General features: G+C 67.5%; 53 protein-coding genes, 6 tRNA genes, 1 pseudogene and 1 riboswitch (2 of these 61 running past the window's edge). Of the genes and pseudogenes, 30 read left to right on the top strand and 30 right to left on the bottom strand.

The annotated features are described in order from the left end of the window. The 13 genes from AB0N75_RS12245 to AB0N75_RS12185 form a co-directional block, all read right to left on the bottom strand. A protein-coding gene (locus AB0N75_RS12245; protein WP_127514683.1) for a phosphoribosyl-ATP diphosphatase crosses the window boundary here: on the bottom strand, nt 1–164 show its 5' portion. Its footprint begins 100 nt before the window's first position; the window shows 164 of its 264 coding nt (coding positions 1–164); the start codon lies at nt 162–164; its stop codon lies off the left edge, out of view. A gap of 107 nt (nt 165–271) precedes the next feature. After that, on the bottom strand, nt 272–757 hold the full coding sequence (ribH, locus tag AB0N75_RS12240; protein WP_364649965.1) for a 6,7-dimethyl-8-ribityllumazine synthase: 486 nt from the start codon (nt 755–757) through the stop codon (nt 272–274). Between the two features lie 57 nt (nt 758–814). Continuing rightward, nucleotides 815–1,465: a GTP cyclohydrolase II gene (ribA, locus tag AB0N75_RS12235; protein WP_364649962.1), complete on the bottom strand. Its 651-nt coding sequence runs from the start codon at nt 1,463–1,465 to the stop codon at nt 815–817. Next, complete coding sequence (ribB, locus tag AB0N75_RS12230) at nt 1,455–2,129, bottom strand: 3,4-dihydroxy-2-butanone-4-phosphate synthase (protein ID WP_364649959.1); 675 nt, start codon at nt 2,127–2,129, stop codon at nt 1,455–1,457. Before ribB ends, ribA begins: the two co-directional genes overlap by 11 nt. Beyond that, nucleotides 2,126–2,752 carry a riboflavin synthase gene (locus tag AB0N75_RS12225; protein ID WP_364649956.1) on the bottom strand — a complete coding sequence of 209 codons (627 nt, stop codon included), beginning with the start codon at nt 2,750–2,752 and terminating at the stop codon, nt 2,126–2,128. Before AB0N75_RS12225 ends, ribB begins: the two co-directional genes overlap by 4 nt. After that, nucleotides 2,753–3,841 carry a bifunctional diaminohydroxyphosphoribosylaminopyrimidine deaminase/5-amino-6-(5-phosphoribosylamino)uracil reductase RibD gene (gene ribD / locus AB0N75_RS12220; protein WP_364649952.1) on the bottom strand — a complete coding sequence of 363 codons (1,089 nt, stop codon included), beginning with the start codon at nt 3,839–3,841 and terminating at the stop codon, nt 2,753–2,755. After that, nucleotides 3,838–4,566, bottom strand: a complete 729-nt coding sequence (gene pnuC, locus AB0N75_RS12215; RefSeq protein ID WP_364649949.1) for a nicotinamide riboside transporter PnuC — start codon at nt 4,564–4,566, stop codon at nt 3,838–3,840. Before pnuC ends, ribD begins: the two co-directional genes overlap by 4 nt. Nucleotides 4,567–4,675: 109 nt before the next feature. Next, nucleotides 4,676–4,822: riboswitch (FMN riboswitch) on the bottom strand. Between the two features lie 70 nt (nt 4,823–4,892). Then, the gene (rpe, locus tag AB0N75_RS12210) at nt 4,893–5,552 is read right to left on the bottom strand and encodes a ribulose-phosphate 3-epimerase (protein WP_364649946.1); all 660 of its coding nucleotides are present in this window, start codon (nt 5,550–5,552) and stop codon (nt 4,893–4,895) included. A gap of 72 nt (nt 5,553–5,624) precedes the next feature. Further along, nucleotides 5,625–7,199, bottom strand: coding sequence for a transcription antitermination factor NusB (locus tag AB0N75_RS12205; RefSeq protein ID WP_364649943.1), 1,575 nt, complete (start codon nt 7,197–7,199; stop codon nt 5,625–5,627). After that, nucleotides 7,196–8,125, bottom strand: coding sequence for a methionyl-tRNA formyltransferase (fmt, locus tag AB0N75_RS12200; protein WP_364650190.1), 930 nt, complete (start codon nt 8,123–8,125; stop codon nt 7,196–7,198). The genes AB0N75_RS12205 and fmt overlap by 4 nt, the downstream gene beginning before the upstream one ends. Nucleotides 8,126–8,142: 17 nt before the next feature. Then, nucleotides 8,143–8,739 (bottom strand): peptide deformylase, encoded by a 597-nt coding sequence (gene def / locus AB0N75_RS12195; protein WP_364649940.1) that lies wholly within the window; start codon nt 8,737–8,739, stop codon nt 8,143–8,145. Between the two features lie 63 nt (nt 8,740–8,802). Continuing rightward, nucleotides 8,803–9,672 carry a cytochrome gene (locus AB0N75_RS12190; protein WP_364649937.1) on the bottom strand — a complete coding sequence of 290 codons (870 nt, stop codon included), beginning with the start codon at nt 9,670–9,672 and terminating at the stop codon, nt 8,803–8,805. Between the two features lie 149 nt (nt 9,673–9,821). Further along, nucleotides 9,822–9,896: transfer RNA gene (locus tag AB0N75_RS12185), tRNA-Val, on the bottom strand. A gap of 329 nt (nt 9,897–10,225) precedes the next feature. On the opposite strand from AB0N75_RS12185, the gene AB0N75_RS12180 reads away from it, so the two are divergent. The 6 genes from AB0N75_RS12180 to AB0N75_RS12155 all read left to right on the top strand — a co-directional run bounded on the left by AB0N75_RS12180 (nt 10,226) and on the right by AB0N75_RS12155 (nt 11,134). Beyond that, nucleotides 10,226–10,299 (top strand) — tRNA-Gly (locus AB0N75_RS12180). 60 nt (nt 10,300–10,359) lie between these two features. Further along, nucleotides 10,360–10,430 (top strand) — tRNA-Cys (locus tag AB0N75_RS12175). A 43-nt stretch (nt 10,431–10,473) separates the two neighbouring features. Next, nucleotides 10,474–10,545, top strand: a tRNA-Val gene (locus AB0N75_RS12170). Between the two features lie 34 nt (nt 10,546–10,579). Further along, nucleotides 10,580–10,656 (top strand) — tRNA-Gly (locus tag AB0N75_RS12165). Nucleotides 10,657–10,695: 39 nt separating this feature from the next. Next, nucleotides 10,696–10,770 (top strand) — tRNA-Val (locus AB0N75_RS12160). Nucleotides 10,771–10,885: 115 nt separating this feature from the next. Further along, nucleotides 10,886–11,134, top strand: a complete 249-nt coding sequence (locus AB0N75_RS12155) for an antitoxin (protein ID WP_364649934.1) — start codon at nt 10,886–10,888, stop codon at nt 11,132–11,134. A 79-nt stretch (nt 11,135–11,213) separates the two neighbouring features. Here AB0N75_RS12155 and zapE read toward each other — a convergent pair whose 3' ends face one another. Then, entirely contained in the window at nt 11,214–12,251 is a 1,038-nt protein-coding gene (zapE, locus tag AB0N75_RS12150; protein ID WP_241913029.1) for a cell division protein ZapE, read from the bottom strand. Between the two features lie 198 nt (nt 12,252–12,449). Here zapE and AB0N75_RS12145 point away from each other — a divergent pair, with 198 nt between their 5' ends. From AB0N75_RS12145 to ybaK, 3 genes are all read left to right on the top strand, one after another. Next, on the top strand, nt 12,450–13,355 hold the full coding sequence (locus AB0N75_RS12145; protein WP_364649930.1) for a sulfurtransferase: 906 nt from the start codon (nt 12,450–12,452) through the stop codon (nt 13,353–13,355). 71 nt (nt 13,356–13,426) lie between these two features. Then, nucleotides 13,427–13,888: a SufE family protein gene (locus tag AB0N75_RS12140; protein ID WP_364649927.1), complete on the top strand. Its 462-nt coding sequence runs from the start codon at nt 13,427–13,429 to the stop codon at nt 13,886–13,888. 2 nt (nt 13,889–13,890) lie between these two features. Further along, nucleotides 13,891–14,382 carry a Cys-tRNA(Pro) deacylase gene (gene ybaK / locus AB0N75_RS12135; protein ID WP_364649924.1) on the top strand — a complete coding sequence of 164 codons (492 nt, stop codon included), beginning with the start codon at nt 13,891–13,893 and terminating at the stop codon, nt 14,380–14,382. Here the strand turns inward: ybaK and AB0N75_RS12130 are convergent. Next, a complete protein-coding gene (locus tag AB0N75_RS12130; protein ID WP_364649921.1) occupies nt 14,379–15,632 on the bottom strand; it encodes an alpha/beta fold hydrolase in 1,254 nt (417 codons plus the stop codon). The genes ybaK and AB0N75_RS12130 overlap by 4 nt on opposite strands. A 98-nt stretch (nt 15,633–15,730) precedes the next feature. Here AB0N75_RS12130 and AB0N75_RS12125 point away from each other — a divergent pair, with 98 nt between their 5' ends. From AB0N75_RS12125 to AB0N75_RS12090, 8 genes are all read left to right on the top strand, one after another. Next, a complete protein-coding gene (locus tag AB0N75_RS12125; protein ID WP_364649918.1) occupies nt 15,731–16,234 on the top strand; it encodes a hypothetical protein in 504 nt (167 codons plus the stop codon). Between the two features lie 14 nt (nt 16,235–16,248). Beyond that, the gene (gene msrB / locus AB0N75_RS12120; protein ID WP_364649915.1) at nt 16,249–16,689 is read left to right on the top strand and encodes a peptide-methionine (R)-S-oxide reductase MsrB; all 441 of its coding nucleotides are present in this window, start codon (nt 16,249–16,251) and stop codon (nt 16,687–16,689) included. 235 nt (nt 16,690–16,924) lie between these two features. Further along, on the top strand, nt 16,925–18,304 hold the full coding sequence (locus AB0N75_RS12115; protein WP_364649912.1) for a DUF6421 family protein: 1,380 nt from the start codon (nt 16,925–16,927) through the stop codon (nt 18,302–18,304). After that, complete coding sequence (locus tag AB0N75_RS12110) at nt 18,291–19,109, top strand: SDR family NAD(P)-dependent oxidoreductase (RefSeq protein WP_364649909.1); 819 nt, start codon at nt 18,291–18,293, stop codon at nt 19,107–19,109. Before AB0N75_RS12115 ends, AB0N75_RS12110 begins: the two co-directional genes overlap by 14 nt. 37 nt (nt 19,110–19,146) lie before the next feature. Further along, on the top strand, nt 19,147–20,223 hold the full coding sequence (locus tag AB0N75_RS12105; protein WP_364650187.1) for a low specificity L-threonine aldolase: 1,077 nt from the start codon (nt 19,147–19,149) through the stop codon (nt 20,221–20,223). Between the two features lie 85 nt (nt 20,224–20,308). Next, a complete protein-coding gene (locus tag AB0N75_RS12100) occupies nt 20,309–20,938 on the top strand; it encodes a DUF3000 domain-containing protein (protein ID WP_364649906.1) in 630 nt (209 codons plus the stop codon). A gap of 670 nt (nt 20,939–21,608) precedes the next feature. After that, on the top strand, nt 21,609–22,781 hold the full coding sequence (locus AB0N75_RS12095; protein WP_364649903.1) for a M23 family metallopeptidase: 1,173 nt from the start codon (nt 21,609–21,611) through the stop codon (nt 22,779–22,781). A gap of 564 nt (nt 22,782–23,345) precedes the next feature. Next, nucleotides 23,346–24,827 carry an HRDC domain-containing protein gene (locus AB0N75_RS12090; protein ID WP_364649900.1) on the top strand — a complete coding sequence of 494 codons (1,482 nt, stop codon included), beginning with the start codon at nt 23,346–23,348 and terminating at the stop codon, nt 24,825–24,827. Here the strand turns inward: AB0N75_RS12090 and AB0N75_RS12085 are convergent. Continuing rightward, nucleotides 24,738–25,724 (bottom strand): EamA family transporter, encoded by a 987-nt coding sequence (locus tag AB0N75_RS12085; protein WP_364649897.1) that lies wholly within the window; start codon nt 25,722–25,724, stop codon nt 24,738–24,740. The two genes, AB0N75_RS12090 and AB0N75_RS12085, sit on opposite strands and share 90 nt — an antisense overlap. Before the next feature lie 17 nt (nt 25,725–25,741). Here AB0N75_RS12085 and AB0N75_RS12080 point away from each other — a divergent pair, with 17 nt between their 5' ends. Then, nucleotides 25,742–26,305 carry a LysR substrate-binding domain-containing protein gene (locus tag AB0N75_RS12080; RefSeq protein WP_364649894.1) on the top strand — a complete coding sequence of 188 codons (564 nt, stop codon included), beginning with the start codon at nt 25,742–25,744 and terminating at the stop codon, nt 26,303–26,305. 13 nt (nt 26,306–26,318) lie between these two features. On the opposite strand, the gene AB0N75_RS12075 is transcribed toward AB0N75_RS12080, so the two are convergent. The 3 genes and pseudogenes from AB0N75_RS12075 to AB0N75_RS12065 form a co-directional block, all read right to left on the bottom strand. Then, nucleotides 26,319–26,960, bottom strand: a complete 642-nt coding sequence (locus AB0N75_RS12075) for an SRPBCC family protein (RefSeq protein WP_364649891.1) — start codon at nt 26,958–26,960, stop codon at nt 26,319–26,321. Then, on the bottom strand, nt 26,957–27,142 hold the full coding sequence (locus AB0N75_RS12070) for a hypothetical protein (RefSeq protein WP_364650199.1): 186 nt from the start codon (nt 27,140–27,142) through the stop codon (nt 26,957–26,959). The genes AB0N75_RS12075 and AB0N75_RS12070 overlap by 4 nt, the downstream gene beginning before the upstream one ends. Before the next feature lie 70 nt (nt 27,143–27,212). Continuing rightward, nucleotides 27,213–27,314 (bottom strand): annotated as a pseudogene (locus tag AB0N75_RS12065) (transcriptional regulator); the annotation flags it as partial. 115 nt (nt 27,315–27,429) lie between these two features. Here AB0N75_RS12065 and AB0N75_RS12060 point away from each other — a divergent pair. Then, nucleotides 27,430–28,719, top strand: coding sequence for an acetyl-CoA C-acyltransferase (locus AB0N75_RS12060; RefSeq protein WP_364649889.1), 1,290 nt, complete (start codon nt 27,430–27,432; stop codon nt 28,717–28,719). After that, complete coding sequence (locus AB0N75_RS12055; RefSeq protein WP_364649886.1) at nt 28,716–30,842, top strand: 3-hydroxyacyl-CoA dehydrogenase NAD-binding domain-containing protein; 2,127 nt, start codon at nt 28,716–28,718, stop codon at nt 30,840–30,842. The genes AB0N75_RS12060 and AB0N75_RS12055 overlap by 4 nt, the downstream gene beginning before the upstream one ends. A 61-nt stretch (nt 30,843–30,903) precedes the next feature. Here AB0N75_RS12055 and AB0N75_RS12050 read toward each other — a convergent pair whose 3' ends face one another. Beyond that, entirely contained in the window at nt 30,904–32,106 is a 1,203-nt protein-coding gene (locus AB0N75_RS12050; protein ID WP_364649884.1) for an MFS transporter, read from the bottom strand. A gap of 99 nt (nt 32,107–32,205) precedes the next feature. Next, complete coding sequence (locus tag AB0N75_RS12045) at nt 32,206–33,897, bottom strand: amidohydrolase (protein WP_364649881.1); 1,692 nt, start codon at nt 33,895–33,897, stop codon at nt 32,206–32,208. 319 nt (nt 33,898–34,216) lie between these two features. Here AB0N75_RS12045 and AB0N75_RS12040 point away from each other — a divergent pair, with 319 nt between their 5' ends. Next, nucleotides 34,217–34,684, top strand: a complete 468-nt coding sequence (locus tag AB0N75_RS12040) for a Rieske (2Fe-2S) protein (protein WP_364649878.1) — start codon at nt 34,217–34,219, stop codon at nt 34,682–34,684. Between the two features lie 72 nt (nt 34,685–34,756). After that, nucleotides 34,757–35,197 (top strand): Rieske (2Fe-2S) protein, encoded by a 441-nt coding sequence (locus AB0N75_RS12035; protein WP_364649875.1) that lies wholly within the window; start codon nt 34,757–34,759, stop codon nt 35,195–35,197. A gap of 5 nt (nt 35,198–35,202) precedes the next feature. Here the strand turns inward: AB0N75_RS12035 and AB0N75_RS12030 are convergent, their stop codons facing one another. The 3 genes from AB0N75_RS12030 to AB0N75_RS12020 form a co-directional block, all read right to left on the bottom strand. Next, nucleotides 35,203–36,882 carry a thiamine pyrophosphate-binding protein gene (locus AB0N75_RS12030; protein ID WP_364649872.1) on the bottom strand — a complete coding sequence of 560 codons (1,680 nt, stop codon included), beginning with the start codon at nt 36,880–36,882 and terminating at the stop codon, nt 35,203–35,205. Between the two features lie 89 nt (nt 36,883–36,971). Then, nucleotides 36,972–37,745 carry a cyclase family protein gene (locus AB0N75_RS12025; protein ID WP_364649869.1) on the bottom strand — a complete coding sequence of 258 codons (774 nt, stop codon included), beginning with the start codon at nt 37,743–37,745 and terminating at the stop codon, nt 36,972–36,974. A 245-nt stretch (nt 37,746–37,990) separates the two neighbouring features. Beyond that, a complete protein-coding gene (locus tag AB0N75_RS12020; RefSeq protein WP_364649866.1) occupies nt 37,991–38,965 on the bottom strand; it encodes an aldo/keto reductase in 975 nt (324 codons plus the stop codon). 143 nt (nt 38,966–39,108) lie between these two features. Between AB0N75_RS12020 and argG the strand changes: the two genes are divergently transcribed. The 3 genes from argG (at nt 39,109) to AB0N75_RS12005 (ending at nt 41,711) form a co-directional block, all read left to right on the top strand. Then, on the top strand, nt 39,109–40,536 hold the full coding sequence (gene argG, locus AB0N75_RS12015) for an argininosuccinate synthase (protein WP_364649863.1): 1,428 nt from the start codon (nt 39,109–39,111) through the stop codon (nt 40,534–40,536). A 100-nt stretch (nt 40,537–40,636) separates the two neighbouring features. Then, nucleotides 40,637–41,056 carry a GNAT family N-acetyltransferase gene (locus AB0N75_RS12010; RefSeq protein WP_364649860.1) on the top strand — a complete coding sequence of 140 codons (420 nt, stop codon included), beginning with the start codon at nt 40,637–40,639 and terminating at the stop codon, nt 41,054–41,056. A 76-nt stretch (nt 41,057–41,132) separates the two neighbouring features. Then, complete coding sequence (locus AB0N75_RS12005; protein ID WP_364649858.1) at nt 41,133–41,711, top strand: mismatch-specific DNA-glycosylase; 579 nt, start codon at nt 41,133–41,135, stop codon at nt 41,709–41,711. An 85-nt stretch (nt 41,712–41,796) separates the two neighbouring features. Here the strand turns inward: AB0N75_RS12005 and AB0N75_RS12000 are convergent, their stop codons facing one another. From AB0N75_RS12000 to AB0N75_RS11975, 6 genes are all read right to left on the bottom strand, one after another. Then, nucleotides 41,797–42,357 carry a hypothetical protein gene (locus AB0N75_RS12000; protein ID WP_364649856.1) on the bottom strand — a complete coding sequence of 187 codons (561 nt, stop codon included), beginning with the start codon at nt 42,355–42,357 and terminating at the stop codon, nt 41,797–41,799. Next, entirely contained in the window at nt 42,354–42,905 is a 552-nt protein-coding gene (locus AB0N75_RS11995; protein WP_364649853.1) for a DUF402 domain-containing protein, read from the bottom strand. The genes AB0N75_RS12000 and AB0N75_RS11995 overlap by 4 nt, the downstream gene beginning before the upstream one ends. Continuing rightward, nucleotides 42,902–44,887 carry a 1-deoxy-D-xylulose-5-phosphate synthase gene (gene dxs / locus AB0N75_RS11990; RefSeq protein ID WP_364649850.1) on the bottom strand — a complete coding sequence of 662 codons (1,986 nt, stop codon included), beginning with the start codon at nt 44,885–44,887 and terminating at the stop codon, nt 42,902–42,904. The genes AB0N75_RS11995 and dxs overlap by 4 nt, the downstream gene beginning before the upstream one ends. Before the next feature lie 233 nt (nt 44,888–45,120). Next, nucleotides 45,121–47,982, bottom strand: a complete 2,862-nt coding sequence (locus tag AB0N75_RS11985) for an aconitate hydratase (RefSeq protein WP_364649847.1) — start codon at nt 47,980–47,982, stop codon at nt 45,121–45,123. A gap of 276 nt (nt 47,983–48,258) precedes the next feature. Next, nucleotides 48,259–49,575, bottom strand: coding sequence for a TRAM domain-containing protein (locus AB0N75_RS11980; RefSeq protein ID WP_364649844.1), 1,317 nt, complete (start codon nt 49,573–49,575; stop codon nt 48,259–48,261). Next, nucleotides 49,572–51,545: an APC family permease gene (locus tag AB0N75_RS11975; RefSeq protein WP_364649841.1), complete on the bottom strand. Its 1,974-nt coding sequence runs from the start codon at nt 51,543–51,545 to the stop codon at nt 49,572–49,574. Before AB0N75_RS11975 ends, AB0N75_RS11980 begins: the two co-directional genes overlap by 4 nt. Before the next feature lie 376 nt (nt 51,546–51,921). Between AB0N75_RS11975 and AB0N75_RS11970 the strand changes: the two genes are divergently transcribed. The 5 genes from AB0N75_RS11970 to AB0N75_RS11950 form a co-directional block, all read left to right on the top strand. Further along, nucleotides 51,922–52,932, top strand: a complete 1,011-nt coding sequence (locus tag AB0N75_RS11970) for an NAD(P)-dependent alcohol dehydrogenase (protein WP_364649839.1) — start codon at nt 51,922–51,924, stop codon at nt 52,930–52,932. Nucleotides 52,933–52,994: 62 nt separating this feature from the next. Next, complete coding sequence (locus tag AB0N75_RS11965) at nt 52,995–54,092, top strand: sugar ABC transporter substrate-binding protein (RefSeq protein ID WP_364649836.1); 1,098 nt, start codon at nt 52,995–52,997, stop codon at nt 54,090–54,092. 63 nt (nt 54,093–54,155) lie between these two features. Further along, nucleotides 54,156–55,121: an ATP-binding cassette domain-containing protein gene (locus AB0N75_RS11960; RefSeq protein WP_364649833.1), complete on the top strand. Its 966-nt coding sequence runs from the start codon at nt 54,156–54,158 to the stop codon at nt 55,119–55,121. Then, the gene (locus AB0N75_RS11955) at nt 55,118–56,374 is read left to right on the top strand and encodes a sugar ABC transporter permease (RefSeq protein WP_364649830.1); all 1,257 of its coding nucleotides are present in this window, start codon (nt 55,118–55,120) and stop codon (nt 56,372–56,374) included. The genes AB0N75_RS11960 and AB0N75_RS11955 overlap by 4 nt, the downstream gene beginning before the upstream one ends. Before the next feature lie 20 nt (nt 56,375–56,394). Beyond that, nucleotides 56,395–56,657, top strand: the beginning of a protein-coding gene (locus AB0N75_RS11950; RefSeq protein WP_364650184.1) for an FGGY-family carbohydrate kinase. It continues 1,222 nt past the right edge of the window; 263 of the gene's 1,485 nt are visible here — the first part of the coding sequence; the start codon lies at nt 56,395–56,397; its stop codon lies off the right edge, out of view.

Raw genomic sequence — 56,657 nt, 5'->3', positions numbered from 1 at the left:
TCGGATTCGTATTCGGCTGCCATCCAGACTTCGGCGGCCTCTTCGACGACCTTTTTCCCGATCCCGTGGATGCCGGAATCCAGCTCGGCTACCGTACGGGAGCCTTCCGGACGCTGCTGCGCCTTGTCGCTCAGTTCCGCAAACAGGGATTCGAAGGATTTCACGCCCTTTAGCCTACGTCAGGAGCGCGGGACGGCGACAAACCGCCGTCCCCATTGTGACGAACCCCTCCGGCGCGACGGGGACGCCATCCGGGGCGCCGGGGCTTCGCTCAAACGCCCAGGCCCCGGAGCGTAGCCGCTGTCGTTAGGGCCGCGGTGACGGCTTCGTGCCCTTTGTCCTCGCTGGAGTCCGCCAGCCCGGCACGGTCCAAACCCTGCTGCTCCGTATCGCAGGTGAGCACGCCGAAGCCCACCGGCGTGCCGGTCCGGACGCTGACATCGGTCAGGCCCTCCGTGGCGGCCTGGCACACGTACTCAAAGTGCGGCGTGCCGCCGCGGATCACGACGCCGAGAGCCACCACTGCGTCATAGTGCGGGGCCAGCCGGGCGGCCGCCACGGGCAGCTCGAAGGCGCCCGGCACACGGATCAACGCAGGGTCCTCAATTCCCGCCTCGGCGGCCGCGCGCAGCGCGCCGTCGACCAGACCGTCCATGATCTGGGTGTGCCAGCTGGCGGCGACAATGGCGAGCTTCAGCCCGCCGGTCGCCTCCTGCAGGCCGGTGATGTCGATGACTGGGGCTCCGTGTCCGCTCATGTTCTTCCTTCGTGAATGTCTAGTCGGTAGTGGATGGTGTGGCCGGGGGCGCAGGCGTCAGCTCTGCTGCACCGGTGTGGTCTGCAGGACGGCCAGGCGGTGGTCCATCCGGTCCCGCTTGGTCTCCAGGTAGCGGCGGTTCTGCTCGCGGAAGGGAACTTCGGCGGTCACCATCTCCACCACCTCGATGCCCAGGGCCGCCAGCGTCACGCTCTTGGCCGGATTGTTGCTCAGCAGCCGGATGGCGCCGACGCCCATCGAGCGCAGGATGGCGGCCGCGGCCGAATAGTCGCGCGCGTCCACGGGCAGCCCCAACTGCTCATTGGCCTCCACGGTGTCGGCGCCGGCTTCCTGCAGTGCGTAGGCCCGCATTTTGTTGGCCAGTCCGATGCCGCGCCCCTCCTGGCCGCGCAGGTACAGGACGGTTCCGCCTTGCTCGCCGATCAGTGCCAGGGCCTGTTCCAGTTGTTCACCGCAGTCGCAGCGGTAGGACGCGAACACGTCCCCGGTCAGGCATTCGGAGTGCAATCGGACCAGCGGCTCGGCCGCCGGCCGGACCGGGGAGGTGATGCTCAGGTGCTCCACGCCGGTGGCTGCGTCCGTCCAGGCCTGCGCCGTGAAGTTGCCGAAGCCGGTGGGCAGCTGAACGGACGGGCCGGCCTCCACCGTTGCGGCCGGCGCCTTTTCGCGGATCTCGTCAGTGGCCACGGTGCTCCGCCTCCGAGAGTGATGTCGGCGCGGGTGCCCCGGACAGGTAGCTCGCGAGGTCCTCGATCGAGACCAGCGGGCAGTTGTGCTCGTCGGCGAAGGCCCGCAGGGCCGGCAGCCGCATCATGTCCCCCTCGTCGTGCACGAGCTCGGCGATGACCCCGACCGGCGCCCGCCCGCCCAGGCGGCACAGGTCCACGGCCGCCTCGGTGTGGCCGCGCCGCGCCAGCACGCCGCCGTCGACCGCGCGCAGGGGAAAGACATGGCCGGGCCGGGTGAGGTCCGCGGCGGTGCTGTCCGCCGCAGCGAGCACCGACGCGGTGCGCGCACGGTCCGCTGAACTGATCCCGGTGCTCACGCCGGCCGCGGCGTCGCAGGACACCGTATAGGCCGTGCCCTTGGCATCCTGGTTGACCTCAACCATCGGCGGCAGCCCCAGGTCGTCGGCGCGGGCCGCCGTGAGCGGCACGCAGATGACGCCGGATGTGTAGCGGATGGTCCAGCCCATCAGCTCGGAGGTGGCGGCGTCCGCGGCGAAGATAATGTCGCCTTCGTTTTCCCGGTCCTCGTCATCAACCACAACGACGGCGCGGCCCGCGGCGATCGCGGCGACGGCGGCCTCGATGGTGTCGAGCGCGATCCGCGGCTCCACGGCGGCGCTCACGACCGGGCTCCCGGGGTAAAGGCCAGCAGCCGCTCGGCGTACTTGGCCAGGACGTCCACTTCCAGGTTCACCGTGTCTCCGGGCTGTTTGGCCCCCAGTCCGGTGTCGGCCAGCGTGGTGGGAATCAGGCCGACTTCGAAGAACTGCGTCTCCGCTTCCGCATCGCTGACCGAGGTGACCGTCAGCGAGACGCCGTCAACGGCGATGGACCCTTTCTCCGCGATGTAGCGGGCCAGCTCCTGGGGAACGGTGAAGCGCAGCCGTTCCCAGTCGCCCAGGTCTTCGCGTTCTGCCAGCGTGCCGACTCCGTCCACATGACCTTGGACCACGTGCCCGTCCAGCCGCCCTCCGGCCGGCACGCAGCGTTCCAGGTTGACGGTCTGCCCCGGCTGGAGCGATCCGGTGGTGGTGCGGGTGAGCGTCTCGCCCATCACGTCCACGCTGACCCGGCTGCCATCCAGCGCGACGGCGGTAAGGCACACGCCATTGACCGCGATCGACCCGCCGAGCCCGAGGCCGGGTGCCGTCCGGGGAGCGGTGAAGGTCAGCACGGCGCTGTCGGTGGCTGGGCTCAGGTCCAGCGATTCGACCCGCCCTTGTTCGGCGATGATTCCGGTAAACATTCAGTTGCCTTTCTGGGTGCCGCGAAACGGCAAAGGTTCAAGGTGCAGGCGCAGGTCAGCGCCCAGGGTGCGGGCACTGCCGCCGGCGCTATCCCAGCGCCACCGGCCTGCCTCGGCCAGTGTGCCGATGCCGAGGTCGGCCACCGCGCGGGTGCCGGCACCGAGCATCAGCGGTGCCAGGTAGAGGACCAGTTCATCGATCAGGTCGGCGCGCAGGAAGGCCGAGGCGATGGTGGCTCCGCCTTCGATCATGGCGTGGCCGATGCCACGCCCGGCCAGTTCGGCCAATACTTCCGCGGGATCATGCGTGGCCAGTTGCAGGAAAAGGCCATCGGCGCCGCGGACTGCCGCGTCTGCGGGCACCTTCCGGCGCCCCATCACCACGCGCAGCGGCTGGTCGGGAGTCTCCGCCCCGGCCCGGTCCCGGGCGGTCAGCCGCGGGTTGTCGGCGGCGATGGTTCCGTTGCCGGCGATGATCGCATCGGCACGGGAGCGGATGCCGTGGCTGTCGGCCCGGGCTTCTTCCCCGGTGATCCACTGGCTGCTGCCGTCCGCCGCAGCGATCAGCCCGTCCATTGTCTGGGCGATGTGCAGCGTGGTGAACGGCCGGCCTTCCCGCCGTGCCTGGAACCAGCGGTGGTTGAGTTCCTGGGCCTGCTGCGGCATCAGTCCGGTGCGCACGGCGACACCGGCTGCGGCCAGCCGCTGCGCTCCGCCCGCTGCCTGGTCGGTGGGGTCGGCCGCAGCGAAGACCAGCGAACCGATGCCGGCTTCCAGGATGGCGCCCGAGCATGGGCCCGTACGGCCGCGGTGATTGCACGGTTCCAGGGTCACCAGCATGGTGCAGTCCGCCAGCTCCGTTTCGCGTCCTGACGGGACGTTGGCCAGCGCATCCACTTCGGCGTGCGGCGTGCCCGCTCCCCGGTGGTACCCGGTGCTGAGCACTTCGCCGCGCGAGTCGATGATTACCGCGCCGACCAGGGGATTCGCGCCGCGCACGCCCTGCCCGGCGGCCTGCAGCGCCAGCTCCATGCCGCGCTGCTCCGCCGTCGAAAAGTGCTGGCTGATGACAGGGGCAGGCTGGCTCATGGGACACGCACCGGTTCGTCGTCGCCGCCGGCCCGTGCCGGCTGCCCGATCCGCGGATCGGGGTGCAGTGTCTGCACCTCGGGCTTGGCCAGTGCATTGGCCCGCCACCAGACGAAGAATCCAACCAGGGTGAAGCCGCCGTAGAACAGATACATGAAGGCGCTGGCGTAGTAGCCGGCGCTGAAGAGCAGCGGCACACCCACAATGTCCACCGCGACCCAGATCAGCCAGAATTCAACCCAGCCGCGGGCCATGCCGTAGGTGGCCAGCAGCGAACCGACGAAGGTCCAGGCATCGGCCCATACCGGCTCATAGGAACCGAGCGCGGCGAAGATCGGGGTCAGCGCCACGGTGCCCAGGAGCAGTGCCGCCACCAGGCCCACCCGCGCCTTGGCGCCGGCCCACTGCGGGGTGATGGCGCTGCCGGTGCCGTTGCGTGCGGCGCGCCAGCGGTTCCAGCCGTACACGGCCACCGCAATGAACATGACCTGCCGCCCCGCCTGTCCCAGCAGGTTGGCTGTACTGGCGGAGCCGAACAGCGAGCCGAGGAAGACCGTCAGCAGCAGCAGGTTGCCGATGATGCCCACCGGCCAGGCCCATACTTTTCGGCGCATGCCGCCGAGGGCGCTGAGGAGTCCAAAAATGTTTCCCAGAACTTCGCGCAGCAGCAGTGAGCTGCCGGCAACGGGAATCTGAGCTTCAAAGAGCCACCGCAGAAAATCCATGCCGTTCCTTTCGAGCCGCGGCGGCTCCGGGGGAACGACAGTGCAGTAGGTCCGGGCACCCCGGGTTAAACGGCCAGTGGCCGTACCCGGTGGCCCATTGCTGCCACCTGTACGTGCTTCTCCCATCCAGACTTTAACTGTCGGTACCGGAATTCCACCGGTTCAACCGTGGCCTCTGGTTCCGGGTGGAACGTTCGGCAACGGGTCGCGGACTATAACCGCCGGTTCGGACTTACACCGACCCCGGAGCACGTTGTGTTTGCGTAACTATGCTCTCACAACTGCTGCCCGGGGTCCCGCATTCCCGTCACATCGTGTAACAGCCCTCACAGCACCTTGGCAGCGGCCCGCAGCGAGGCGATGGCCTGCTCGGGATCGGGATGGCCGTAGACAGCGGAGCCGGCTACAAAAACGGTGGCACCGGCCTCGGCTGCGCGCACAATCGTCTCCTCGGTGACACCGCCGTCCACCTGGATGGCCACCGGCAGCCCGGAGCCAGCCACCGCGTTCGCCGCCTTGCGGATCTTGGGCAGCGTCACATCCAAAAACGTCTGGCCGCCGAAGCCCGGTTCAACCGTCATGATCAGCAGCAGGTCCATCTCGGGCAGCAGATCCAGATACGGCTCGACGGCGGTGGCCGGCTTGAGCGCCATGCCGGCCTTGGCTCCATGGATCCTCAGTTCCCTGGCCAGCCGCACCGGCGCCTTCGCCGCTTCCACATGGAAAGTCACCGATTCGATGCCGGCCTCGGCATAGGCAGGTGCCCACCGGTCGGGATCGGCAATCATCAGGTGCGCGTCCAACGGCAGGCTGCTGACTTCCTGGATCCGCTGCACCACCGGCAGACCGATGGTCAGGTTCGGCACGAAGTGGTTGTCCATCACATCCACATGCACCGCATCGGCGGTGCTGATGCGCTGCAGTTCGGCTTCGAGGTTGACGAAATCAGCCGAGAGGATGCTGGGGTTGATGCAGCAGTGTGCCATCGGATGCTTCCCTGCCTGTCTAGGTGTTATTGGAGTGGGGGGGGGGACCTGCACGGCTTGATCCGGTGCGGATCAGTTGCTTCGGCGCAGCAGGGCCATGAACATGGCATCGGTGCCGTGGCGGTGCGGCCAGAGCTGCGTGGTGGTGCCGCCGGACCGGCCGACGGTGTCCCCGCCCGGCTGTCCCGCTTCCAGATGGCCCGGGAGGCTGACGCCGTCAAGGACGGCGGACGTGTCCAGCAGTTCCAGCCCGGGATGGCGGCGCAGCAGGTCGGCGACCACCGCCGTCGTCTCCGCCGGGTGCGGGGAGCACGTCACATAGGCGATCAGTCCGCCCGGTTTGGCGGCCGCGACGGCGGCTTCGAGCAGTTCACGCTGCAACGGACCCAGCTGGGCAACGTCGGACGGCTTCCGGCGCCAGCGGGATTCCGGCCGGCGCCGGAGGGCTCCCAGGCCGGTGCAGGGCGCGTCCACCATGATCCGATCGAACTGGCCCGCATACTGGTCACCGACCTCGCGGCCGTCTCCAGTGCGGATCTCCCAGACGTCCGCCGGAACCGGGGCCAGCGCCTTGCGGACCAACTCGGCACGGTGCACGGCTACTTCGTTGGCCAACAACGTGGCACCCTGCTGGGCGGCCAGCGATGCGAGCAAGGCCGCCTTCCCGCCCGGCCCGGCGCAGAGATCAAGCCACCGCTCGCCCGGCGCTGCCGGGGCTGCTGCGGCCAACGCCCGTGCCACCAATTGGGAGCCGGCATCCTGGACGCGGGTGGTTCCGGCACGGACGCTGGCCAGCCGGCCGACGTCGCCGCCGGCGTACAGGGCGGAGCCTTCGACAAGCTCTCCGGGCTCGGCCCCGGCCTCCACCGCCTCGTCCAGCGTGCCCAGTCCGGGCAGTGCCACCAGGTTCACCACGGGCGCGGCGTTGTCCGCGGCCAGCAGGTCTTCCAATTCGTCCACGCTGCGGCCATGGGCGGCCAGCGACTGCCGCAGCGCCCGCACGATCCATTCCGGGTGGCTGTGTTCCAAAGCCGCGGCCCTGACCGGGTCCGCCTCCCCCGCCGTCAGCTCAGCGGTCCAGCCGCCGAGGTCGTGCGCGGTCACCTTGCGCAGCACGGCGTTGATGAGCGAGCCCGGCCCTGCGCCAATCACCGCGCGGGCCAGGCTGACGGTCTGGTCCAGGGCGGCATGTGCCGGCACCCGCATGGCCAGCAGCTGGTGGGCGCCCAGGCGCAGTGCATCGAGGACCGCGGGGTCCAGCTGATCCAGCGGCCGGTCGACGCAGCGGGCGAGAATGGCATCGTAGGTGCCCAGGCCGCGCAAGGCGCCGTAGGCCAACTCCGTGGCGAAACCGGCATCCCGCTTGTCCAGCCGGTGTTTGCGGATGCTCGCCGGCAGCACCAGGTTCGCATAGGCGTCGTCCCGTTCCACGGCGCGGAGCACCTCGAAAGCGGCCAGCCGGGCGGGATCTGCCGTCCTCGACCGCTGCGAGGGAGCCGACTGCGAGTAGTGCCGGGTACCGCCACGGTTGCGCTCCCGCCCGGCCGCATCGCGCCGTCCGCTCCCCTGGCCTCCGCCGCCTTGCCGGCCGCGCCCGTCGTTATTACCGCGGCCGCCGTTCCGGCCGCCCTCGTTCCGGCCGTTCATTCGAAGTGCACATCCTCACGCTGCCCAAGCCCGCGGGCCCAGTCTGCAGCATCCATCATCTTTTTACCTGCCGGCTGGACCTTGTCCAGCTCAACCGCATGGGAGCCGGTACCCACCAGCGCGGACGCCGATGATCCGCCGGTTAACCTGAGCACTCCGGGCGGCACATCCCGGGTCTCCGGCCGCGGCCGCACCGGTCCCAGCTTGAAGCGCTGCCCGTCGAGCATGGTCCAGGCGCCAGGCTCGGGGGTCACACCGTTGATCCGACGGCGGATGGCCAGCGCCGGCTGATGCCAATCGATGTGGCCGTCCTCCAAGGACAGCTTGGGCGCCAGGCTGACATCGCCGGACTGCGCCACGGCCGCGGCTTTGCCTGCTCCGACGGCAGCGAGGGTTTGGGACAGCAGCACGGCGCCGCTGCGGGACAGCCTTTCCAGCACCTCGCCGCTGGTGTCCTCCGGGCGCAGCGCCTCGGTCAGGGTGCCGTAGACCGGGCCGGTATCCAGCCCTTTTTCCAGCTGAAACGTGGAGGCGCCCGTGACATCGTCGCCGTGGATGACTGCGTGCTGCACCGGCGCTGCACCGCGCCAGGCGGGCAACAGTGAGAAGTGCAGGTTGATCCAGCCATGTTTCGGGATGCCCAGGGCTGTTTCCGGGACGAGCCCGCCGTAGGCCACGATGGCCGCCACCTCCGGAGCCGCTGCCCGGATGGCGTCCATGGTGACCTGGTCGATCCGGTTGGCCCGGATCACCGGGACGCCCAGTTCGACGGCGCGGGCCGCCACGGGCGAGGGGGTCATGATGCGTTTCCTGCCCACCGGCGCATCCTCACGGGTGAGCACCGACACGATTTCGAACCCGTCCTGGACCAACCGGTCGAGGGACGGAACCGCCACGCTAGGCGTGCCGGCGAACAGTACGCGCAAACCGCTGCCGCTTCCGGTCATGCCAGCGGCTGCCCGAAGGAACCGGTGCGCGCCGGTGCCGGCCCGCGGCTGAAGCCGGAACCGACGTTGGCGGCCCGCTGGGCCTGGGTTTCACCGGCCACTTCGTTATAGCCCGCATTGCGGATGGAACGCAGCGCGTTCTTCCGGTTCTCGCCGGTGAGGTGGTCGATGTAGAGGATCCCGTCCAGGTGGTCTGTCTCGTGCTGGAAGCAGCGGGCCAGCATGCCGTCGCCCTCGTACTCCACCGGGTTGCCGTGCATGTCCTGGCCCGTCACCCGCGTCCAGCGGCGCCGGCGCACCGGATAGCCCAGCGCGGGGATGGACAGGCAGCCTTCGGCCACGTCCTCTTGAAAGTCGTCGCTGAGCTCAAGCACCGGGTTGACCACGTGGCCCCGCTGGCCACCCACGCGGAAGGTGAAAACCCGCAGGCTGACGCCAATCTGCGGTGCGGCCAGCCCTGCGCCGTCGACGTCCTCCATGGTTTCGTCCATGTCCGCCACCAGCTTGGCCAGTTCCGGTCCGAATCCGGTCACCGGTTCCGCCTTGGTCCGCAGGACGGGGTCGCCGATAATCCGGATGCTCAGGATTGCCATCTAGTTCTTGTCCTCACTGCTGCCGCGTAGGCGGCGCTGAAAGTTGTTGGGTTCCGGTCCAGTTTAGTGGGCCGGCTGAGCCGCCTGCAGGGCCGGCGCGGGCGGCGCGATCGGCAGCAGGGCGCGGCCGGCCTCCGACACCTGAAGATGCGTCTCCCAGGCACGCCGCAGCGAGCAGAACCGGTACCAGTGCCAGCGGAGCACCTCGGGGTTGGCCCGCATGGGCCGGACTTCAGTCTCGCCGATTGCCACGCCCAGCAGCAACGGATCATCGCCGTGTGCCCACGGCTCCCAGCTGCCCGCCACGCCGTCCACCAAGGACTCCTGGGCCTTCATGCCCGCCACCAACTGCATGACCACCTTGTCATTGAGCGCTTTGACCTGGCCGTTTCGGTCCGTTCCCTTGGTCTTGAAGTCGATCAGGCAGGTGCGACCGGCGATCTTGGCCACTAGGTCCAGAGTGCCGGCGTACCCCACTTCCTGATTCCAGACGGTGATCTCCGGCGCTATCGGCTCCACCGCGTAGAGCTGCCACCATTCGTCGAACCTGTCCGCGAACGCCTCTTCGCCGTTTGCCTTCAGGGCCTCCCGGGCGCCGGCGACGTCATGGTCCTTGTCCAGCGCCCGCAGCGCCACCTGTTCGCAGTACCCGTGCACCCGGTCGCCGCGCAGCGCCGCCGCGTCCCGGTAGCGGTCGGCCGCCAGCGTGGCTTCTTTCGCCAGCGTCCGCAGCCGCCCCGGATTTCCGGCCGCTTCGGCCAGTCTGGCGTCGGAGGCCAAGGACGTGGCAGCCATGTGGGCAAACCAGCCGTCCAGGGTGGTCGGTTCCTGCGCGATCACCGTGGTGATGGAAGGGACCGACGGCGGCTCCGAGGTGGAGCGCGCGTACATCCGGCCGTTGGCGGTGGCATGCGCAAGGAGTGGTGCAGTCATAAAGAGATCTTCTCAGGTTCCACTGACGGTTCTGGTCCGCAGTCCATGGCTAAAGCTGATCTGTTGCGGCGCGGACCTTCAGCGTGCCCGGCGATGCCCAAAACAAAACATCCCGGCCGGGCTGCTGCCTGGCCGGGATGTTGCTGATGTGGTGGGCGATACTGGGTTCGAACCAGTGACCTCTTCGGTGTGAACGAAGCGCGCTACCACTGCGCCAATCGCCCCTGCATGCTGCGGATGCGCCGAACGCTTCCTGCAACGTGTAGAAATGCTAGCCCACAGGTGCGGAGAATCAAAAATCGCCGGGCGGGCGGGCGGCCGGTACGGCGGCATCCGCATCGGCCCCTCCGCAGGGAACCTAGGATGCCATGACTACTTCGGTGGGCACCGCCGTCGTGAATTGGACGACCTGGTTGCACTGACGTTTCACTCGCCGGCGAGCCCGATTGGACGAAGCGGGAAACGTCCTATAGAGTTTTTACTCGTTGGAAATCACAACAACGCCGCGAGCGGTTGCACTAACTGGTCGCGGTCTAAGTGATGGATAACTTCTGCGGACGTAGCTCAGCTGGCTAGAGCACCACCTTGCCAAGGTGGATGTCGCGGGTTCGAATCCCGTCGTCCGCTCGCAAGTCACTGTTTGTGCCAGCGTCGCTGGCCGGTCCTAGGGCAATTGCCCATAGGCGCGGTGGGGTGGCCGAGAGGCGAGGCAGCGGCCTGCAAAGCCGTATACGCGGGTTCGAATCCCGTCCCCACCTCGTGCGGTGGCACGGCAAGCAGGCACATCTCGTGAGAGATCACGGGCGATTGGCGCAGCGGTAGCGCGCTTCCCTGACACGGAAGAGGTCACTGGTTCGATCCCAGTATCGCCCACTGAAACAGCCGGAGTGATCCGGAACTGTTTCGCGCGGACGTAGCTCAGCTGGCTAGAGCACCACCTTGCCAAGGTGGATGTCGCGGGTTCGAATCCCGTCGTCCGCTCCATTTTCCTTATTTCCTCCACCGCCCGCCTTGGGCAGACCGGGGCGATTGGCGCAGCGGTAGCGCGCTTCCCTGACACGGAAGAGGTCACTGGTTCGATCCCAGTATCGCCCACCATCGAACGGCTCCCTTCAACGGGAGCCTTTGTTGTTTAAACTATTGAGCACCCGCGGTGAAGTGCCTACGATGGAATGGCAGGGGCGAAGGGCCCCCCGTCGGAAAGGAGGTGCCAGTGTCGTTATTTGACGAGCTCAAGGGCAGGGCAGGAGCACTCAAGGACAAGGCAGCCGGTCTCGTGGGAGAAAACTCTGACTCGATCAAGGGTGCCGTCGGCAACGTCGGTGAATACATCGACACCAAGACCGACGGTAAGTATTCCAAGCAGGTAGACGGCCTGCAGGCCAAGGCATCCGGTTTTGTCGACTCGTTCGGCGGCACGGGTGGCCAGGCGCCGTCCGACGGGAACACCTCGTCCAACTAGTCCTTAGCACGCCATGGAGGGCGCCGGAACGCCGGGAGGCGGGGCCGGCGCCCTTCTCCGTTAAGCGGCGCCAAGAAACCTACGCAGCGGCTTCGCCGGCCTGCCCCTCACGGGCCAGCGCGGTCAGGCGGGACACCGCCCGGAAGTACTTTTTCATGTAGCCGCCGGACATCATTTCCGGCGTGAACAGCTGATCGAACGGCACGCCGCTGGCGATGATCGGCACGTCCTTGTCATACAGGCGGTCGGCCAGCACCACGAACCGCAAGGCCACCGCCTGTTCGGAGATGGTGTGCACGTTGTGCCAGGCCACCGCGTCCACGCCGTCGAGGAACTGGCGGTAGCGGCTGGGGTGCACGCCCTCCAAATGGTTGACGAGGTCGGAAAATTCGTCCGCGGCCACCACCTTGCCGTCGAAGTCATGCAGCCGGCGCTTCAGGTCATGGTTGCTGAGCGGTTCCGGAGCGGCCGGCAACCCGCGGTGCCGGTAGTCCTCGCCGTCCACCCGGATGACGTCGAACTGGTCGGCCAGGACCTGGATCTCGCGCTGGAAATCGACGGCGGCAAAGCGACCGTCCCCCAGCGAACCCGGCAGAGTATTGGACGTGGCGGCAAGCTTGACCCCCGCGTCGGCCAGCTCCCGCATCAGCCGCGACATCAGCACGGTGTCGCCCGGATCATCCAGTTCGAATTCGTCGATGCAGACCAGGCGGTAGCTGCTGAGGGCTTCCACGGTTTTGCGGAAGGACAGTGCGCCCACCAGGTTGGTGTACTCGACGAAGGTGCCGAAGGCCTTCGGCCCATCCACCGCGTGCCACAGCGAGGCGAGCAGGTGCGTCTTGCCGACGCCGAAGCCGCCATCCAGATAGATGCCGGCGCGGCTCTCCGGCTTGGCACCGCCAAACAGCTTCTTCAAGCCCTTCGGCTTGGGCCGGTCGACGGCGGCGGCAAAGTGCTGCAGCGCCTTGACGGCCGCGGCCTGGGAGGGCTGGGCCGGGTCCGGACGGTAGCTGGCAAAGGACACTTCGCCGAAGCGCGGCGACGGGTGCAGGCCGGCCAGCAGTTCGTCCACGGACACCTTGGGGGTCCGGCGTGAAAGCTGTTCAATCTTGGGCACGTGAAGCTTACCGCTGCTTTCCTGACATGGGTTTTGAGACGTGGCGGAGGGAATGCCGCCAGCAAAACGATACGCTACCCGCGCCAATCAGGGGCAGTTGGTGTCGGCCCGGAAGCTTTTGCCGGCTCCGGTGGTTAGGCTAAACAGAAGTCCCGCGCCGTTTTGTACGGCCCCTGCACGCTACGGAAAGGTCCTGCCATGCCCATTGCCACTGAGCAGAACGAGAAGTTCGCCTCCTACGCCAACCCCGACCGTCTGGTCTCGACGCAGTGGTTGGCGGACAATCTGGGCACGGACGGGCTGGTAGTAGTGGAGTCAGACGAAGACATCCTGCTGTATGAAACCGGACACATTCCCTCGGCCGTGAAAATCGACTGGCACACCGACCTGAATGATCCGGACACCCGCGACTACGTGGACGGGGAAGGCTTCGCCGCACTCCTCGGCTCCAAGGGCATCAGCCGCGATACCACCGTGGTGCTGTACGGCGACAAAAGCAACTGGTGGGCAGCCTACGCACTCTGGGTCTTCACCCTCTTCGGCCACGAGGACGTGCGGTTGCTGGACGGCGGCCGGGACAAGTGGATAGCGGAAGGCCGCGACATCACCACCGAGGTACCGCAGCCGGCACCGGTGGAATACCCCGTCATCGAACGTGACGACGCACCGATCCGGGCCTTCCTTCACGACGTGCTGGACCATTTCGGCAAGCCGCTGGTGGACGTCCGCTCCCCCGAGGAATACTCCGGCCAGCGCACCACGATGCCCGCCTACCCGGAGGAAGGCGCGCTGCGCGGAGGCCACATCCCGACGGCGGCGTCCGTCCCGTGGGCGCGGGCCGCAGCCGAGGATGGCACATTCCGCACGCGTGATGAGCTTGAGGCCATCTACCTGGGCGAGGCGGGCCTGAAGCCGGGCGACGATGTGGTGGCGTACTGCCGGATTGGCGAACGCTCCAGCCACACCTGGTTCGTGCTCAAGCACCTGCTGGGCTTCGGCACGGTGAGGAACTACGACGGCTCATGGACCGAATGGGGCAATGCGGTGCGGGTGCCGATCGTCAGGGGCGACCAGCCCGGCGAGCTCCCCGCCGCGGCCCGCTAAGGAATAGCCGTCCGGCGCGCAGCGTTAACGCTGGCAAAACCGATACCTTCAAGAGAGCCCAAAGTATGACCGTGTCGCCCCAGACCATCCCCGAACCGCTGGCCGAGATTATTGACGATTTCCAGGCGGTCACCGAGGCCGAACGGCTGCAGTTGCTGCTGGAATTCTCCCGCGAACTGCCGGAACTGCCGGAGCGGTTCGCCGGGCACCCGGAACTGCTGGAGCAGGTGGTGGAGTGCCAGTCGCCGCTTTTCCTCACGCTGGAACTGGGCGACGACCCGGACCAGGATGTGCAGATCTACTTTTCGGCCCCGCCGGAGGCTCCGACCACCCGCGGCTTCGCCTCGGTGCTGCACGAGGGGCTCAATGGGCTTCCGGCCCAGCAGATCCTGGCCGTACCGGATGACATCGCCGAGCATCTGGGCCTGACCCGGGCGATCACGCCGCTGCGGATCCGAGGCATGTCCGCCATGCTGTTCCGGATCAAGCGCCTGATCGCCGAGGCCCGGCAACTGCGTCCAGCCTCGGCCTGAGCGTGGCCAAGCACAGACCATCCGCCGGAACCCCCGCCACCACGCTGCTGCAGCGGGCGGGGGTTCCGCATGTGCTGCACAGCTATACCCACGACCCCTCGGCGGCAAGTTTCGGATGGGAGGCCGCCGAGGCGCTGGGCATGGATCCGGCGCGGGTATTCAAAACGCTGATGGCCACGCTGGACGGCTCGCTGGCGGTCGCCATCGTGCCGGTCAGCTCCAACCTGGACCTGAAGAAATTCGCTGCTGCCTTGGGCGGCAAGCGGGCCGCTATGGCCGATCCCCAGGTGGCGCAGCGGCGCACCGGGTATGTGCTGGGCGGCATCTCACCGCTCGGGCAGAAACAGGCCAGCCCCACGGTGTTGGATTCCACCGCGCCGGGCTTCGCCACCATCCTGGTGTCCGGCGGACGCCGCGGCCTGGACATTGAAATTGCGCCGGATGACTTGGTGGCGCTGACCCAGGCCGCCGTCGCACCGATCAAGACCGGCTAGCGCGCACCTGCAGGGCGGAGCACGCGGCTCAGGAAGGACGCGACGACGCGCTCCCAGCGTTCCGGGTCCACATTCCATTCGCGGGTATGCCCGGCCCCGCTGAAACGCTCAAGGGTCACCAGCGGGTTCTTCTCCGCCAGGGCCGCGGACGGGCCGTACGGCACAAAGTCGTCGTTCTCGCTGTGCACAATCAGCGTCGGCACGCGCAGTTCGTCGGCGCGGGCCACCCAGTTCATCATCTTCAGGTCCAGCGGAGCAGCCAGCCCGGTCAGCAGCCGGCCGGCCTTGTTCGAGATCAGCCACTGCGAGAACTGCCCCACCGCATCCGGAATCCGGTTCAGCCGTGCCTGGTGCGCCAGTACATCGGTCCAGTCAATCACCGGGGCGTCCAGCACCAGCGCCCGGATCCGGCTTCGGTAGAGCGACTGGTCCGCAGCCTGGAGGCTGATCGCCCCGCCCATCGACCAGCCCACCAGGACCACATCCTGGGCGCCGTTCGCCAGCGCAAAGCGGATCGCCGCCTCCACGTCGCGCCATTCCGTCATGCCCAGCCCATAGCGGCGGTCCGGCGCGGACGGGGCCTCGCCGTCATTCCGGTAGGAAATCAGCAGTGACGTCAGTCCCAGTTCACGAATGGCACGCACTGCGCGCACTCCCTCCGCACGGGAGGCGCCGCGGCCGTGCACCATGATGGCCCACGTGCTGGCATCCGACTCGGCGCGGACCAGCCAAGCCGGTGCCGTGCCGCCGTCCACCTCGATCTGCACTTCCTCGTTGGCCAGCCCGACGGCGGCCGGGTCGGGGTAGGCGGCACCGCCCCACCAGCCGCGCGTGGCTGCGGCGAGGTCGCCGGTGTACACCTGCTCCACCGTGCGCTGGACGGTGCCTTCCCGCGGCGAGTAGGACGTCACCTCCCCCACCCGCGCCACGCCGCGTCCGCCGTCGAAATAGACGCTGTAGACCCCCGGTGCGGTGGTGTCCAAGGTGGCCGGCAGGATGATTTCCTGCTCTGGCCAGGATCCGACCACGGCCAGGATCTCCAGGTCCTGGACATGCTCGCGGACCGGGGTCAGCACCTGGCGGGCAAAGTAGGAGGCCAGGCCGGATGTCGCGCCGGCTAGGACGGATCCCGCGGTGGCTCCGGCCACTGCCCCCAGCAGCAGCCAGCGCGCCCTGGGCAGGGTTCCGGTGCCATCACCGTTGCCGGCGGAAATGTTCCCGGACCGGGGAGAACGTTCGAACACAGCCATGGCTCCATTCTTGCCGGTGCCGCCGTCGACCGCTAACCGGCAGGCCGTCGGCGCGCCGGATTGTTGTGAGCCGGTGGGCTGCTGATTAGGCTGGCCCCATGACGGAAACCATCGTGGTGCTGACCGAGGAACCGCTGAACGAGGCCGACCTACAGAACCTGGGTTGGCTGGCCGGTGAGCAGACCGTCGCCGAGCAATCCACCTTCCGGGTGCTGATTCCCGAGGACACCAAACGGAACCTGATGCTCGATTTCCTGGAGCGGCTGAGCATGCTGGAGGTGGGCACGGCGTTCCGTGAACTGGCCCAGGGCCAGCCGGATCCGGACGAGGCCCGGCTTGAGGCGGCCGAGGCCAAGCGCCTCTCGGTGAAGCTGCTGGAGGAAGCCGGTTTCAAGGCCACGGTGGACATTGTGGGGGACGACGGCGTGTCCGCTTTGGTGGCGTACGTCGCCGAGCATCCGGCGGACCGGGCGGTGGTCATCACCCGGCCGCACGCCATTTCCGATACCTTCCACACCGACTGGGCCAACCGTGCGCAGGAGAAGCTGGGCATTCCCGTGCTCCATCTGTACTCGGGCTCGGGATACATTGGCGACTCGTGAGCGTTGGAGAGAATATGAGCAACACTGAAACCGGCCAGTTCCCCGTGACCAAGAGCGACGACGAGTGGCGGCGCGAACTGAGTCCGGAGGAATACCATGTGCTCCGCGAGGCTGGCACCGAACGTCCCTACACCGGAAAGTACTGGGACAGCCACACCGAAGGCACCTACAGCTGCCGCGCCTGCGGAACGGAACTGTTCACCAGCAAGGAAAAGTTCGACTCGCATTGCGGCTGGCCGTCCTTCTGGGCACCGCTGGCCGAGGGAACCGTCCGCTATCTGCGGGACGGGACGCTGGGCATGGAGCGGATTGAGGTCCGCTGCGCCAACTGCGACTCGCACCTGGGCCATGTGTTCGAGGGCGAAGGCTACGAGACTCCTACGGACCAGCGCTACTGCATCAATTCGGTCTCGCTGACGCTGAAGGACACCGAAGAGCCGAAGGGCGCCGAATAGCACCCTGACCGCCCGCCCCTCCTGAAGGCCGGACCCGACTCGTGGTCCCCGGCCGTGACCAAGCCCGGCCAGCGCGAGCCGGGCTTCGTCATTCCCGGTGCTGCACGGCACCGAGCATTACAGTTGCTTACCTGTCGGCCGTTTTGAAATAAGATCGGCTGTTGCGTTGCTACGCTCGCTACATACTTCAGCAGATTGCCGGGACCTGCCCGGCCGACGGAAAGGCGAGGCAACGATGACCATCACCCCCACGCGCTCCAATTCCCGCAGCACGCTGCACGGCAACCCGGCACAGCACCCCGCCTGGCTCCGGCTCAAGGCAGCCGCCACCGAACTGCGCGGCCTCCAAATCCACGACGGCTCCGTTCCGGAGGACGCCAACAAGCCGGCGGCGGCCCGGCACACCGACACCATCATCGAAGCCATCGGCCAGCTGGCGCCGCTGTTTGAACACGACGCCAACTATCTGGACAAGCTGGCCGCCGACTTCCGCACTTGGCGCGACGGCGGGTTCGGCGTTCCCGACTTCCTGGACTCGCTGTTGGCGTTCCAGCCGCAGCTGCACCGGGTCAACGGGCTGCAGCACCTGGTGGTATTCCCGATGTACACCCAGAACGGCAGCAGCGACCGGCTGGTCGAGGCAGTGCTGATCGAAGTCATCTGGCCCGACTTCATCGGCGAACTGGAGGCCGGCGCATACTCGAACAAGCTGTTTGTGCCCATCCGCTTCCTGGACTTCACGGCCGGCTATGACACGAACTCCGCCGTGCTCTTCCCGGAGACCGTTGCAGTGCGCGAGACTCCGGCCTTCACCTGGGGGGCCATTTTCGCCGACCGCGAGGCGGCCCGTTTCCGCACCGTGGTCCGCGCCGCCGCCGAGATCACCTCGCTGCAGCTGCCGGACGAGGCCGCGGCGCTGCTGGATGACCAGCAGCTGACGCAGGAAACCTTTGTGATGTGGGACCTGATCCACGACCGCACGCATATGCGCGGCGACCTGCCCTTCGACCCGTTCATGATCAAGCAGCGGATGCCGTACTTCCTGTACTCGCTGGAGGAACTGCGCTGCGACCTGACGGCGTTCCGGGAAAGCGTGCGGCTCTCCCACGACGTCAAAGCCTCCGACGAGGTCCGCAAGCACGCCCAGCTGGTGCAGTACGCGGTGATCTTTGACCGGATCTTCCGCTTCGCCATCACCGGCAACCGGGTGCGCAACTACGACGGTCTGGGCGGCCAGCTGCTGTTCGCCTGGCTCCACCAGCACCGGGTGCTGCACTGGACGGACGGCAAGCTCTCCATCGACTGGGACAACGTGGCGGACGCCGTGGTGGCCCTGGGCCACGAGATCGAGGAACTCTACTGGCGCTCCATCGACCGGCCGAAGGTGGCCCACTGGCTGGCTGCATACGAGATGCTGACCAAAACGCTGACCCCGCATCCGGCCTCGGGATGGGCCAAGGGTCCTGACGCGCTGCCGCTGACCGGGCTGCCGCGCGAAATGACCGACCAGGTGATGGACGACGAGTTCCCGCTGTCCATGTTCTACGAAGCGCTGTCCCGGAAGATGAAGCCGGTGATCGAGTCCACCTCAGGAATTACCGGTGAGGCGGCCTGAGATGGCCGGCGGCCCGCGCTCCGGCACCGGAGAGGCGCCGGTCAGCTCCGACCAACTGCTGGGCGCCGCGCCCGGCCCCGGCGGGCTTGCCGGCCTGAAAGTGGTGGTGGCCGGTGCCTCCGGCACCTCCGGCCAGGCCGTCACCGCCGCCCTGACCGGCGCGGGTGCCACGGTGCTGGCGGTGGGCAGTAACAGCGACCGGCTTGCCGCCGCCTACGGCAGGAACGACGCCGTTGCCTCCTACGAATGCGACCTCGCCGACCGCTCAGCGGTCGGAGGGCTGGCCGGCTCGATTGCCGCTCAGCACGGCGGCGCCGACGGCCTGGTCCATCTGGTCGGCGGCTGGCGCGGCGGCAAAGGCCTGACCGGCCAGTCGGACGAGGACTGGGACTACCTGCACCGGCAGCTGATCACCACGCTGCGCAACACCACCCGCGCCTTTTACTCACAGCTGGAAGCGTCCGGGACCGGCCGGGTGGCGATTGTCTCGGCCACCGCAACCGAATCCCCCACCGCCTCCGGCGCCAATTACGCCGCAGCCAAGGCGGCCGCGGAGAGCTGGATGCTCTCGGTGGCCGATGGCTTCCGCCGGAGCCAATCCGGGCGTAAGGAGGATCCGGCGCCGCAGCGCTCCGCCGCCGTCGTGCTGGCTGTCAAAGCGTTAATGGATGATTCGATGCGCCGCGCGGACCCGGCGAAGTCGTTCCCCGGCTTCACCGACGTGGCGGATCTGGGCCAGGCGGCCGCCGCGCTGTTCGTCCTGGACGCGGCCCAACTCAATGGAGCACACATCCGGCTGGCCTGATGCGCCCGCTGTGACGGCAACCACTGATTAAGGAATACTGAAACACGTGACTGATTCCCCCTTGCTTTCCGGCTCCCTGCACGACACCGACCTGCGCGGCTTTGCCTCCGACAACTACTCCGGCGTCCACCCGGAGATCCTGACGGCACTGGCCCATGCCAACACCGGGCACCAGGTCGCCTATGGCGAGGACGCGTACACCGCCCGCCTGCAACAAGTGATTGCCGGCCACTTCGGCGAGGGCGCCCAAGCGTTCCCGGTGTTCAACGGCACCGGAGCCAACGTCTTGTCGCTCCAGTCGCTGCTGCCGCGGTGGGGGGCCGTTATCTGCGCCGCCACCGCCCACATTAACGTGGATGAGAACGGCGCGCCCGAACGCGTCGGCGGGATCAAGCTCTTGTCCGTGCCGGCCGAGGATGGCAAGCTCACCACCGAGCTGATTGACCGCGAGGCCTGGGGTTGGGGCGACGAACACCGCGCACAGCCGCTGGCCGTGTCCATCACGCAGAGCACCGAGCTCGGCACGCTGTACAGCATCGAGGAAATCCGGGCGATCGCGGACCATGTGCACGAACGCGGCATGAAGCTGCACATGGACGGGGCGCGGCTTTCCAACGCGGCCGCCGCGCTGGGCACCGACCTGCGCAGCTTTACCACCGACGCCGGGGTGGACATCCTCTCGCTCGGCGGCACCAAGAACGGCCTGCTTTACGGCGAATGCGTGGTGGTGCTGAATCCTGATGCGGCCCACGGCCTGACCTACCTGCGCAAGATGAACATGCAGTTGGCCTCAAAGATGCGGTTCATCTCTGCCCAGCTCATCGCCCTGTACGACGGCGACCTCTGGCTGCGCTCGGCCTCCCACGCCAACGCCATGGCGGCCCGGCTGCGCGCCGCCGTCGAGGGCACCACCGGGCTCTCGCTGACCCAGCCCACCCAGTCCAACGCGGTGTTTGCCGCGCTGCCGCCGGGCGTGGCCGACCGGTTGCGGCAGAAGTTCCGCTTCTACGACTGGGATGAATCCCGCGGCGAGGTCCGCTGGATGTGCTCGTTCGACACCACCGAGGCGGACATCGATGCCTTCGCGGCGGCCATCCGGAGCGAGCTCTCCTAGCCCGGTTCCGGTTGTGCCCCCGTTCCCCCCGGCTTTTCCGGCGCGCCTGCCTGACGTCACGCGGCGTCAGGCCTAATCTGGCACTGTGAGTGCGATTGATCTCTCAGCAGTGCCGCCTGAGTTCCTGCGGGCACTGTCGGCCCTGCGCCAAGCGCAGTGCCGGAACGAACTGAAGCTGGAGGAAATCCCGGCTCCCTCCCGGTTGGCCCCGTTTGCGGTGGCCCTCGGCGCCGAGGTGATCGCCCGGCCCGGTCCCCGACCGCTGCACGGGCCCGCGGTTACTCCGTTGCAGGCCGCCGACGCACAGGAACTGGCCACCGGGCGGTTCATCCTGCTGTACGACCCGGAGGGATCGCCGGTCTGGGACGGCACGTTCCGGATTGTCACCTATATCCGGGCTGAGCTGGACGCGGACATGGGCAATGACACCATGCTCGGCTCGGTCGCCTGGGACTGGCTGGTGGAGGCCTTGGAGAACCACGGCGCCCCGTATCGCAACGCCGGCGGGACCGCCACCCGGATCCTGTCCGAAAGCTACGGCACGCTCAGCGGCCGGCAGGACTCGATCGACATTGAACTGCGGGCTTCCTGGACGCCGGCCTCCGCCGACATCCGTTCCCATCTGGAGGCTTGGAGCGACATGGTCTGCACCTACGCCGGCCTGCCGCCGCTGCCGGACGGAGTGACCGCCCTGCCGAACCGCCGTCGGAATTAGGGGACCGCTATATTGCCAATGAAGCCCCGGGCCTCGGCGGCTGCGGCGGCATTCTCGCGGGCTGCCTGGTGCTTTCCTCTACCTGGTGGGTGTGGTTGCCGTGTCGAGGTCGGTGGCCAGCTCGTTGATTTCGCGGTCCATGTGCGCTTTCTCCAACCGCCATGCGTCCTCTTCTCTGGGTGCCACGCCCTCTGACCCTGGCATCCTCTCCCGGAATCTTGGGCAAGGTATGGCAGGAACCGCTCACCCGACCTACCGGGGAAGGGTCTTGGCACCCGGGGTGGTGTTACGACCTCTCCGCGCCACATGGCCAACGTGGGAGCGCCGCCTCTGCGCGGGAGCGGCGGCAGGAAGTGGGGATCTGGGCCTATGCCCTCATCCGAGGCCCGCCGTAGACTGAGTCGAAGGGTTGATTCCGGCGGAAAATTGGACGGATGGCAGCGCTGTGGATCAGTTCAGGCGCGTGCGGATAATCCGCAGGCAACCAGTTCGCCAGGAGCAACGGACCATGCAAATCACACACCGAACGATTGCATTTATCGCCGTTACACTTCTACTGGCGGGCTGCACCTCCGGATCTAACACTGCTGACCAGACCGCAACAGCCGAAAAGACCGGGACCGCTGTCGCCACGACGGACGTCAGCGGTGGGCCCGGGACAGGAACTGCCGTGGCGCTGCCGCCGGACTACACCGCTGTGGCCATTGTGCAGCTCGGGGAAGCCATCATGCCCTTCAAGGGAACAGACGGCAAGTTTCACGTCGTATACGACCTGCTGCTGACGAACGCGAGCGTGGCCCCGGCAACCCTGGAGCGGATCGACGTCGTCGATGAGGCCAGCCGGGCCACCGTTATTCAGTCGTTCTCGGGAAGGCAATTGGTTGATCCTGACTGTGGCTACGGGGACTGCAACAGACTGCGGACCCTGCCCTCCAGCCCGGCACCAGATGCCAAGATCGCCGCGCAGGAATCCCGCGCATTGTTGGTCCACCTGTCCTTCGACAGCCTGGCCGACGCCCCGAAAATGGTCCTGCACCACGCGTACCTGCGGGCGGCCGCCAATCCAGGCACCATGGAGCCCTCGGACGTCGATTACCTGGTGACGCCCGTGAACATCTCGGCCGGATCTGCCCGGGTGATTTCCCCGCCGGTCAGGGGCACCAACTGGGTGGCTCAAAATGGTTGCTGCGACGTCGGATTCCCCCATATCCCATCCCTCTCGCCCCTGAGCGGCAAGCTTTCCAACAGCCAACGCCTGGCCATCGACTGGATGCGGACCAACGACGACGGCGAGTTCGTCTCCGGAGACAAAACAAAGAACGAAAGCTACCTTAGCTATGGTCAGGAAATCCATGCCGTGGCAGATGGCACTATTTCATCAACGCTTGACACGCTTGAAGCCAACACACCCGGTGTCCTGCCAGCCAGTGACCCTGAATTGCGGAAGCGGATCACCGTGGAAACCGTTGATGGAAACCACGTTGTGCAGGATCTTGGCGGCGGTGTCTGGGCCATGTATGCCCACCTGCAGAAAGGGTCGCTGCTGGTCAAACCCGGTGACCAGGTCAAGGCAGGGCAGGTCATCGCCAAGCTGGGCAACACAGGCAATTCCAACGCGGCCCATCTGCATTTTCAGCTCATGAACGACCCCAGCCTGATTGGGGCCGACGCCGTTCCCTACGTCCTTGACAGCTTCTCCTATGCAGGTTTTGTCAATCCGGAGTTGATGCTGGCCGCTGATGACTACATCACCGGAAAGTTCTTCGCCGACCATCTGGCTACCGTGCAACCACGCACCGACGAACTGCCCATGAGCGGAAACATCATAAACTTCGCTGGATGAGTGATTCAAGGTGCGCTGCGTGTCGTAGGGACCAGCCACTGCTGCATATAAACGCTAAAAGCTAATCTTTCAGAGCCTATCCGCTTGTCTGGTCATGACACCTTCAAAGTTCAGCTGATAAACCCCATCACGGCAACGAGGCGGCATCCAGCTGGATTCGTTCGGACCGGTTCTGGAACCAATGCGATGCGGCCAAATCATCGAAGGCCGATAACAGGTCGGCAGCCGGCGGAGTCAGCTTCGGAGCCCTACCCCTCGCCCCGGGCTCCTTCCGGTCCCTAGCCGAGCCGACGCCGACGACTCAATAGCCGGCAAGCTCGTCGAGTAGCCCGGACCGGCCATCAAAGCCGCAGACCCCAGACGATCAACAAGCACCCCTCGGCCATCTCTCCGCAGCAATAACGAGACGAACGTCTTTCCTAGAGACCGCACCGGAGGAGCTGGATTTCGAGCACTATCCGGAACCGCCGAACCCGGCGAAACCGCCGCCGGGCGGGCAACACGAATGTTCCCGGCCTCATATATTCGGCCCTGCGCATACTGCTGGCCTAAACTGAACGGATCATGAGCTCCTTGACTTCGGACGCGTCCGGGCACAATGGCCCAGACCAGAGCACTTCCAACGACGCCGCAGAACCACAGGAGCAGGCTCCCGAGCTGATCCACCTCGATGCGCCGCGCGAAGGCGTCCCCTTGGTCATCGCCACCGAATCAGGACTGCAACGTGCTGCCGACGCGCTGGCGGCGGGGACCGGACCGGTCGCCATCGACGCCGAGCGGGCCTCCGGCTTCCGCTACGGACAGCGGGCGTTCCTGGTCCAGCTGCGGCGCGAAGGCGCCGGCACCTGGCTGATCGACCCCGAGCCGTTCGGCGACCTTGGACTGCTCAACGACTCGCTGCGCGGCGTCGAATGGATCCTGCACGCCGCCACCCAAGACCTGCCGTGCCTGTCCGAACTGGGCATGTGGCCGGACAAACTCTTCGACACCGAACTGGCCGCCCGGCTCGCCGGGATGCCCCGAGTGGGACTGGCCGCGGTGATCGAATCGCTGCTCGGCTTCACGCTGGCCAAGGAGCATTCCGCCGCCGACTGGTCCACGCGCCCCTTGCCCGAGCCCTGGCTTCGGTATGCGGCTCTCGACGTCGAGGTGCTGGTCGAGCTCCGCGAGGCCTTGATCGCCAAGCTGCAGGACGCCGGCAAGCTCGACTACGCGCTGGAGGAGTTCGAGGCCGTCCGCACCGCGCCGCCGTCGCCGCCGCGCGTCGATCCGTGGCGGCGCACCTCCGGCCTGCACCAGATCCGCGACCGTCGGCAGCTGGCCGCCGTGCGCGAACTCTGGACCGAACGTGAAGCCCTAGCCGCCAAGCGCGACGTTGCCCCGGGAAGGCTGATTCCGGATTCCGCCGTCGTCGCCGCCGCCAAGGCCATGCCGGCCACCGTCCCGCAACTGCTGGAGACCCATGGCTTCCACGGGCGGGCGGCCCAGCGTGAAGCACCGCGCTGGCTGCGCTGCATTGCGATTGCCCGGAACCAGACGGAACTGCCTCCGCTGCACCTGCCCACCAACGCTCCCCCGCCGCCGCGCTCCTGGGCGGACAAGGACCCGGCCGCCGCGGCCCGGCTGCAAACTGTCCGGCCCCGTTTGGCCACGCTCGCCGAGCAGCTGGACATGCCGGTGGAAAACCTGCTCACCCCCGACTACCTGCGCCGCACCGCGTGGCGTCCACCGGAGCCCATCACGGAACAGGCCGTGGACGCCGCCCTGGAAGAGCTCGGCGCCCGGTCCTGGCAGCGCCGGCTCACCGCCGGCCTGCTGGCCGAAGCCTACGCCAACCCGGAGCCGTTGGCGGTGAAGGAACGCGAGGAGAAACCGAAAGACACCAGCGACGACGGTGCCCGCACCTCGGTGCGGCGGCGGTCTTCCTCCGGCACTGTGGCCGGTGCAGCCGCGCCGTCAGCCCCCGCCGCGGCGACCGCCACGTCCGTCGGCGCCGCTTCCGGCACCATCCGCCGGCGCCGACGCGAACGGCGTTCCCCCGCCTGACCGCTCCGCGGGCGGCACTGTCCGTGTTTTCCGGCCGTGTCCCTCCCGACATGGTCGCTCCTGTGCTGGTCCCGCGCTGTCCTGGGGCCGGTCCGCGAACACCGCCCAACCGCGTGCGGAAGCCACCACGTTGCTGACCACGATCAGGCCGATGCCAACCCACTCGTTCAGACGGAGCGCCTGGTGGAGCACGAGCCATCCGGTTAGGGCCGCCCAGACCGGATTGATGCTGGTGAAGGTGCCGAACAACGGCGTAGGCACCCGGCGCAGGGCGAGCAAGTCCGTGGCATAGGGCACGATCGAGGACATCAGCCCGCAAACAGCCGCGAGGGCCAGGGCTCCAGCCGTGGGGACGTGCACGGCGAACCAGAACGCGGCGATCGGCGTCCAGGCGGCGGCGGACAACAGGCTGGCCGCCGCGGTTCCTTGGAGCCCGGGAAGCCGCTGGCCGAGCGTGCGGTTGAGCAGGATGTAGCAGCCCCAGGCCGCCGCGGCCAGCAGGGCCAGCCCCATGCCGCTGAGGTCGCTGTTGCCGGAGCCGGAGCCGGGATCAGTCAATACCACCACGCCGACACCGGCCAGGACGGCACAGGCAATGTCGAGCATGCGCCGTGAGCTGGCGATCGCCACGGTGAGCGGGCCGAGAAACTCGAGGGTCACGGCCAGGCCAATGCCGATGCGGTCGATAGCCGCATACAGGCTAAGGTTCATCACGCTGAACACCAGCATCAGGCCGAGGAGCGGCCACCACTGTGCCTTGCCCAAGCCGCGGAATTTCGGCCGCACGATCGGCGCCAGGACCAGTGCGGTGACGATCTGGCGGACCGCAACGACGCCGACCGGGCCGATCGCCGGGAACGCCAAGGCACCCAGCGCGGCCCCCGTCTGGTTCGACACCGAACTACTGGGCGGCCTTGGGGCGGCACACCACGCGCCTGCAGCGGGACTGGGCCAGGCAGCACGATTCCATCGATCTGGACCTGGTCCGGCACAACTCGCCCACCGCCGGCCTGGCCGAGGGCCTGTGCGACGTGGCGATCGTGCGGCAGCCGGTCGATGAGAATCGCTTCGACTCCCTGGTGGTGGGACTGGAACGCCGGCTGGTGGCCTTCGCCTCCGACGACCCGCACTGGTCGCGGCGGCGGCAGCTGAGCATGGCCGAGATAGCCGACCGGACCGTGATCATCGATCCGCGGGTCGGCACTACCAGCAGCCGGCTCTGGATTGGCGCCGACCATCCGCCACGGTTCCTCGAATCCTCCGACGTGGACAACTGGCTCGACGCCATTGCCGCCGGGCGCGGCGTGGGAACCACCGCGGAGGCTACCGCGCACCATCACGTTCGCCCCGGTGTCTCGTACCGGCCCATCAAGGACGGTCCCCGCATCGCCGTCAGGCTCGCCTGGCGGCACAATGAGCGGCCCAACGGCCTGGACGACTTGGTGGATGCGGTCACCTGGCTGTACGCGACCGCCTAGCTGCGGAACCCGATCAGCTGCCGGTGTAGAACCGTGTGGTGCGCTCGGCGGCTGCGAGCGCGGCCTCGCGGGGTGTGCCCACGGCCATGCTGGTTTCGCCCCAAGCTGCGCTGGCGGCCGTGATGAACGCCCGGCCCTCCGCAGAGCCCGCCCACGCTTCTTCGTCCTCGATGGACCGCGGTGCCTCCGGCTTCTCCAGGTGCAAGGCCAGCCCGAGCATCCCGAGGTCCCAGCCCACGCCGGTTGCGCCCGGCCCGTAGGTGTCCCAAAACTCCATGCTCCCCTCCGTGGCGTGTGCGGTGTGCTCAAGCGTGAATTTCGCCCCACCGTCCGCCTCATCGACGCGGACCGCGATCCAGGAGATCCCGCCGCCGAACTCCCACGTGGCGGCGAAGGAGCGCGGAGCGTCGCAGGCCGTCACCTCGCCCGAGGCGTTGCCCTCGAGCTGGTAGCGTCCACCCGGGCGCAGGTCTCCGGTCACCGGGGTGAACCAACGGCGGATCCGCTCGGGCGTTGTCACCGCGTCCCACAGGTCCACGGTAGTGGTCGGGTAGGTGCGGGAGATGGTGGCAACGTACGCCCGCGTCCCGTCGCGGTCTTCGATGGCCAGGTGCCGGTCGGTGGCCGCGGCGGTGGTCTCGTCGACGGTGCTCATGGTGTCTCCTCGTGCTCGGTCTCTTGCTCGGTACGTCGAGCCCGCTTGCCGCGGGCAATCTCGGTGGCAAGGGCGTCAAGCCGCGGCTGCCAGGTGTGGCGGAACCTCTCCAGCCAGTCGTCCACTCCGCGCAGGGGCTCGGCGGAGACGGCGTAGATGCGGCGGGTCCCCTCGGCCCGCACGCGTGCGAACCCGCTCCCGCAGCACCCGCAGGTGCTGGGAGACGGCGGGCTGGCTGATGCCGAACTCGTCGGCAACCATCGCCGTCATCGCCCCGGAGGTTTGCTCCCCGTCGGCGAGCAGTTCCAGAATGCGGCGGCGGACCGGATCGCCGAGGACATCAAACGCGTGCACAGGGCGAGAATGCAAGTCCCTACTTATGTAAGTCCAGGCCTATGAAGCAGTAGCTTCCACTTGCTGGCTAAGTTACCCGCGGGTAACATGTGGCTTGTACTGTGTTGCACATCTCATGGAGGTTCCAGTGAGCCCTACGTCCGCGCCCCGCGCCCTGCGTGATGTCGTCTTCGTCGACGGCGTCCGCACTCCGTTCGGCAAAGCGGGTGAGAAGGGCATCCACGCCGGCACCCGGGCCGACGACCTGGTGGTCAAATGCGTCCGTGAACTGCTTCGCCGCAACCCGTCGCTGCCGCCCGAGCGCATCGATGACGTGGCCATCGCCGCCACAACGCAGACCGGCGACCAGGGCCTGACCATCGGCCGTTCCGCGGCGCTGCTTGCCGGGCTGCCCCGTTCGGTGCCCGGCTTCGCGATCGACCGGATGTGCGCCGGAGCGATGACGGCGGTGACGACGACGGCCGGCGGCATCGCCTTCGGCGCCTACGACGTGGTGGTGGCCGGCGGCGTGGAACACATGGGGAACCATCCGATGGGCCAGGGCGTGGATCCGAACCCGCGGTTTGCCAGCGAGCGTTTGGTGGACCCCGCCGCGCTGAATATGGGCAACACTGCGGAAAACCTGCACGACCGCTTTCCCGCCATCACCAAGGACCGCGCCGATGCCTACGCCGCGGCCAGCCAGGCCAAGCTCGCTGCCGCCTACCAGGACGGCAAGATCCAACCCGACCTGGTGCCGGTGGCCGGCCGGAAGCCGGGCGAGGGGTGGTCGCTGCACAGCGCCGACGAGCCGCCGCGTCCGGGCACCACCCGCGAGGACCTGGCCGGGCTGCGCACCCCGTTCCGTCCGCACGGCAGGGTCACCGCCGGCAATGCCGCCGGCCTGAACGACGGCGCCACGGCCTCGCTGCTGGCCTCCGCGGAAGCCGCCGCGGAGCTGGGCCTTCCCGTGAAGATGCGGATGGTCTCCTACGCCTTCGCCGGAGTGGAGCCCGAGGTGATGGGCATCGGGCCCGTCCCTGCCACCGAGAAGGCCCTGAAGATGGCCGGCCTGGACATCGCGGATATCGGCCTGTTCGAGATCAACGAGGCCTTCGCGGTACAGGTCCTCTCGTTCCTGGATCACTACGGCATTGCCGACGACGATCCCCGGGTCAACCGCTTCGGCGGAGCCATCGCCGTCGGGCATCCGCTGGCCGCCTCCGGAGTGCGGCTGATGACCCAGTTGGCCCGCCAGTTCGAAGACGACCCGTCGGTTCGGTACGGGCTGACTACCATGTGCATCGGGCTGGGCATGGGCGGGACCGTAATCTGGGAGAACCCGCACCACGCAGACTACTCGGGCCTCAGCCACCAGAGCGCTGCCGCGACCGCCGCCGTTTCCGCAGGAGAGGACCTCGCATGACCGCCGCCGATTTCACCGCCCTGGCCGCCAAGTTCCCGGACGAGACCGTCACCCACTCCTATGTCCGGGACTTGGAGCTGCCAGGGGCCGGGACTTTGGCACTGCTGACCCTGGACAACGACCTGGACCACCGCAAGCCCACCACGCTGGGACCGAACACCCTGGTGGAACTGGGCACCGCGCTCGAAGGGCTTAAGGCCCGGGCCGCTGCCGGCGGGATCTGCGCCGTCGCCGTCACCGGCAAGCCGTACTACCTCGTGGCCGGTGCAGACCTGGGCAGCGTGGGGAAGCTCGCCGACCCCGAAGACGGGCGGGCCATGGCCCGGCTGGGACATGACGCCTACGCCACGCTTGCGTCTATGGGGGTGCCGACCTTCGCTTTCATCAACGGTGCGGCGATGGGCGGCGGGCTGGAAATCGCGCTGGCCGCCGACTACCGCACGGTCTCCGCCGGCGCCAACGGCATCTCGCTGCCGGAAGCCTTCCTGGGCCTGATCCCCGGCTGGGGCGGCGTCTACCGCCTGCCGCGGCTGATCGGCCCGGCCAACGCGGTCAAGGTGATGATCGAGAACCCGCTGAGCAACAACAAGACGCTCAACGGCACAGCCGCCCACCAACTGGGCATCGCCGACGCCTTGTTCGAGCCGGCGGACTTCCTGGAGCAGTCGCTGGCATGGGCCGCCCGGATCCTGAACGACGACGACGCCCGCCGGCAGGTGGCAATCCGCCGCGCAGACAAATCAGCGGCCACCGAGGCTGACTGGGACCAGGCCATCGCCGCCGGCCGCTCCTTCGTGGAAGCGAAGACCGCCAACGCCGCACCCGCACCGGCCAAGGTCCTGGACGTGATGGACGCCGGCCGCGGCAAGAGCCAGCAGGAATCCGCCGCGCTGGAAGTCGAAGCGCTCGCGGAGCTGATGCAGACCCCGCACTTCCGGGACACCGTCTACGCCTTCCTGGAGTTGGTGCAGAAGCGCTCCAAGCGCCCCGCCGGCGCGCCGGACCCGCAGCTGGCCCGACCTGTCACCAAGGTGGGCGTGGTCGGCGCCGGCCTGATGGCCAGCCAGCTGGCCCTGCTGTTCGCCCGCCAGCTGAAGGTACCGGTGGTCATGACGGACATCGACCAAGCCCGGGTGGACAAGGGCGTGGGCTACGTCCATGCCGAAGTGGACAAGCTGCTGGCCAAAAAACGCATCTCGGCCGATGCGGCCAACCGCACCAAAGCCCTAGTCACCGGCTCGGCAGCCAAGGAAGCCTTCGCGGACGCCGACTTCGTGATCGAGGCCGTCTTCGAGGAACTCTCCGTCAAGAAACAGGTCTTCGCCGAAGTGGAAGCGGTGGTCTCCGAGGACTGCATCCTTGCCACCAACACCTCCTCGCTCTCCGTCACCGAGATGGCGGCGGACCTGCTGCACCCCGAACGCGTGGTCGGTTTCCACTTCTTCAACCCGGTGGCCGTGATGCCGCTGCTGGAAATTGTGCGCGCCCCGAAGACCAGCGACCAGGTCCTCTCCACCGCGTTCGTGCTGGGCAAGGCGCTCAAGAAGACCACCGTGCTGGTCCAGGACGCCGCCGCCTTCGTGGTGAACCGCGTGCTGCTGCGGCTGATGGGCGAGGTGGCGAACGCGTTCGACGAAGGCACCCCCGCCGACGTAGCCGACAACGCGCTCAAGCCGATGGGCCTGCCGATGACGCCGTTCACCCTGCTGGCCATGGTCGGCATCCCGGTGGCCCAGCACGTCACCGAGTCCCTGCATGCCGCGTTTGGCGAACGGTTCCGGGTCTCGGCCAATCAGCAGCAGCTCATCGACAACGGCATCAAGTCCCTCTGGGTGGCGGACGAGGACGGCCGGCAGGTCATCCCGGAGGCCACCCTCGCGCTGCTGGAATTCGGCGACTCCCCTAGCACCTCCGAGCAGCTGCTCCGCCGCACCCAGGACGCACTGGCCGCGGAAATCGGGCTCATGCTGGACGAAGGCGTAGTCTCCGCACCCCAGGACATCGACCTGTGCATGATCATGGGCGCCGGCTGGCCGCTGCATCTGGGCGGCATCACCCCCTACCTGGACCGCGTCGGTGCCTCCGAACGGGTCAACGGCCGGAAGTTCCACGCCGGCAGGTAGCGCGTGCGGTACACCTCGCCGTCGGCAACTGCCGACGGCGAGGTGTACCGGCGTGTTTCGGTCAAGAGCGGGCCGGGCGCTGGATGGCCATGGCGCATCCCATCGAAACCAGCACCGCGAGGACCGCCAGCAGCAGCATGCCGCCAAAGCCGCCGCCGGAGGACTCGATCAGCATGCCGCTAACCACGGGCCCGATGGCGAAGCCTGTACCGATCATCAGGTTGGTCGAGTTCATCACGTGGCTGCCGCCGATGTCAGACAGGGATGCGAGCAGATACGGCAGGATGAAGGTCCAGGCGAACTTGAAGATCAGCGCGGCAAGCGCGAACCGAATGAGTCCCGGGGCCCCGAACAGCAGCGCCACGCTGCCGCCCAGCGCGAGGTAGCCAGTCAGCAGGAACCACTTGCGCTTCGGGCTGTCGCCCAGGAAGGTTGCCACCAGCGGCGCCGCGATGCCCGGAATCGTGGCGATGGCCAGCACCAGGCTGGATGTGGAGAGATCGATGCCCGCGCCGCCCGAAATCTGCGCCATGAAGGACCACACTCCGCTGAGGCCGATGTAAAACAGCAGCACGGCCGCCAGGCCGATCACGAACTTCAGCTTGGAGCCTGCGCGCGCGGGTTCCTTGTCCGCAGCCGCTAAATCCGCCGCCGCATGGATACTCGCTGCCGCTGCGGGACGGCGCAGCATGTCGCCGTCGATCATCCGCACCACGGGCAGGCAGCAGGCGGTGAGGGCGGCCATGGTCCAGTAGATGGCGGAGACGTTCGCGTCGGCATACAAAACCGGGAACGCGAACAGGATCACGGCCCCCATCAACAGTTGGAACACCACAAAGACGCCGAAACCGCGGCTGGGGTTGGCCGTCTTACCGCTGAGGGTGAGGATGATGACCGTGATGGATCCGGCCGCCAGCGATGTAATCACACGAGCAACCACCAGCAGCGCGAAGCTGTCCAGGAAGCCGGAAGCCAGGTTGCCCGCAATGGCGACGGCGGCGCAAACGTAGGTGACGGTCCTCAGGTTCAACCGGTTCAGCCACAGGTAGGCCGGCACCGTGGCGAGACTGAAGGCGCCCAGCTCGAGCGAGAACAGCATGCCCAGCTCAGTGGGCGTCAGACCGAACTGCGCGATCAGCTTGCCCGCGATCACCGGGGCGATCAGCAGCACCATGTACAACACGGCGCTGAAAACGGCGATGTAGGTGTAGATTCCGCGGTCGGTGCCAGCGGCAGGGCGCGCGGAAGTCAGGGTTACGGACATGGGTGTCCTTTCGGATTGGGTGGAAGAGCTGATGGCTTCGGCCCGCAGGCCCGGCCGAAGCCGTCAGGGTGGTCCGTGCGGATGAGCGGAACGCAGGGGTCAGGCGTTGGCCTTTTCGGCTTCCGTCGGAGCGGAATCGGAGGCAGCGGCGTCGTAGACCTTGCGTCCGGCAAACCAGGTCTGCCGTGCGCTGATGTGGCGCACCTGGTCCACGGGTACGTCGTAGGGGTTGTTCGTCAGCACAATGAAGTCGGCGGACTTACCCGGCACCAGCGAGCCGGTGACATCATCGAGGCCCATCGCCTCGGCACTGGCCGTGGTGTAGATGCGGACGGCCTCATCCAAGGTGATGGCTTGCTCTTTCCACAGCGTTCCCGGAAATTGGCCGGTGGGGTCCTGCCTGGTAACCAGACCGTAGATGCCTTCCCACGCGTTCGGCGAGACGCTGACCGGCCAGTCCGAACCGCCGGCGATCCGGGCACCTGCGTCAAGCAGGCTCCGATTCGGCTGCATCTGCGACGCGCGCTCCGCGGGCAGCACCGCGGCGATCGCCTCGGAGATCACCCCGGGGAACCACAGCGATGGTGAGATATCGGCGGTAACGTCCAGCTGCGCAAAGCGGCCAATATCGTCCGGATGCACGAACTGTCCGTGCGCGATGTGGTATTTCGGCTCGGTGTAGCCCGCGGCCCGCACCTTTTCGACGGTGTTCAGGACCAGCCGGACCGAGGCATCGCCGGTGCAGTGGATCTTGGCGGAGATTCCCCGGGCGGCCGTACTCATCAGCCATTCTTCCAACTCCGCCGGATCCATCGTGGTCCCGCCGCAGTGGCACTCCGGAAAACCGGCCACCGGCAGATAGGGCTCGATGAAGGCTGCCGTGCCTGCCGGGGGAACGCCGTCGAGGAAAATCTTGATGAAGTCCGGCCGGTGATGGCGCGAACGGGTCTCTTCGCGGTGGGCGATGATCCCCTCGCCCAATGGCTGGGTGCCGAAAATGAAGTCGTTGGCTTGCATGGAGGACACAACCCAGGCGTGCAGCTGGCCATCGTCATCAAGCTGTTTGAGCGCACGCATCAGCGGGAGCGAGGCAGCCGCGTCCTGGAACCCCGTGACCCCGTAGGAATGCAGGATCTCTATACCGCGCGCGGCCGCCTGCGCCAACTGCTCTGTGCTCACCGGCTGCAGGCGGGCCAGAGTCTGCTCCACGATCACACCGCCGGCCTCGATCAATAGCCCGGTGGCCGCCCCGGACTCATTACGGAGAATCTGCCCACCCTCGGGGTCGGGCGTGGCGGCCTCAATGCCGGCCAGCTCCAAGGCCCGCGAATTTGCCCACCGGTTGTGCTTCGAGTCGTCTTTGAGCAGGGCAGGACGGCCGCCCGTTGCCTGATCCAGCCGTGCCAGCGCGTCCGCCGAGTTCATTTCGTTCATCAAGCCGGAGCCCCAGCTGCCGCCGACCACCCATTCGTCCGGTTCGAGTCCGGCCGCGTAGGAGGCAATCGCTGCCAGGAAGCCGTCCAGGTCAAGCGTAGGAGGCGCGTCCAATTCAAACAGGTCCATCTGACCGGCGATCATATGGTGGTTGTGGACATCCATCAGGCCGGGCATCACGAAGGCGCCGTCTAGATCGACGATGAGGGTCTCCGGCCCGCGCAGTTCCTCGGCCCGCTCACCTATTGCCTGGATGACGCCGCCCCGGACCGCCATGGCCGTGGCGCGAGGCGTGTCCGCATCGAGGGCCTCAATCATGCCGTTGACCAGCACCACATCAGCAAACTCTGCGGCCACGTATTGCTCCTCGCTGTTGAATCGTTTAGTTGATGAGCATCAGAGTATGGGTGACCGGGGCCTTTCGACTTGACTCTCAGAGCATGACACTTGATTTCTACGGCAGGAGAATTACAGCGCCTGGGTATCTTCGGCTGGATGACGGGCCGGGCAATGAACCTCCCGGCCGACTCACGCGTCTTTATGGATGACGGCGGGGTACGCCGGGGCCGAGGCGCCTCCACACACTGCCCTGTTTTCGGGCACAGCCCGCTCTCCACGGAACATCCCGCCGTCACCAATCGGTATCCGGCACGTTGCGTTGGGGAAGGTCAAGCCCATGAGTCTCGATGTCAGTCCCACCAGGCGCTCACTGCTCGGTGTTTCCGCGGCGGCCTGCTCTGCCTGTGTCCTGGCCGCTTGCGCCCCGTCGACAGGCGGCAGCGGCCAGTCCGCGACCGGGGACAGCGGACAATCCGGCGGACCTCCGGTGCCGGAAGCTTCCGGCGGCACGCCGGTACAGGTCCTGAAGCTCGCGGAAGTTGCCGTCGGGGACAGCGCCAGCGGCGAGGCCAACGGACAGAAAGTGCTGGTCTACCGTCCGGCGGAGGAAACGGTGGAGGCCTTTAGCGCCATCTGCACGCACCAGGGCTGCACGGTGGCGCCAGCGGGGGCCGAGTTCCATTGTCCCTGCCATGGCTCTGTTTACAGCGCCCAGGATGGCACGGTGCTGGACGGACCCGCACCGAAACCGCTGCAACGCTTTGCCGCGGCCATCGACGGCGATTGGATCACGGTCAGTGTGTGATTGCCGCGCTGCGTCATCTGCTTCGGCGGTTCGGTTAGAAACTTCCAAGGAACATCCTGAACAATAATGGACATGACCTCCTCCCCGCCGTCACGCCGAGACCTACTCACCGTCACCACCGCCGCGGGTACCGTGGGCGCGCTGACGGCCTGCTCTCCGTTCCAGGACTTCACCGGCGCGCAAGGCGCTCCCGCTGCGCCCGTCGCCACCGATGGAACGCCGACCCGCGTGGGTAAGCTCAGCGACGTGCCGGTAGGCGGCAGCGCCAGCGGTGAAGCCGAGGGGCAGAAGATCCTCATCTACCGTCCCGATGAAACGACGGTGCTCGCCTACAGCGCGGTGTGCACGCATCAAGGCTGCGCCGTGACCGCCACGGACAGCGAATTCTCCTGTCCGTGCCATAACTCCACCTTCGCGCTCGACGACGGCACGGTGACGGGTGGCCCCGCGCCGGCTCCGCTCCCCCGCTACGCCGCTGCCATCGACGGCGACTGGATCACCGTCACCGTCTGATTCCCTCAGTGCCCCTTGAACGCCTCGGCCAGCCACCAGGAGCCGCCGTCGGAGGCGATCTTGGCGTCGATAACCAAGGGCCGGGCGGGCGAGGACTCCAGCCACGCGGACACGCCGGCGAGGTCATCCAGTGTCCGCACGGTGATTCCGTCCGCGCCGAAGCCGCGGGCGATCGCGGCGATGTCCGTGTCCGGGAAGGTGACCGTTGACAGGTCGACGGGAGCACCGCCGTCGTTGTTGCCGAAGTGGTGCACTTCGGCGCTGTAGGCGGCGTCGTTGTAGACGATCACCACCAGCGGCAGTCCGAGCCGCACGGCGGTCTCCAGCTCCGCGATCGACATCAGGAAGCCGCCGTCGCCGGTGCCAAGGACGGGCAGCCGGTCCCTCCGTGCCAGAGCGGCGCCGATCGAGGTGGCCAGTCCCAGGCCGATGGACTGGAACGCCTGGGTGAAGCAGAAGCCGAACTCGTCGGGAACCTCCAGGTACTGGCTGGGATAACCCATGAAGTTGCCGGAATCGACGGAAACGATGCGGTCGGCGGGCAGCAGTTGGTCCAGCCGGGCGGTCAGCAGCCGCGGGTCGATTCGGTCCTCAGTGGACAGGTCATCGAGGGGAACGTCCTGCCAGCGGATGCCGCCGCTGATGCGCTCCCGGACCGGCCCGGTCCTGTACTTGGCGGCTGCCGGGCCACGTCCGCGGAGGATGTCCAGCACCGCGTCGGCCGTCTGCCCGCTGTCCCCCATGATGCCGAGATCCACCGGCCGGTTGGCGCCGAGGGCGGAGTCCTCCACGTCCACCTGCGCCACCTTGGCGCCGGGACCGATCAATGCCCCCTGGCGCATGGTCCACATGTTCAGCGTGCAGCCGAAACCAACAATCAGGTCAGCTTCCGAGATCAGTTCCGCGGCCACCGGGGAGGAGAAGCCGCCGGAGATGCCCAGCGAGAAGGGCTCGCCGTTGAAGAGTCCCTTGGCCACGGCCGACGTGGCCAGCAAGGCGCCGGCGTGGGCCGCCAGGGCCCGCAACTGGTAGCCGGCCTCGCGCGCGCCGCGGCCGGCCACAAAGACCGGACGTTCCGCTGCGGCGATCAGGTCGGCGAGGGCTTCGGCGGCGTCAGGCGCCGGCCGGACCGGTTGCGCTGCCGAGACGGTGCCGGCCGGGCCGACCGCCGTGGATGCGGGCGGCGCCGGCTGGGCCTGCACGTCCAGCGGCAGGTTCAGCACCACGGTGCGGCGTTCGTTCACGGCCGTGCGGTACGCCCGGACGGTGTCCGCGGCGGCGCTGGCCGCCGAATGCACCCGCTCGGACACTGCGCCCACGCTGCGGGCAAAACCCGGCTGGTCCATGGCGAAGTTGGAGCGGACCGCCGCACCGGCGGTTTCGGCGGCCAGCACCAGCATTGGCGTCCGGGACTTGGCCGCCTCGCCGATGCCGGTGGCGGCGTTGGTCAGTCCGCAGCCTTGGTGTACGGAGACTATGCCGAGCCTGCCGGACATCCTGGAGTACGCGTCCGCCATGGTGGCCGCCCCGCCTTCATGCCGGCTGGCGGTGAACGGCACGCCGGCGGCCTTCAGCGCATTGGTGACCGCGAAATTGCCGCTCCCCACCACACCGAAGGCGTGTCCGGCGCCGAGCCCGGCCAAGGTCTGGCCGACTAGTTCGGCGATGCTGCGGGGCGCGTGCATGCGGGCACTCTCTTTCAGGATGCGTGAAGCTGAAGACGAAACGTGGGCTGGCCGACGCAGGGCTGGCCGGATCGGGGAACCGCCGGCCCTTACCGCTCGACCATGGCGAAGATCCGGGCGGGGCTGCCCGTGCCGCCGACGATCGGCAGCGGCGCCACCACGATCACGGCGCCGGTGGGGGGCAGCTGGGCCAGGTTCTGCAGCGAGGTGATGCCGTATTTGTTGTTGCCCATCAGGTAGTGGTGCATCGGGAAGATCGGATCCAGCGCACCCGCGTTGCCGGCATCGATCCCAACCGTCTCCACGCCCACGCCGGAAATCTTCGTCTCCTCGGCCAGCCACCGCGCGCACTCAACGGTGAACCCCGGGGTGTGGGAACCGGCGTCGTCCGCGTTGAGGAACTTCTCCTGGTCCTGGGCGTAGGCATCCCAGCCGGTGCGGAAGAGCACCCACGCGTTGTCCGGAATGGGCCCGTGCTGATCCTCCCACGCCCGGACTTGGTGGACATCCAGCAGGAAGTCCGGGTCCCCGGCTGCTTCGGCGGAGAAATCAAGCACGACGGCGGGGCCCACCAGCCGCGGCAACGGCAACTGGGCCACGTCGTCGCCTTCCCGGCCGGTGGCCCAGTGGATGGGCGCATCGATGTGCGTGCCGATGTGCTCGCCGGTGTGGATGTTCTGGTGCTTCCACATGGGGCCGCGGTCGTCATACGCCGCGATTTCCTCGAGGCTGAAGTCGATCAGGTTCGCGAACGGGTCCGGCAGCCGCAGCGTGGGCGTCTGGGCGGACAGCTTGTTGGTCAAGTCGATCAGCTCGATCCGTCCGGTGGACAGGGAGGCGAGCAGGTCGGTCAGTTGGCTCATGGACTTCACTTTCGTCACGGCAGACAACCTTCGGACAACGCACAGCGCTGCTGGGTGCGCGGTTCGGCAGGTCATGCAACGGGAGATCGGCGCCCGCGACTTTGCGGCCGCCGTTGCACCCATCTTGCCCTCCCCGGGCAAGCGTTGCTTGTGTTACGCCCTTGATCCCGCGGCCGGCGTAACACAAGCAGCCATCAGAAAGCCTGGCACCCCGCCCGCTCAGGCGGCTCAAGCCACCGCGCCGTTTAGAACAGCGCGGCCTTGGGCACGGTGGGGAAGATCCCGTCCAGCTCGGCGAGGTCTTCGTCCGTGGGTTGCCAGCCTGCCGATTCGGCGTTTTGCCGGATCTGCTCCGGTTTGGTGGCACCGGCGATCACCGACGCCACGGAGGGCCGGGAGGCCAGCCAGGAGAACGCCACCTCGATCTCCTTCAGCCCGCGGTCGGCGGCAAAGCGGGAGAACGCGCCCAGCTGCTCCCAGTCGGCGTCCTTGAGCAGGTTGGTGCGCGAGTGAGTCAGCCGGCTGCCCTCCGGCGCCTTCCCGTCCTTGTATTTGCCCGTCAGCAGTCCGTTGGCCAGCGGGAAGTACGGCAGCACCCCCAGCCCATATGCTTCGGCGGCGGGCGTGACTTCGAGTTCCGCCCGGCGGTCCAGCAGGTTGTAGTGGTTCTGGCTGGAGATGAACGGCGTGTAGCCGCCCATGCGCGCCGTGAACTCGGCTTCGGCGATCTGCCAGCCGGCCCGGTTGGAATGGCCGATGTAGCGTACCTTGCCGGCCCGGACCAGATCATCCAGCGCAGCGAGCGTTTCTTCGATCGGCGTCATCGGGTCGGGAGTGTGGAGCTGATAGAGGTCGATCCAGTCCGTTCCCAGCCGGCGCAGCGACGCCTCGGCGGCCCTGACGATGTAGCGCCGCGAGCCGCGTGCGCCGAAGTCCTCGCCGTTGGCGCCGTGCATGTCCATGCCGAACTTGGTGGCCACCACTACGTCGTCGCGGCGGGCGCCGAGCGCCTTGCCCAGGAACTCCTCGCTCAGGCCGGGGGTCTTCCCGTAGGTGTCGGCGACATCGAAAAGGGTCACGCCGGCGTCGAGCGCGGCCTGCACTACGGTGTTGGTGCCCTCCTGGGTCCGGGTGGGAGTGTTCGAGCGGCCCAGGTTATTGCAGCCGAGCCCCACAGCGGAGACCGTCAGCCCGGACTTGCCAAGACGGCGGTATTCCATCGATACATCCTTCTCGCTTGAGGTGTGTGGCCCTCAAATCCTACCCGGGGAGGCTGTGGGCCAGTGATTTTCGGCACGTCACGCAGTCGCTGTCGGCGTTGCCGCTTCTGCCTTTAGGTACCGCTGCACATATGATCGAAACCATGGCCAAAGTTCTGACTTCCCTTCCCGTCGGCGAACGCGTCGGCATCGCCTTCTCCGGTGGACTCGATACGTCCGTTGCGGTTGCGTGGATGCGCGACGGCGGAGCCGTGCCCTGCACCTACACGGCCGACCTCGGCCAGTACGACGAGCCGGACATTGACGCGGTGCCCGGCCGCGCCGCAGAGTACGGCGCCGACATCTCCCGGCTGGTGGATTGCAAGCCGGCCCTGGTGGAGGAAGGCCTGGCCGCGCTGGCCTGCGGCGCCTTCCACATCCGCAGCGGTGGACGCTCCTACTTCAACACCACCCCGCTGGGCCGTGCCGTAACCGGCACGCTGCTGGTGCGCGCGATGCGCGAAGACGGAGTGGACATCTGGGGCGACGGCTCCACCTACAAGGGCAACGACATCGAGCGCTTCTACCGCTACGGACTGCTGGCCCACCCGCGGCTGCGCATCTACAAGCCGTGGCTGGACCCGCACTTCGTCTCCGAACTGGGCGGCCGCCAGGAGATGTCCGAGTGGCTGACCGCGCACAACTTCCCGTACCGCGACTCCGCCGAAAAGGCGTACAGCACCGACGCCAACATCTGGGGTGCCACGCACGAGGCCAAGACCTTGGAGCACCTGGGCACCAGCCTGGAAGCGGTCGAGCCGATCATGGGCGTGGCCTTCTGGCGCGAGGACGTGGCGATCGCCACTGAGGACGTTTCCATCCGCTTCGAGGCCGGCCGCCCGGTGGCCATCAACGGCACCGAGTTCGCCGACGCCGTCGCCCTGGTCAACGAGGCCAACGTCATCGGTGGCCGGCACGGCCTGGGCATGTCCGACCAGATCGAGAACCGGATCATCGAGGCCAAGTCGCGCGGCATCTACGAAGCGCCGGGCATGGCGCTGCTGCACATCGCCTACGAGCGGCTGCTCAATGCCATCCATAACGAAGACACCGTGGCGAACTACCACGCGGAAGGCCGCCGCCTGGGCCGCCTGATGTACGAAGGCCGCTGGCTCGACCCGCAGTCGCTGATGCTGCGCGAATCGCTGCAGAAGTGGGTCGGCTCCGCGGTCACCGGCGAGGTCACCCTGCGCCTGCGCCGCGGTGAGGACTACACCATTCTGGACACCACCGGGCCGGCGCTGAGCTACCACCCGGACAAGCTGTCCATGGAGCGCGTTGGCGACGCCGCCTTCGGCCCGCTGGACCGCATCGGCCAGCTGACCATGCGCAACCTGGACATCGCCGACTCCCGCTCCCGGCTGGAGCAGTACGCCGCTCTCGGGCTGGTGGGCGGCCCGACCGCCGAACTGGTAGGTGCGCTGGAAGCCGGCGGCGCCACCGAGATCGCGGACACCGCCGCGCTGGACGCTGCCGACCGGGCAGCGGACGAGGCGCTGGACCGCGCAGCGTTCGACGCCGGAACCGACTGACCCCAGCAGTCCTGCCCGCAGGATCGCAGCCAGAGGCCCGGCACCCCCGCTTCACGGGTGCCGGGCCTCTGGCTTACGCAAAAGCCACTAAACTTGTAGGGTGTCGCTTCGGTCTCCGTATCAGCTTGTTACTGCCGCTCCCTCCGTCGATGATTACATCCGGCTTAGAATAGGCAGCGGGCTCTCGCTCAGGACGCCGGAACAGGCAGCGGCCGCCATCGCGGGGTCATGGTCGTTCAGGTATGTGGTCGGTCCCGGCGGCGAACCGGTCGGGATGGGCCGCGTCATCGGAGACGGAGGTTGGTACTTCCTCATCGCCGACATGGCTACCCTGCCGGACCATCAACGGCGCGGCATTGGCGCTGCTGTGCTCGACGGCCTGCTCGACGACATCCGCACCCGGGCGCCCCGCGGCGCTTACGTCAGCCTCACAGCCGATCCGCCCGGCCGCAGGCTCTACGAATCACGCGGCTTCACCGACCTCGGTGCCGCCGCGGACGCCATGCTCCTCTACACCTGAAGAGGCAGCGCAACGAGCCCGGTTGCCGACCGGCAGGACCGGGCGCTTGACCCGACCGTGTGAATAGAGTGATGGGGTGGCCTTCACCAGAACTGAACTGCTCGCGTTCCAGGACGCACTCGTCCCGGACCTCCTGGGCCCGGGCCTGCGCCTGCTGTTCGTGGGCATCAATCCCGGGCTGTGGTCGGCAGCCACCGGCTCGCATTTCGCCCGCCCCGGCAACCGGTTCTATCCTGCCCTCGCCGCAGCCGGCATCACCGATCATTTAATCCGCGCCGGCGAGGGAATGGCTGAGGAGGACCGCGACCATCTGATATCCCGCGGCGTCGGCATCACCAACATTGTCCCGCGGGCCACGGCCAGGGCGGACGAATTGGGGCCCGACGAGCTGCGCGCCGGCGCCCGGCGGCTCGAGGAGATGATCGAAGCGCTCGGTCCGCGGGTGGTGGCGGTGGCGGGAATCAGCGCCTACCGGGTGGGCTTTGGGCGGCCGAAGGCGCAGCTGGGCCGCCAGCCGGAAAGGATGGGCGGCGCCGAGCTCTGGGCGGTGCCGAATCCGAGCGGCCTCAATGCCCACCACAACGTGGCCAGCCTGGCCGCGGTCTACCGCCAGGCGGCCCTGGCTGCAGGCATAACTCCGGCGGAGCCGCGGTAGCGCGGCCCGGCAAGGCCCGGCGTAGCCCGGCAGAGCCAGCGCCGGCGTCAACCCGGCAGAGCCAGCTCCGACGCCAGTGCCCGTGTCAGCCCAAGCTGAAGGCCGTCTTGGCCGGCAGCGGATGCTTTTGCTTCACGGCCGCCAGGTTGTCGTGGGGCGCGACGCCGATGCTGAGCTTGGTGTAGTCCAGCTTGGCTTCGCGGAGGCAGACTTTGAGACCCGTCACGGCTTTGGCCGCGTCAGGAGCCATCACATAGATGTTGAGCTTGTGCGGGACAAACTCGGTCTTCTCCACGGTGCCGAGCCCGCGCCAGGCGAAGTACTCCGTGATGGTGCGTTTGGCCTTGTCCTCCAGATAGCGGTCGCGGTCGCCGCCGGCAGCCGTCTTCAACGCATACTGGGCCACCACCCAGGACTGCTCCCCCGGCACTAGCTCGGCGTAGCCGTCTTCGGCGCACTGCGCGGCGAAGGCGTCCATCAGTGACTCGGCGGCCTCCGCCGTGACATTCTTGCTCTCCTGTGTGGTGCTCTGGTGCCCGACGGCTCCGTGGTTGACCACGAACTGGCCGTAGTCTTCGTCGAACCATGCCTCCCGGAAGACCAGCCCGCCGTCGTCGTTCTTCTTGTAGACCCGAAGGAAACTCATGTCCGTCCTTTGTTTAACCACGTCAGGGCCGTTCCGTCGAACGGCGCGGCCTGTGCCAATACTTGCTCGTAGAGCGCGCGGCAGCTGGCCTGGATTTGTTCGGCCAGCGCTGCCGGATAGTCCATCGTGACGCGGTGTTCGGCGAACTCGTCCTCGTCGTCGATATAGACGCGGCCGGCGGCGGTCCGGATCACGTCAAGATCCATGTCGGTGAGCTGGACTTCCCAGCCGGCCGGCAGCAGCGGGTCCACCCGGATGCCGGTGGCCAGGTCAATGTAGATGCGGAAGTCGCCGGGATAGGTCTCGTCGTAGAACGTCGCCACGAAGTCGCCCTCGCGGGGCAGGAACTGCACGGCGTCGGAGGCGGCGTAGAACGCGACGCCGGGCCGGGCCACCAAAGAGCCGGCGGGCTGGAAGATCCAGTCGCCGAACGAGTCGGCACCCAGATAGGTGCCCGGCACCAGCCAGTGGGCGCCGCCGTCGTACTTCCAATTGCGGAACACCACCATGTCGCCGGGCTGGGCCCGCGCGGGGATGCGCCCGGTCACTGGATCTTGGGAATCTGGCCGGTCGGCAGTTCTTGGCCCGGCAGCGGGCGGGCGAACGGCACCTTGGTGCCCAGCACCTGCGCGACGGTGTCCTGGGCCACCTGCTGCGCGGTCAGGCCGACGCGTTCCAGCACCTCGCCGCGGGTGCCGTGCGCCAGGAACTCGACCGGCAGCCCCACTTCGTTCAGCGCCGTGTCCACACCGGCCGCCCGCATTTCCTGGCGGATCCGGGACCCTACGCCGCCGGCGCGAACGCCGTCTTCAATCACGACCACGATCCGGTGCCGGGCGGCGAGTCCAATCAGCGACGGCGCCACCGGCAGCACCCAGCGGGGGTCCACCACGGTGGAGCTGATGCCCTGCGCACCCAGCCGGTTGGAGACATCCAGCGCCAGTTCGCTCATGGCGCCCACGCTGACGATCAGCACGTCGTTGTCCATCGGCATGGTCCCGTTGGATGGCCGGCGGGCCAGGACGTCCACGCCGTCCTTGAGCCGCTCGATGGCCTCGACGTCCGGTCCCACGGATCCCTTGGAGAAGCGGACCACGGTGGGCGCGTCGCTGACGGCCACCGCCTCGCGCAGTTCTTCCTTCAGCCGGGCGGCGTCCCGCGGCGCGGCCAGGTGCAGGCCAGGCACAATCTGCAGCAGCGCCATGTCCCACATGCCGTGGTGGCTCGGGCCGTCCGGCCCGGTGACCCCGGCGCGGTCCAGCACCACGGTGACGCCGGCTTTGTGCAGCGCCACGTCCATCAGCAGCTGGTCGAAGGCGCGGTTCAGGAAGGTGGCGTAGAGGGCCACCACCGGATGCAGCCCGCCGTAGGCCATTCCGGCAGCGCTGGTCAGCGCGTGCTGCTCCGCAATCCCGACGTCGAAAACGCGCTCCGGATGCTTGGACGCGAACTTCTGCAGGCCCACCGGAATCAGCATGGCTCCGGTGATGCCGACGATGTCCCGGCGTTCGTCGGCAATGTCGGCGATCTCGTCCGCGAAGACGGAGGTCCACGACTTCCGGCCGCCGGATTCAACCGGCTCGCCGGTCTCCGGATCAATCACGCCCACGGCATGGAACTGGTCCGCCTCGTGGGCGCGGGCCGGCGCATAGCCGCGGCCCTTCTCAGTCATCGCGTGAACAATCACCGGTCCGCTGTAGTTCTTGGCCTGGGACAGTGCCGCCTCGACGGCCTCCAGATCGTGCCCGTCGATCGGGCCGATGTACTTCATGCCGAGGTCTTCGAAGAGGCCCTGTGGCGCCCACCAGTCCTTGATGCCCTTCTTGGTGGCGTGCAGGCTCTTGTACGCGAACTGGCCCACCGGCCCGCCCGACTGCAGCTTCTGTTTCCACCAGTTAAGCGTGCCTTCGTAGGCGCGGTGGGTGCGGACCCTGTCGATAGTGGTCCGGCGCAGGGCTGCCAGCTGGTCGGCCAGGCCGCCGATGGTCGGGGCGTAGGAGCGCCCGTTGTCATTGACCACGATCACCACGCGCCGGTCCCGGTCCGCGGCAATGTTGTTCACGGCTTCCCACGCCATGCCGCCGGTGAGGGCGCCGTCGCCCACCACGGCGACGACGTAGCGGTCGCCTTCGCCGGTCAGCTGGCGGGCCCGGGAAATTCCGTCGGCCCAGGACAACGACGACGACGCGTGCGAGCTTTCCACGATGTCATGTGCCGATTCGGCGCGGTCCGGGTAGCCGGCGAGGCCGTCCTGCTGCCGCAGCGTCCCGAAGTCCTGCCGTCCGGTGACCAGCTTGTGCACATAGGACTGGTGGCCGGTATCGAAAACGATGCTGTCGTGCGGGGAGTCAAACACCCGGTGGATGCCCAGGGTCAGCTCCACCACGCCAAGGTTGGGGCCCAGATGCCCGCCGGTCTGTGCGACGTTGGTGATCAGAAACTGGCGGATCTCCTGGGCCAGGTCCTGCAACTGGACCATGTCGATCCGGCGGAGGTCGCGCGGCTCGCGGATGGTCTCGAGCAATCCCACAGAGCAGGTCCTTTCCTTCACAAAGCGTCGGTTAATCCTACCGCCATCCATCCTGCACCTTGCGTTCCGCCGATGCGAGGGTGCACACACGCCTGCAGGACCACGCCAAGGGCGGAGTGTCCGCTCGCCGGCCGAGGAGTTGCGGCGCCGCAGTGGTGGTTCTTTCCGTGGACGCCAAAGGCGGGCGTCCGGTTGCCCGGACGCCCGCCTTTAGCTGACGTGCTATGCAGTGATTAGCTGGCCGAGATCTGGCGCAGCACGTACTGCAGGATGCCGCCGTTGCGGTAGTAGTCGGCTTCACCTGGCGTGTCGATGCGCACTACGGCGTCGAAGCTCTTGGTGGAGCCGTCCTCGGCGGTGGCGGTGACCTGCAGCGTCTTCGGCGTGGTGCCCTCATTCAGAGCGGTCACACCCGAGATGGCGAAGGTCTCCGTGCCGGTGAGCCCCAGCGATGCAGCGGACTCGCCGGCCGGGAACTGCAGCGGGAGCACGCCCATGCCAATCAGGTTCGAGCGGTGGATGCGCTCGAAGCTTTCGGCGATGACCGCCTTGACACCCAGCAGCGCGGTGCCCTTGGCAGCCCAGTCGCGGGACGAGCCGGAGCCGTATTCCTTGCCGGCCAGCACCACCAGCGGAGTGCCGGCAGCCTGGTAGTTCATAGCCGCATCGTAGATGTACGCCTGCGGGCCACCTGTCTGGCTGAAGTCGCGGGTGAAGCCGCCCTCCACGTTGTCCAGCAGCTGGTTGCGCAGCCGGATGTTGGCGAAGGTGCCGCGGATCATCACTTCGTGGTTGCCACGGCGGGAACCGTAGGAGTTGAAGTCCTTGCGCTCCACGCCGTTCTCCAGCAGGTAGCGGCCTGCCGGGCTGTCCGACTTGAAGGAACCGGCCGGGGAGATGTGATCGGTGGTGACCGAGTCGCCCAGCTTGGCCAGCACGCGGGCGCCGCTGATGTCCTTGACCGGCTCCGGCTGCGCGCTCATGCCCTCGAAGTACGGTGGCTTCCGCACGTAGGTGGAGTTCGGATCCCAGGCGAAGGTGTCGCCCTCGGGGGTCTGCAGCGCCTTCCAGCGGTCGTCGCCCTCAAACACACCTTCGTAGCCCTTGGCGAACATCTCCTTGTTGATCGAGGAGTCGATCACCTGCTGGACCTCGACCGGGTTCGGCCAGATGTCCTTCAGGAACACGTCGTTGCCGTCTGTGTCCTGACCCAGCGGCTGCTTCTCGAAGTCGAAGTCCATGGTGCCGGCCAGGGCGTAAGCGACCACCAGGGGCGGGGACGCCAGGTAGTTCATCTTGACGTCCGGGTTGATCCGGCCTTCGAAGTTGCGGTTGCCGGACAGGACCGAGGTGATGGAGAGGTCGTTGTCCTGGATGGCCTGCGAGATCTCGGGCTCCAGCGGGCCGGAGTTGCCGATGCAGGTGGCGCAGCCGTAGCCCACCACGAAGAAGCCGAGCTTCTCCAGGTACGGAATCAGGCCGGACTGCTCGTAGTAGTCGGTGACTACCTTGGACCCGGGGGCAATGGACGTCTTGACCCACGGCTTGGACGCCAGGCCCTTTTCCACCGCGTTGCGGGCCAGCACGGCCGCAGCCAGCATCACCGAGGGGTTGGAGGTATTCGTGCAGGAGGTGATCGATGCGATCGAGACCGCACCGTGGTCCAGCTCGAACTCACGTCCGTCTTCCATGCTGACGTGCACGCGCTTGGAAGGGCGGCCGTCGCTGGGCAGTGCAACGTGGCGTCCCTGGGCGGCCGCACCGCCGGCAGGGCGCTCCTCAGCCTGCGCCCCGGCAGCAAGGGCTGCAGCGGAGTGGCGCACGGTGGAAGTCATGGCCGGGACGTCCGACGCCGGGAAGGACTCCTCGAGAGCCTCGTCCAGGGCGTCTTCGTTGTCCGAAACCACGTAGTTCTGCAGGTCCTTGCGGAACTGGTTCTTGGCCGTGGTCAGCTCGATCCGGTCCTGCGGGCGCTTCGGTCCGGCGATGGACGGCACCACGGTGGACAGGTCCAGTTCGAGGTACTCGGAGAACTTCAGTTCGCGGGACGGGTCGTGCCAGAGGCCCTGTTCCTTGGTGTAGGCCTCGACCAGGGCGATGTTCTCCTCGGACCGGCCGGTCAGGCGCAGGTAATCGAGGGTCACGTCGTCGATCGGGAACATGGCGGCGGTGGAACCGAATTCCGGGCTCATGTTGCCGATGGTGGCGCGGTTGGCCAGCGGCACAGCGGCCACGCCTTCGCCGTAGAACTCAACGAACTTGCCCACCACGCCGTGCTTGCGCAGCATCTCGGTGATGGTCAGCACCACGTCCGTGGCGGTGGCGCCGGCCGGGATGGAGCCGGTCAGCTTGAACCCGACGACGCGCGGAATCAGCATGGAGACGGGCTGGCCCAGCATAGCTGCCTCGGCCTCGATGCCGCCGACGCCCCAGCCGAGCACGCCCAGGCCGTTGACCATGGTGGTGTGCGAGTCGGTACCCACCAGGGTGTCCGGGTAGGCGCGGACCTTGCCATCGACCTCGCGGGTCATGATGGTGCGGGCCAGATACTCGATGTTGACCTGGTGCACAATGCCGGTTCCCGGCGGGACAACCTTGAAGTCCTCAAACGCGGTCTGGCCCCAGCGCAGGAACTGGTAGCGCTCACCGTTGCGCTGGTATTCGATCTCCATGTTGCGTTCCAGGGCGCCGGCGTTGCCGAACACGTCGATCTGCACCGAGTGGTCGATGACCAGTTCGGCCGGAGCCAGCGGGTTCACGCGCTTCGGATCGCCGCCGAGGTCCTTGACGGCCTCGCGCATGGTAGCCAGGTCCACGACGCAGGGAACACCGGTGAAGTCCTGCATGATCACGCGGGCGGGGGTGAACTGGATTTCGGTGTCCGGCTGCGCGTCGGGGTTCCAACCGGCCAGGGCGCGGACGTGGTCCGCGGTGATGTTCGCACCATCTTCGGTGCGGAGCAGGTTCTCCAGCAGGACCTTGAGGCTGAACGGAAGGCTCTCGGCACCTTCTACTGAACTCAGCCGGAAAATTTCGTATTCGGCACCGGCGACGTTCAAGACGCCTTTGGAACCGAAGCTGTCCACATTACTCATAACAGGACTCCTCTCGCCACACTTTATCTTTGTCCGGGCAGCAACCACCCGCTAGTTAGGCATCCCTAAGTGTGAAGGGACCGCTGCGGGTTCGGCCTCTGGGCCGCTTGCACGCCGAAGCCCGCAGAATCGACAGGACAGAGGCAGGATGCTTCGCCCGGAACCGCTGCGTCCATCCTAGCTGCTAGCCGGTTGGCGGGCAGCGGAACGCCACCTGAGGCCTGGCTCACACCCCTAATCGGCGGTTCGGCTCCGTCAGGCACCGGCCGGCAGGGGTCAGTTGTCGCCGGGCGTGAGCACGGCGAACGACTCCATGTGGTGCGTGTGCGGGTACAGGTCGAAGACCCGCAGCGAATCGAGGTTCCAACCCAGCTGCAGGAAGTAGCCAAGGTCGCGGGCGAAGGACGCCGGATCGCACGCGACGTAGCCGACCACACGGGGATTCCGGGAGGCCACTGCCTGCACCACCGCCTTGCCGGCGCCGGCGCGGGGCGGATCAAGTACGACGGCGTCCAGCACCTGGGCCTGCGAGCGCAGCACCCGCTCCACCTTGCCTTGGACAATCTCGATCTGACCGAAGCCGTGCAGATTTTTCCGCGCATCCTTGCTGGCCGCCGGCGAGCCCTCCACGGAGAGCACGTTGCCCGTGACACCGACGGCCTCGGCCAGCGGCGCCGTGAACAGTCCGGCCCCGGCGTACAGATCTGCCACCCGCTCCCCCGCCCGCGGCGCCACGCCGTCCATCACGGCCGACGAGAGGGTGGCCGGTGCCAGCCGGTGGATCTGCCAGAAGCCTTCGCCGGTCACCCGGTACTGGTGGGCACCGTTGGTTTCGGCCACCCAGGTACGTCCCCGCAGCCGGGTGAGCCGGCCCGGCTCCGGCTCCCAGGCCGCCACCGATACCCCGGGCTCGATCCGCTCGGCGATCTTCGCCAGCCGCCTCGGCGTGGCCCCGGCGGCTGGCACCAGCAGCGCCAGCGGGGTGCCACCATCGGCCGGGGCCGCCACTTCCACCCGCTCCAGCCCGCTCAGGTCCAGGTCCCACAGCCGCAGGTCATTGATGGCATCCACGGCCAGCGGCATGTCCTGGACCGGAATCAGTTCGTCGGACCGGTGCGCATGCATGGCCAGGCGCCCGTCCGGCCCCACGCCAAAGGCGGCCCGCGTGCGCCAGCCGAGGCCGTCGTCGTACTCCCCCTCCGGAGCTTCCACGGTCACCTCGCGGTCCAGCTTGGCCAGCCGCTGCAGCTGTTCCGCGAAAATCGTGCCTTTCAGCCGGCGCTGCGCGGCCAGCGCAATGTGGCCGAATTCGGCGCCGCCTACCGGCTGCCGTCCGGCCTTCGCGGCAGCAAGCGCATCGGCCGGCGCCCACGGATGCGCCACCCGGTCGGCGGACGCCTCCAGCACCTCCACCGTGTCCGCGCGCCAGAAGCCTGCGTCCGCTCCGCCGTCGGTCACCCGTGCGAGCACGCGTTCACCCGGAAGCGCGTGCCGGACGAAAACCACGCGGCCCTCGTGCCGGGCGACGAAGTGCCCTCCGTGCGCGGGCGCACCGATGGTCAGTTCGATCAACTGCGGCGCGGGTTTGGTCATGGAAGCTCCTGGTATCGGCGGGCGGAATCGGAGGATGCCAGCTGCCACGGCACACTGGCCACCATGACCCCCGGCTCAAAGTGCAGGCGGGTCTTGATCCTCAGCGCGGTCTGGTTGTGCACTAGCTGTTCCCACCAGCGTCCCACGACGTACTCCGGGATGTAGACCACCACCAGTTCGCGCGGGGAATCCCTGCGGATGCTTTTGATGTAGTCGATGATCGGCGTGGTGGTCTCACGGTACGGGGAGGCCAGCACCGTGATCGGCACCGGGATGTTGAGTTTCTCCCAGTCGCTCACGGTTCGCTCGGTCTGCTCAGGGTCCAGATCCACCACCACCGCATCGAGCCGCGACGGCCGCGACGCCCGGGCGAAGGCGAGCGCCCGGAGCACCGGCTTGCGCACATGCGAGACCAGAATCACGGCGTGCACCCGCGACGGCAGCGCGGTGGTCGGCTGGTCTGGGTCGACTGCGAGCTCGCGGGCCACCTGGACGTAGTGGCGGTTAATGCTGTGCATGATTAGCCAGAGCACCACGATGCCCAGCACGGCCAGCCAGGCCCCGAAAATGAACTTGCTGACCAGCACCACCACCAGCACCGTGACGGTCAGGATGAAGCCCACCAGGTTGATCATTCGGGAACGCACCATGCGGCGGCGCACCGGCCGGTGCGGCGTGGCCCGGATTTCGAGCGACCAGTGCCGGATCATGCCCAGCTGGCTGCAGGTGAAGGAAACGATGACGCCAATCACGTAGAGCGGGATCAGCCGGGTAACGTCCGCGTTGAAGATCAGCACCAGCACCACGGCCGCGGCCGCCAACGCCAGCACGCCGTTGCTGTAGCTGAGCCGGTCGCCGCGGGTGCGCAGCTGGCGGGGCAGGAAGCCGTCGGTGGCGAGGATCGAGGCCAACTGCGGGAAGGCGTTGAACGCCGAGTGGCTGGCCAACACCAGGATGGCCGCTGTGGCCGCCACCATCAGGTAAAAAAGCAAGGCACCGCCGCCGAAGACCGTTTCCGCCAATTGGCTCAGCACCGGGGACTGGAAGTAGCCGGCCGGCAGTGGCTCCCCGTTCAAGCGCAGCTGCTCGGCGGGAACCTGCACCACCCGTACCTGCGTGGCGCGGGCCAGGTACATCACCGCCATGGTGATCACCGTCGCGGAGATGCCCAGCATCAGCAGCGCAAAACCGGCATTCTTGGCCCGCGGTTTCTCGAAGGCGGGCACGTTGCTGGCCGGCGTCTCCACACCCGTCAGCGCGGCGGCACCGGTGGAAAACGCGCGCAGCACCAGCAGTGCGCCGGCCAAACCCATCAGGCCGGCCTCCATGCCGGGTTCCGGTACGACGTCGAACGCGGCGCTGGGTGCCTCACCGAGACTTCCGGTGAGGTCGCGGACAAACCCCACCAGGCACATCAGCAGCACGGTGCCCACAAAGACATAGGTGGCAATCGCCACGGCCCGCCGCCCGCGGGCCAAGCCACGCAGATGCAGCAGGGCCAGCACCGCGATGCCGGCCACGGCCGCCCCGGGCTGCCAACCGTTCAGCGCCGGGAAGGCGGACACCAGATAGTGGGCCGCGGAGGACATAGACACTGCCACGGTGAGCACATAGTCCAGCATCAGGGCGGAGCCCACGGTGATGCCCGCTGATCTGCCCAGGTTCTTTGTGGCTATCTCATAGTCGCCGCCCACCGGGTACGCATGGATGCTCTGGCGGTAGGAGGCCACCAGCACCAGCAGCACCACCATGACGGCCAGGCCCACCCACGGGGCGATCGCGATGGCGGCTACTCCGGCCAAGGCCAGCGTGAGCAGGATTTCGTCCGGGGCATAGGCCACCGAGGAGAGCGCATTCGCGGAGAAGACCGGCACCGCGAACCGGCGCGGCAGCGCTTCCTGCTTCAGCCGCTCGGTGCGGAATGGCTTGCCCACCAACACCCGCTTGAGGGCGTCGAAAAATGTCAGCACGCTTCGCTCGATGCGACAGGCAATAACATGAGCCAATTCTTCACGGCTCCGAGTCTATGCCAGCTAATCGACGCCAGCTGTCGCGGCGGGACAGACCGCCGGTCCGGTGTCCCGGCGCCCCGAGAATCAGACATCGGAACGCCCCCGGCGACGGCAGGCTGCTGGAGCACCGGAGCCGGCCACCCTTGGGCGCGGAAGCTGGCCAACCTCCCCGCTTGAACCTGCCCGGCCGGAATCTGACGAGGCTGGAGAAACTCCGCCTTCCATTTCATAGCCACGGCACCTCCGCCGGGGTTAGCATGTGCGTGTCAATGTGCGCTGACTCACACCAGCGTCCGGGGTCGTTCGACGCCGGACTGGTTGAAAAGGAGTCTTGATGGGCAACGCAGCCGCCGTGATGACCGGCCTGAACAGCATCGAGATTCAGGAGCGCCCGATGCCCGAGCCCGGCCCGGGCCAGGCCGTGATCCGGGTGGAAGCGGTGGGGGTCTGCGGCTCGGACGTCGCCTATTACCGCTACGGGAAGATCGGCCCTTTCGTGGTTGACGGCCCGTTCATCCTGGGCCACGAAGTCTCCGGCGAAGTGGTCGCCGTCGGCGAAGCGGTGGACAACGTCCACGTCGGAGACCGGGTGGCCGTCGAGCCGGGCACACCGGACCGCAGCTGCGAAGAATGCCGGGCGGGCCGCTACCATCTGTGTCCCAACCTGGAGTTCCTGGCCACCCCGCCCTACGACGGCGCGCTGCTGCAGTACCTGGCCATGGACGCCCGCTGCTACTTCCCGATACCGGATTCGATGAGCTACGAGGACGGTGCACTGCTCGAGCCGCTGTCCGTGGGGCTATGGGGTTGCCAGCGGGCGAACCTTCAGGCCGGCGACGACGTGCTGATCACCGGTGCCGGGCCGGTTGGCCTGCTGGCCGCCGAAGCGGCCCGGGCCCTCGGTGCCGGGAGCGTCACGCTCACGGACATTTCCGACTACCGGCTCGGCGTCGCCCGCGACCACGGATTTGCCGTGGAGAAAAGCGATGCACCGACCTCGCGGACCTTTGATGTGCTGCTGGAATGTTCCGGCGCCCCCGGCGTCCTCGCCTCCGGGCTCGGCCGGTTGCAGGAGGCAGGGCGGGCCGCCGTCATCGGGTTGGCCAAAACCGAAGAAGTGCCGCTGCCGCTGTCCACGCTCAACTGGAAAGAGATCACCATCTCGATGGTGAACCGGTACAAGGACACCTGGCCGTTGGGCATCGCCTTGGTCTCCTCCGGCCGGATCAACCTTGAGGGACTGGTGACGCACAGCTTTTCGCTGCCGCAGACCGCGGCCGCACTGGAAAACACTTCCACCGAACCCGAATCGCTCAAGGCAATGATCTACCCCCAGCGACTCTGACCGCGGCTGCCCGAAACGCAAAGAATGGCAATGCGGCACACCACCAGTACAGAGGAGTTCCGATGAAGAAGTACACACAAGGAATCCTGGGCCTCACCACTGCCCTCTTTCTGGCAGCCGGCATGACCGCTTGCGGAGGCGGCGGAGGCGGCGGCGGCGGCGGAGCAAGCGGAGGCAGCGGAGGCGGCCAGGCCGAGGGCAAGATTGCGTTCCTGATGCCGGATCGGGCCTCGACCCGCTACGAGCAGCAGGACAGCCCGTTGTTCAAGGCCAAGGTCATGGAACTGTGCCCCGGCTGTGAAGTGCTCTACCAGAACGCCGACGGCGACGCGAACAAGCAACAGCAGCAGGCCAACGCCATGATCACCCAGGGCGTCAAGGTGCTGGTCCTGGACGCGGTGGACAGCACCGCCGCCGCCTCGCTGGTCAGCACCGCAAAGGGCCAGGGCATCAAGGTGGTCACCTACGACCGGCCGGTCCCGGACACCCCGGCAGACTTCTACGTCTCCTTCGACAACAAGAAGATCGGCAACCTCATTGCCACGGACCTGGTCGAAAAACTCGATTCCGAGGGCGACAAGACCGGCGGCGTGCTGATGGTCAACGGCTCCCCCACCGACCGGGCCGCGCAGCTGATCAAGGAAGGCGCGAAGGAAGCCGTCGATGCCAGCGACCACAAGGTGCTGGCCTCCTATGACACCCCGGAGTGGCAGCCGTCGAAAGCCCAGGACTGGGTCGCCGGCCAGATCACCCAGTTCGGTGAGGAAATCACCGGCATTGTGGCCGCCAATGACGGCACCGCCGGCGGTTCGATCGCCGCCCTGAAGGCCGCCGGTGTGACGCCCATGCCCCCGGTCACCGGCAACGACGCCGAGGTCGCCGCGATCCAGCGGATCATCAGCGGCGACCAGTACAACACGATCTCCAAGCCCATCAAGATCGTTGCCGAAAAGTCTGCCGAGGTGGCCGTCCAGCTGCTCAACGGCGAGACCCCGGAACCCGACGCGACGCTCTTCGAAACTCCCGCGGCGCTGTTCGTGCCGACGGTGGTCACGAAGGACAACGTCAAGGAAGTGATTTTCGACGGCGGCATCTACAAGCCTGAAGAAGTCTGCACCGGTGAATACAAGAAGGGCTGCGACGACCTCGGCATCAAGTAGCTCAGCGGCCGACGGCGGTGCCGCGACCCGGCAGCGCCGCCGTCGTAAGGAAAGGGGAAGGCAGTGTCCACTGTGTCAGCGGAACGGACGGAGGCAGCCGCTCCGGTGCTGTCCATGCGAGGCGTGAGCAAGCATTTCGGTGCCGTTGCAGCCTTGTCGGACATCGCCTTGGACGTCCATGCCGGCGAAGTTGTTGCCTTGGTCGGCGACAACGGCGCCGGGAAGTCCACCTTGGTCAAGATCCTCGCGGGCGTGCATCCGCAGGACACCGGCACCGTGAACTTTGACGGTAAGGACGTGACCATCCATACGCCGGTCGATTCCATTGCGCTGGGCATCGCCACGGTCTTCCAGGACCTCGCCCTCTGCGACAACCTCACCGTCGTCGACAACCTTTTCCTCGGCCGCGAGCTGGGGCCTTGGCGGCTGAACGAAGTGGAGATGGAGGTCCAGTCCTGGAAGCTGCTGCGGCAGCTGTCGGCAAAGATCCCCTCCGTCCGCATCGCCGTCGCCTCCCTCTCCGGCGGCCAGCGGCAGACCGTTGCCATCGCCCGGTCGCTGCTGGGCAGCCCCAAGCTCATCATCCTCGACGAGCCCACGGCCGCCCTCGGCGTGGCGCAGACGGCCGAGGTGCTGAACCTGGTGGAGCGGCTGCGCGAAAACGGCCTCGCGGTGATCATGATCAGCCACAACATGCAGGACGTCCAAGCCGTCGCCGACCGTGTTGCGGTGCTGCGGTTGGGGAAGAACAACGGCACGTTCCGGATGAAGGACGTCTCAACCGACGACCTGATCGCCGCCATCACCGGCGCCACCGACAACGTGGTGACCCAGCGCGCCGCACAAACCGGTGCCGCGGCCTCGGCGAGCGCGGGAGGACCGGCAACCGAGGATGACGGGTCGGCCGAACCCGGCGGGCCGGGCGGGCTAAACGGGCCAGGTGGCGGCTCGCTGCCGCCCGGTCAGGCGGCCGGAAGCACGGGGCAACCGGGATCCGGGGCAGAACCGGAAGAAGGGACCGTACCATGACAACGAATCCAGCCACCCCAGTCGCCCCGATGGCCACCGACCTGCAGGATGAACGGCTGATCCGGACCGAGGGCTTCAAGGGCGCCGTCAAGGTCGGGGTCAACCGGGTCCGCGGCGGCGATCTGGGTGTGCTGCCCATCATCGTGGGACTGCTGATCATTTGGACCATTTTCCAGGCCCTCAACCCGTTCTTCCTCTCCAGCGCCAACCTGGTCAACCTGCTGCTGGAAAGCGCCGCCGTCGGCGTCATTGCGCTGGGTATCGTCTGCGTCCTGCTGGTCGGCGAGATCGACCTGTCCGTGGGCTCGGTCAGCGGCCTGTCGGCGGCGATCGTGGGCGTCACCTTCATCAAGCTGGACTGGCCGATCTGGCTGGCGGTCCTGACTGCGCTGGCGGCCGGCGCCGTCATCGGGCTGGTCTATTCGCTGGTGTACACCAAGTTCGGGGTGCCGTCCTTCGTGATCACGCTGGCCGGCCTGCTCGGCTTCCTCGGCCTGCAACTGTGGGTGCTCGGGGTCGAGGGCACCATTAACCTGCCGTTCGATTCCTTCCTGGTCTGGTTTGGCCAGACGGCGTTCGTGCCGGTCTGGCTGTCCTACGTGCTGGCCATCCTCGGCGTGCTCGGCTTCTTCTTCAGCCAGCTCACGCTCTCCCGCCAGCGGGTCAAGGCCGGTCTGTCCGGGCGGCCGATGCGTCTGGTTCTGGTACAGACGGTCGTGCTGGCCGTGGTCCTGATTTTCGCGGTGTGGTACCTGAACCAGGCCCGCGGGGTCGGCTGGATGTTCGTTTTCTTCGCCGCCCTGGTCCTGGTCATGCACTACGCCTTCACCCGGACCCAGTGGGGGCGCTCCGTCTACGCCGTCGGCGGCAACCGGGAAGCGGCGCGGCGGGCCGGCATCAGCGTTAACCGCATCTACGTGTCCATCTTCGTCCTGTGCTCGACGTTCGCGGCCGTCGGCGGCATGCTGGCCGCCGGCCGGCTGGCCGCTTCGGCGCAGAGCAGCGGCACCGGCGACGTGAACCTGAACGCCATCGCCGCCGCGGTGATTGGCGGGACCAGCCTGTTCGGCGGCCGCGGTTCGGCGTTCTCCGCGCTCCTGGGCATCCTGGTCATCCAGTCCATCTCCAGCGGCCTGACACTGCTTAACCTTGAGTCGTCGTTCCGTTACATGATCACCGGCCTGGTGCTGCTGCTGGCCGTGATCCTCGACGCCGTATCGCGCAAGTCCCGCACCTCGCACGGCCGCGCCTAGTGGCAGGCCGTTTGAGCGATATGTTCCTCGGCGTCGATATCGGCACCGGCAGCAGCAAGGCGGTGCTGACGGACGCCAAGGGCACGGTCCTGGACAGCGCAACGGTGATGCACGACGTTTCCTACCCGCGGCCGGGATGGGCGGAGTTCGACGCCGAGAGCGGGGCATGGGCGGAGGTGGTCCGGCTCTGCCGGGAGCTTTTCTCCCGGAACGACGCCGGTGCGCTCGCCGGCGTGTGCGTCAGCGCGATGGGTCCCTGCCTGGTCGTCACGGATGAGAACCT

The sequence above is a fragment of the Arthrobacter sp. NPDC089319 genome (assembly GCF_040684925.1).
Classification (GTDB): domain Bacteria; phylum Actinomycetota; class Actinomycetes; order Actinomycetales; family Micrococcaceae; genus Crystallibacter.
The sequence above is the reverse complement of the archived record's forward strand: the minus strand, read 5'-3'. Positions and strand labels throughout refer to the sequence as shown.

Coding starts and splice junctions, on each gene's coding strand:
- argG (WP_364649863.1), top strand. CDS start 39,109: ATGGCCAAAGTTCTGACTTCCCTTCCCGTCGGCGAACGCGTCGGCATC.
- AB0N75_RS11985 (WP_364649847.1), bottom strand. CDS start 47,982: ATGAGTAATGTGGACAGCTTCGGTTCCAAAGGCGTCTTGAACGTCGCC.
- pnuC (WP_364649949.1), bottom strand. CDS start 4,566: ATGGATTTTCTGCGGTGGCTCTTTGAAGCTCAGATTCCCGTTGCCGGC.
- AB0N75_RS12205 (WP_364649943.1), bottom strand. CDS start 7,199: ATGAACGGCCGGAACGAGGGCGGCCGGAACGGCGGCCGCGGTAATAAC.
- rpe (WP_364649946.1), bottom strand. CDS start 5,552: ATGGCACACTGCTGCATCAACCCCAGCATCCTCTCGGCTGATTTCGTC.
- AB0N75_RS12035 (WP_364649875.1), top strand. CDS start 34,757: ATGACCTCCTCCCCGCCGTCACGCCGAGACCTACTCACCGTCACCACC.
- AB0N75_RS12190 (WP_364649937.1), bottom strand. CDS start 9,672: ATGACTGCACCACTCCTTGCGCATGCCACCGCCAACGGCCGGATGTAC.
- AB0N75_RS12225 (WP_364649956.1), bottom strand. CDS start 2,752: ATGTTTACCGGAATCATCGCCGAACAAGGGCGGGTCGAATCGCTGGAC.
- AB0N75_RS12115 (WP_364649912.1), top strand. CDS start 16,925: ATGACCATCACCCCCACGCGCTCCAATTCCCGCAGCACGCTGCACGGC.
- AB0N75_RS11980 (WP_364649844.1), bottom strand. CDS start 49,575: ATGACCAAACCCGCGCCGCAGTTGATCGAACTGACCATCGGTGCGCCC.
- AB0N75_RS11970 (WP_364649839.1), top strand. CDS start 51,922: ATGGGCAACGCAGCCGCCGTGATGACCGGCCTGAACAGCATCGAGATT.
- AB0N75_RS12130 (WP_364649921.1), bottom strand. CDS start 15,632: ATGGCTGTGTTCGAACGTTCTCCCCGGTCCGGGAACATTTCCGCCGGC.
- AB0N75_RS12075 (WP_364649891.1), bottom strand. CDS start 26,960: ATGAGCACCGTCGACGAGACCACCGCCGCGGCCACCGACCGGCACCTG.
- AB0N75_RS12030 (WP_364649872.1), bottom strand. CDS start 36,882: ATGCACGCGCCCCGCAGCATCGCCGAACTAGTCGGCCAGACCTTGGCC.
- AB0N75_RS11955 (WP_364649830.1), top strand. CDS start 55,118: ATGACAACGAATCCAGCCACCCCAGTCGCCCCGATGGCCACCGACCTG.
- AB0N75_RS12050 (WP_364649884.1), bottom strand. CDS start 32,106: ATGTCCGTAACCCTGACTTCCGCGCGCCCTGCCGCTGGCACCGACCGC.
- AB0N75_RS12025 (WP_364649869.1), bottom strand. CDS start 37,745: ATGAGCCAACTGACCGACCTGCTCGCCTCCCTGTCCACCGGACGGATC.
- AB0N75_RS12145 (WP_364649930.1), top strand. CDS start 12,450: ATGCCCATTGCCACTGAGCAGAACGAGAAGTTCGCCTCCTACGCCAAC.
- AB0N75_RS12055 (WP_364649886.1), top strand. CDS start 28,716: ATGACCGCCGCCGATTTCACCGCCCTGGCCGCCAAGTTCCCGGACGAG.
- ribH (WP_364649965.1), bottom strand. CDS start 757: ATGAGCGGACACGGAGCCCCAGTCATCGACATCACCGGCCTGCAGGAG.
- msrB (WP_364649915.1), top strand. CDS start 16,249: ATGAGCAACACTGAAACCGGCCAGTTCCCCGTGACCAAGAGCGACGAC.
- AB0N75_RS12000 (WP_364649856.1), bottom strand. CDS start 42,357: ATGAGTTTCCTTCGGGTCTACAAGAAGAACGACGACGGCGGGCTGGTC.
- AB0N75_RS11965 (WP_364649836.1), top strand. CDS start 52,995: ATGAAGAAGTACACACAAGGAATCCTGGGCCTCACCACTGCCCTCTTT.
- AB0N75_RS12020 (WP_364649866.1), bottom strand. CDS start 38,965: ATGGAATACCGCCGTCTTGGCAAGTCCGGGCTGACGGTCTCCGCTGTG.
- AB0N75_RS12090 (WP_364649900.1), top strand. CDS start 23,346: ATGAGCTCCTTGACTTCGGACGCGTCCGGGCACAATGGCCCAGACCAG.
- ribD (WP_364649952.1), bottom strand. CDS start 3,841: ATGAGCCAGCCTGCCCCTGTCATCAGCCAGCACTTTTCGACGGCGGAG.
- AB0N75_RS12060 (WP_364649889.1), top strand. CDS start 27,430: ATGGAGGTTCCAGTGAGCCCTACGTCCGCGCCCCGCGCCCTGCGTGAT.
- AB0N75_RS12125 (WP_364649918.1), top strand. CDS start 15,731: ATGACGGAAACCATCGTGGTGCTGACCGAGGAACCGCTGAACGAGGCC.
- AB0N75_RS12040 (WP_364649878.1), top strand. CDS start 34,217: ATGAGTCTCGATGTCAGTCCCACCAGGCGCTCACTGCTCGGTGTTTCC.
- def (WP_364649940.1), bottom strand. CDS start 8,739: ATGGCAATCCTGAGCATCCGGATTATCGGCGACCCCGTCCTGCGGACC.